The organism is Pseudomonas sp. P8_229 (assembly GCF_034008635.1).
Lineage (GTDB): Bacteria > Pseudomonadota > Gammaproteobacteria > Pseudomonadales > Pseudomonadaceae > Aquipseudomonas.
In genome coordinates this window covers 152,501-207,769 of the sequence record NZ_CP125378.1, presented here as the reverse complement: position 1 = coordinate 207,769, position 55,269 = coordinate 152,501, and the positions used below count along the sequence as shown (strand labels likewise).

Annotated in this window: 56 protein-coding genes and 1 pseudogene (1 of these 57 running past the window's edge); 33 read left to right on the top strand and 24 right to left on the bottom strand. The window is 60.0% G+C overall.

What is annotated here, in order from left to right; genetic code table 11:
• Window positions 1–439: 439 nt before the first annotated feature.
• Together QMK55_RS00865 and QMK55_RS00860 are read left to right on the top strand one after the other, a co-directional pair.
• Window positions 440–2,827, top strand: coding sequence for a TonB-dependent receptor (locus QMK55_RS00865; protein WP_320328421.1), 2,388 nt, complete (start codon window positions 440–442; stop codon window positions 2,825–2,827).
• A gap of 41 nt (window positions 2,828–2,868) precedes the next feature.
• Window positions 2,869–4,233, top strand: coding sequence for an APC family permease (locus QMK55_RS00860; protein WP_320328420.1), 1,365 nt, complete (start codon window positions 2,869–2,871; stop codon window positions 4,231–4,233).
• Here QMK55_RS00860 and QMK55_RS00855 read toward each other — a convergent pair.
• The 3 genes from QMK55_RS00855 to QMK55_RS00845 all read right to left on the bottom strand — a co-directional run bounded on the left by QMK55_RS00855 (window position 4,230) and on the right by QMK55_RS00845 (window position 8,541).
• Entirely contained in the window at window positions 4,230–4,691 is a 462-nt protein-coding gene (locus QMK55_RS00855) for a DUF3574 domain-containing protein (protein ID WP_102359155.1), read from the bottom strand. The two genes, QMK55_RS00860 and QMK55_RS00855, sit on opposite strands and share 4 nt — an antisense overlap.
• A 1,406-nt stretch (window positions 4,692–6,097) precedes the next feature.
• Window positions 6,098–7,543: a hypothetical protein gene (locus QMK55_RS00850; RefSeq protein WP_320328419.1), complete on the bottom strand. Its 1,446-nt coding sequence runs from the start codon at window positions 7,541–7,543 to the stop codon at window positions 6,098–6,100.
• A gap of 86 nt (window positions 7,544–7,629) precedes the next feature.
• Window positions 7,630–8,541: an AraC family transcriptional regulator gene (locus QMK55_RS00845; RefSeq protein ID WP_320328418.1), complete on the bottom strand. Its 912-nt coding sequence runs from the start codon at window positions 8,539–8,541 to the stop codon at window positions 7,630–7,632.
• Window positions 8,542–8,644: 103 nt separating this feature from the next.
• Here QMK55_RS00845 and QMK55_RS00840 point away from each other — a divergent pair, with 103 nt between their 5' ends.
• The 5 genes from QMK55_RS00840 (at window position 8,645) to QMK55_RS00820 (ending at window position 13,093) form a co-directional block, all read left to right on the top strand.
• Window positions 8,645–9,190: a carboxymuconolactone decarboxylase family protein gene (locus QMK55_RS00840; protein ID WP_320328417.1), complete on the top strand. Its 546-nt coding sequence runs from the start codon at window positions 8,645–8,647 to the stop codon at window positions 9,188–9,190.
• 64 nt (window positions 9,191–9,254) lie between these two features.
• A complete protein-coding gene (locus QMK55_RS00835; RefSeq protein WP_102357493.1) occupies window positions 9,255–10,325 on the top strand; it encodes an acyl-CoA dehydrogenase family protein in 1,071 nt (356 codons plus the stop codon).
• A complete protein-coding gene (locus QMK55_RS00830) occupies window positions 10,322–11,164 on the top strand; it encodes an ABC transporter ATP-binding protein (protein WP_320328416.1) in 843 nt (280 codons plus the stop codon). Before QMK55_RS00835 ends, QMK55_RS00830 begins: the two co-directional genes overlap by 4 nt.
• Window positions 11,130–12,329 (top strand): ABC transporter substrate-binding protein, encoded by a 1,200-nt coding sequence (locus QMK55_RS00825; RefSeq protein WP_102357496.1) that lies wholly within the window; start codon window positions 11,130–11,132, stop codon window positions 12,327–12,329. Before QMK55_RS00830 ends, QMK55_RS00825 begins: the two co-directional genes overlap by 35 nt.
• The gene (locus QMK55_RS00820; protein WP_320328415.1) at window positions 12,329–13,093 is read left to right on the top strand and encodes an ABC transporter permease; all 765 of its coding nucleotides are present in this window, start codon (window positions 12,329–12,331) and stop codon (window positions 13,091–13,093) included. The genes QMK55_RS00825 and QMK55_RS00820 overlap by 1 nt, the downstream gene beginning before the upstream one ends.
• A 377-nt stretch (window positions 13,094–13,470) precedes the next feature.
• On the opposite strand, the gene QMK55_RS00815 is transcribed toward QMK55_RS00820, so the two are convergent.
• On the bottom strand, window positions 13,471–15,852 hold the full coding sequence (locus QMK55_RS00815) for a DUF3772 domain-containing protein (protein ID WP_320328414.1): 2,382 nt from the start codon (window positions 15,850–15,852) through the stop codon (window positions 13,471–13,473).
• 122 nt (window positions 15,853–15,974) lie between these two features.
• On the bottom strand, window positions 15,975–16,718 hold the full coding sequence (gene mddA, locus QMK55_RS00810; protein ID WP_320328413.1) for a methanethiol S-methyltransferase: 744 nt from the start codon (window positions 16,716–16,718) through the stop codon (window positions 15,975–15,977).
• 268 nt (window positions 16,719–16,986) lie between these two features.
• Between mddA and QMK55_RS00805 the strand changes: the two genes are divergently transcribed.
• The 4 genes from QMK55_RS00805 to QMK55_RS00790 all read left to right on the top strand — a co-directional run bounded on the left by QMK55_RS00805 (window position 16,987) and on the right by QMK55_RS00790 (window position 20,307).
• Window positions 16,987–17,751: a hypothetical protein gene (locus QMK55_RS00805; protein ID WP_102357502.1), complete on the top strand. Its 765-nt coding sequence runs from the start codon at window positions 16,987–16,989 to the stop codon at window positions 17,749–17,751.
• A gap of 27 nt (window positions 17,752–17,778) precedes the next feature.
• Window positions 17,779–18,216 (top strand): hypothetical protein, encoded by a 438-nt coding sequence (locus QMK55_RS00800; RefSeq protein WP_102357503.1) that lies wholly within the window; start codon window positions 17,779–17,781, stop codon window positions 18,214–18,216.
• Window positions 18,217–18,313: 97 nt separating this feature from the next.
• Window positions 18,314–18,979: a response regulator gene (locus QMK55_RS00795; protein ID WP_320328412.1), complete on the top strand. Its 666-nt coding sequence runs from the start codon at window positions 18,314–18,316 to the stop codon at window positions 18,977–18,979.
• Window positions 18,955–20,307, top strand: coding sequence for an ATP-binding protein (locus tag QMK55_RS00790; protein WP_102357507.1), 1,353 nt, complete (start codon window positions 18,955–18,957; stop codon window positions 20,305–20,307). The genes QMK55_RS00795 and QMK55_RS00790 overlap by 25 nt, the downstream gene beginning before the upstream one ends.
• Before the next feature lie 30 nt (window positions 20,308–20,337).
• Here the strand turns inward: QMK55_RS00790 and QMK55_RS00785 are convergent, their stop codons facing one another.
• The 3 genes from QMK55_RS00785 to QMK55_RS00775 form a co-directional block, all read right to left on the bottom strand.
• Window positions 20,338–20,682, bottom strand: a complete 345-nt coding sequence (locus QMK55_RS00785; RefSeq protein WP_320328411.1) for a cupin domain-containing protein — start codon at window positions 20,680–20,682, stop codon at window positions 20,338–20,340.
• A 180-nt stretch (window positions 20,683–20,862) separates the two neighbouring features.
• The gene (locus QMK55_RS00780; RefSeq protein ID WP_320328410.1) at window positions 20,863–21,279 is read right to left on the bottom strand and encodes a hypothetical protein; all 417 of its coding nucleotides are present in this window, start codon (window positions 21,277–21,279) and stop codon (window positions 20,863–20,865) included.
• Complete coding sequence (locus tag QMK55_RS00775) at window positions 21,279–21,578, bottom strand: hypothetical protein (protein WP_320328409.1); 300 nt, start codon at window positions 21,576–21,578, stop codon at window positions 21,279–21,281. Before QMK55_RS00775 ends, QMK55_RS00780 begins: the two co-directional genes overlap by 1 nt.
• A 535-nt stretch (window positions 21,579–22,113) precedes the next feature.
• On the opposite strand from QMK55_RS00775, the gene QMK55_RS00770 reads away from it, so the two are divergent.
• Window positions 22,114–23,364, top strand: coding sequence for an AAA family ATPase (locus tag QMK55_RS00770; RefSeq protein WP_320328408.1), 1,251 nt, complete (start codon window positions 22,114–22,116; stop codon window positions 23,362–23,364).
• Window positions 23,365–23,457: 93 nt separating this feature from the next.
• Here the strand turns inward: QMK55_RS00770 and QMK55_RS00765 are convergent, their stop codons facing one another.
• On the bottom strand, window positions 23,458–23,778 hold the full coding sequence (locus tag QMK55_RS00765) for an isochorismate lyase (RefSeq protein WP_102357513.1): 321 nt from the start codon (window positions 23,776–23,778) through the stop codon (window positions 23,458–23,460).
• Between the two features lie 229 nt (window positions 23,779–24,007).
• Between QMK55_RS00765 and QMK55_RS00760 the strand changes: the two genes are divergently transcribed.
• The gene (locus tag QMK55_RS00760; RefSeq protein ID WP_102357514.1) at window positions 24,008–24,418 is read left to right on the top strand and encodes a hypothetical protein; all 411 of its coding nucleotides are present in this window, start codon (window positions 24,008–24,010) and stop codon (window positions 24,416–24,418) included.
• A 73-nt stretch (window positions 24,419–24,491) separates the two neighbouring features.
• Here QMK55_RS00760 and QMK55_RS00755 read toward each other — a convergent pair whose 3' ends face one another.
• On the bottom strand, window positions 24,492–25,061 hold the full coding sequence (locus QMK55_RS00755) for a DJ-1/PfpI family protein (protein WP_102357516.1): 570 nt from the start codon (window positions 25,059–25,061) through the stop codon (window positions 24,492–24,494).
• A 136-nt stretch (window positions 25,062–25,197) separates the two neighbouring features.
• Here QMK55_RS00755 and QMK55_RS00750 point away from each other — a divergent pair.
• Together QMK55_RS00750 and QMK55_RS00745 are read left to right on the top strand one after the other, a co-directional pair.
• A pseudogene (locus tag QMK55_RS00750) lies at window positions 25,198–25,449 on the top strand (integrase); the annotation flags it as partial.
• Window positions 25,450–25,790: 341 nt separating this feature from the next.
• Entirely contained in the window at window positions 25,791–27,005 is a 1,215-nt protein-coding gene (locus tag QMK55_RS00745; protein ID WP_320328407.1) for an aldose 1-epimerase family protein, read from the top strand.
• 194 nt (window positions 27,006–27,199) lie between these two features.
• On the opposite strand, the gene QMK55_RS00740 is transcribed toward QMK55_RS00745, so the two are convergent.
• The 3 genes from QMK55_RS00740 to QMK55_RS00730 form a co-directional block, all read right to left on the bottom strand.
• Window positions 27,200–27,469 carry a hypothetical protein gene (locus tag QMK55_RS00740; protein WP_320328406.1) on the bottom strand — a complete coding sequence of 90 codons (270 nt, stop codon included), beginning with the start codon at window positions 27,467–27,469 and terminating at the stop codon, window positions 27,200–27,202.
• Window positions 27,470–27,732: 263 nt separating this feature from the next.
• Window positions 27,733–28,458: an alpha/beta hydrolase gene (locus tag QMK55_RS00735; protein WP_320328405.1), complete on the bottom strand. Its 726-nt coding sequence runs from the start codon at window positions 28,456–28,458 to the stop codon at window positions 27,733–27,735.
• Window positions 28,459–28,562: 104 nt separating this feature from the next.
• Entirely contained in the window at window positions 28,563–29,486 is a 924-nt protein-coding gene (locus tag QMK55_RS00730; RefSeq protein WP_102357523.1) for a LysR family transcriptional regulator, read from the bottom strand.
• Window positions 29,487–29,658: 172 nt separating this feature from the next.
• Between QMK55_RS00730 and QMK55_RS00725 the strand changes: the two genes are divergently transcribed.
• On the top strand, window positions 29,659–30,255 hold the full coding sequence (locus tag QMK55_RS00725; RefSeq protein ID WP_320328404.1) for a DJ-1/PfpI family protein: 597 nt from the start codon (window positions 29,659–29,661) through the stop codon (window positions 30,253–30,255).
• Window positions 30,256–30,270: 15 nt separating this feature from the next.
• Here QMK55_RS00725 and QMK55_RS00720 read toward each other — a convergent pair whose 3' ends face one another.
• The gene (locus tag QMK55_RS00720) at window positions 30,271–30,429 is read right to left on the bottom strand and encodes a DUF2986 domain-containing protein (RefSeq protein ID WP_320328403.1); all 159 of its coding nucleotides are present in this window, start codon (window positions 30,427–30,429) and stop codon (window positions 30,271–30,273) included.
• Window positions 30,430–30,717: 288 nt separating this feature from the next.
• Between QMK55_RS00720 and QMK55_RS00715 the strand changes: the two genes are divergently transcribed.
• The 5 genes from QMK55_RS00715 (at window position 30,718) to QMK55_RS00695 (ending at window position 37,160) form a co-directional block, all read left to right on the top strand.
• Window positions 30,718–31,059, top strand: coding sequence for a hypothetical protein (locus tag QMK55_RS00715; protein WP_102357526.1), 342 nt, complete (start codon window positions 30,718–30,720; stop codon window positions 31,057–31,059).
• A 98-nt stretch (window positions 31,060–31,157) separates the two neighbouring features.
• On the top strand, window positions 31,158–32,414 hold the full coding sequence (locus QMK55_RS00710) for a TolC family protein (RefSeq protein WP_320328402.1): 1,257 nt from the start codon (window positions 31,158–31,160) through the stop codon (window positions 32,412–32,414).
• Window positions 32,411–33,658: an efflux RND transporter periplasmic adaptor subunit gene (locus tag QMK55_RS00705; RefSeq protein WP_320328401.1), complete on the top strand. Its 1,248-nt coding sequence runs from the start codon at window positions 32,411–32,413 to the stop codon at window positions 33,656–33,658. Before QMK55_RS00710 ends, QMK55_RS00705 begins: the two co-directional genes overlap by 4 nt.
• Window positions 33,655–36,813, top strand: a complete 3,159-nt coding sequence (locus QMK55_RS00700) for an efflux RND transporter permease subunit (RefSeq protein ID WP_320328400.1) — start codon at window positions 33,655–33,657, stop codon at window positions 36,811–36,813. Before QMK55_RS00705 ends, QMK55_RS00700 begins: the two co-directional genes overlap by 4 nt.
• The gene (locus QMK55_RS00695) at window positions 36,810–37,160 is read left to right on the top strand and encodes a copper-binding protein (protein WP_320328399.1); all 351 of its coding nucleotides are present in this window, start codon (window positions 36,810–36,812) and stop codon (window positions 37,158–37,160) included. The genes QMK55_RS00700 and QMK55_RS00695 overlap by 4 nt, the downstream gene beginning before the upstream one ends.
• Window positions 37,161–37,232: 72 nt before the next feature.
• On the opposite strand, the gene QMK55_RS00690 is transcribed toward QMK55_RS00695, so the two are convergent.
• The 3 genes from QMK55_RS00690 to QMK55_RS00680 form a co-directional block, all read right to left on the bottom strand.
• Complete coding sequence (locus QMK55_RS00690) at window positions 37,233–37,640, bottom strand: phytanoyl-CoA dioxygenase family protein (protein WP_102357534.1); 408 nt, start codon at window positions 37,638–37,640, stop codon at window positions 37,233–37,235.
• The gene (locus tag QMK55_RS00685) at window positions 37,637–38,668 is read right to left on the bottom strand and encodes an alpha/beta hydrolase family protein (RefSeq protein WP_102357535.1); all 1,032 of its coding nucleotides are present in this window, start codon (window positions 38,666–38,668) and stop codon (window positions 37,637–37,639) included. The genes QMK55_RS00690 and QMK55_RS00685 overlap by 4 nt, the downstream gene beginning before the upstream one ends.
• A gap of 72 nt (window positions 38,669–38,740) precedes the next feature.
• On the bottom strand, window positions 38,741–39,313 hold the full coding sequence (locus tag QMK55_RS00680; protein ID WP_320328398.1) for a hypothetical protein: 573 nt from the start codon (window positions 39,311–39,313) through the stop codon (window positions 38,741–38,743).
• Between the two features lie 247 nt (window positions 39,314–39,560).
• Here QMK55_RS00680 and QMK55_RS00675 point away from each other — a divergent pair, with 247 nt between their 5' ends.
• Window positions 39,561–40,256, top strand: coding sequence for a tRNA (adenine(22)-N(1))-methyltransferase (locus QMK55_RS00675; protein ID WP_320328397.1), 696 nt, complete (start codon window positions 39,561–39,563; stop codon window positions 40,254–40,256).
• On the opposite strand, the gene QMK55_RS00670 is transcribed toward QMK55_RS00675, so the two are convergent.
• Window positions 40,237–41,238, bottom strand: a complete 1,002-nt coding sequence (locus QMK55_RS00670) for an alpha/beta hydrolase (protein WP_320328396.1) — start codon at window positions 41,236–41,238, stop codon at window positions 40,237–40,239. The two genes, QMK55_RS00675 and QMK55_RS00670, sit on opposite strands and share 20 nt — an antisense overlap.
• 81 nt (window positions 41,239–41,319) lie before the next feature.
• A complete protein-coding gene (locus QMK55_RS00665) occupies window positions 41,320–41,856 on the bottom strand; it encodes an AAA family ATPase (RefSeq protein ID WP_102357540.1) in 537 nt (178 codons plus the stop codon).
• A 179-nt stretch (window positions 41,857–42,035) separates the two neighbouring features.
• Between QMK55_RS00665 and QMK55_RS00660 the strand changes: the two genes are divergently transcribed.
• Complete coding sequence (locus QMK55_RS00660) at window positions 42,036–42,479, top strand: MerR family transcriptional regulator (RefSeq protein WP_320328395.1); 444 nt, start codon at window positions 42,036–42,038, stop codon at window positions 42,477–42,479.
• Between the two features lie 83 nt (window positions 42,480–42,562).
• Window positions 42,563–43,795 carry an NADH:flavin oxidoreductase/NADH oxidase family protein gene (locus tag QMK55_RS00655; RefSeq protein WP_320328394.1) on the top strand — a complete coding sequence of 411 codons (1,233 nt, stop codon included), beginning with the start codon at window positions 42,563–42,565 and terminating at the stop codon, window positions 43,793–43,795.
• Window positions 43,796–43,855: 60 nt separating this feature from the next.
• On the opposite strand, the gene QMK55_RS00650 is transcribed toward QMK55_RS00655, so the two are convergent.
• Window positions 43,856–44,356, bottom strand: a complete 501-nt coding sequence (locus QMK55_RS00650; RefSeq protein WP_320328393.1) for an SgcJ/EcaC family oxidoreductase — start codon at window positions 44,354–44,356, stop codon at window positions 43,856–43,858.
• A gap of 11 nt (window positions 44,357–44,367) precedes the next feature.
• Here QMK55_RS00650 and QMK55_RS00645 point away from each other — a divergent pair, with 11 nt between their 5' ends.
• The gene (locus tag QMK55_RS00645) at window positions 44,368–44,802 is read left to right on the top strand and encodes a GFA family protein (protein ID WP_102357545.1); all 435 of its coding nucleotides are present in this window, start codon (window positions 44,368–44,370) and stop codon (window positions 44,800–44,802) included.
• A 20-nt stretch (window positions 44,803–44,822) separates the two neighbouring features.
• On the opposite strand, the gene QMK55_RS00640 is transcribed toward QMK55_RS00645, so the two are convergent.
• Window positions 44,823–45,341: a DUF1993 family protein gene (locus QMK55_RS00640; protein ID WP_102357546.1), complete on the bottom strand. Its 519-nt coding sequence runs from the start codon at window positions 45,339–45,341 to the stop codon at window positions 44,823–44,825.
• An 84-nt stretch (window positions 45,342–45,425) separates the two neighbouring features.
• Entirely contained in the window at window positions 45,426–46,343 is a 918-nt protein-coding gene (locus QMK55_RS00635; RefSeq protein ID WP_102357548.1) for a LysR family transcriptional regulator, read from the bottom strand.
• A gap of 143 nt (window positions 46,344–46,486) precedes the next feature.
• On the opposite strand from QMK55_RS00635, the gene QMK55_RS00630 reads away from it, so the two are divergent.
• The 6 genes from QMK55_RS00630 to QMK55_RS00605 all read left to right on the top strand — a co-directional run bounded on the left by QMK55_RS00630 (window position 46,487) and on the right by QMK55_RS00605 (window position 52,242).
• Entirely contained in the window at window positions 46,487–47,245 is a 759-nt protein-coding gene (locus tag QMK55_RS00630; RefSeq protein ID WP_320328392.1) for a 5-oxoprolinase subunit PxpA, read from the top strand.
• A gap of 93 nt (window positions 47,246–47,338) precedes the next feature.
• The gene (locus tag QMK55_RS00625) at window positions 47,339–47,584 is read left to right on the top strand and encodes an acetyl-CoA carboxylase (protein ID WP_102357550.1); all 246 of its coding nucleotides are present in this window, start codon (window positions 47,339–47,341) and stop codon (window positions 47,582–47,584) included.
• Between the two features lie 10 nt (window positions 47,585–47,594).
• Complete coding sequence (locus QMK55_RS00620) at window positions 47,595–48,968, top strand: acetyl-CoA carboxylase biotin carboxylase subunit (protein WP_320328391.1); 1,374 nt, start codon at window positions 47,595–47,597, stop codon at window positions 48,966–48,968.
• Window positions 48,965–49,837 carry a 5-oxoprolinase subunit B family protein gene (locus QMK55_RS00615; RefSeq protein ID WP_102357552.1) on the top strand — a complete coding sequence of 291 codons (873 nt, stop codon included), beginning with the start codon at window positions 48,965–48,967 and terminating at the stop codon, window positions 49,835–49,837. The genes QMK55_RS00620 and QMK55_RS00615 overlap by 4 nt, the downstream gene beginning before the upstream one ends.
• A complete protein-coding gene (locus tag QMK55_RS00610) occupies window positions 49,834–50,808 on the top strand; it encodes a biotin-dependent carboxyltransferase family protein (protein ID WP_102357554.1) in 975 nt (324 codons plus the stop codon). The genes QMK55_RS00615 and QMK55_RS00610 overlap by 4 nt, the downstream gene beginning before the upstream one ends.
• 111 nt (window positions 50,809–50,919) lie before the next feature.
• Complete coding sequence (locus QMK55_RS00605; RefSeq protein WP_102357556.1) at window positions 50,920–52,242, top strand: purine-cytosine permease family protein; 1,323 nt, start codon at window positions 50,920–50,922, stop codon at window positions 52,240–52,242.
• Window positions 52,243–52,367: 125 nt separating this feature from the next.
• Here the strand turns inward: QMK55_RS00605 and QMK55_RS00600 are convergent, their stop codons facing one another.
• The gene (locus QMK55_RS00600; protein ID WP_102357557.1) at window positions 52,368–52,823 is read right to left on the bottom strand and encodes a PaaI family thioesterase; all 456 of its coding nucleotides are present in this window, start codon (window positions 52,821–52,823) and stop codon (window positions 52,368–52,370) included.
• Window positions 52,824–53,200: 377 nt separating this feature from the next.
• Here QMK55_RS00600 and QMK55_RS00595 point away from each other — a divergent pair, with 377 nt between their 5' ends.
• On the top strand, window positions 53,201–53,746 hold the full coding sequence (locus QMK55_RS00595; RefSeq protein WP_102357559.1) for a DinB family protein: 546 nt from the start codon (window positions 53,201–53,203) through the stop codon (window positions 53,744–53,746).
• A 109-nt stretch (window positions 53,747–53,855) separates the two neighbouring features.
• Here the strand turns inward: QMK55_RS00595 and QMK55_RS00590 are convergent, their stop codons facing one another.
• Window positions 53,856–54,368 carry a signal peptidase II gene (locus QMK55_RS00590; RefSeq protein ID WP_256588206.1) on the bottom strand — a complete coding sequence of 171 codons (513 nt, stop codon included), beginning with the start codon at window positions 54,366–54,368 and terminating at the stop codon, window positions 53,856–53,858.
• 419 nt (window positions 54,369–54,787) lie between these two features.
• Between QMK55_RS00590 and QMK55_RS00585 the strand changes: the two genes are divergently transcribed.
• Window positions 54,788–55,269 carry the start of a saccharopine dehydrogenase family protein gene (locus QMK55_RS00585; protein ID WP_102357561.1) on the top strand. It continues 634 nt past the right edge of the window, so 482 of the gene's 1,116 nt are visible here — the first part of the coding sequence; the start codon lies at window positions 54,788–54,790; the stop codon falls past the right edge of the window.

Here is a 55,269-nt window from a genome sequence, read left to right as displayed (position 1 = left end):
ATGTGTTCACCGCAATAAAAACTGTAGGAGTGAGCCTGCTCGCGATTGCGGGGTGTCAGTCAATATCTGCATGGACTGATACACCGCTTTCGCGAGCAAAGCTCACTCCAACAGGGCCGGTGATTATGCTTGGGTTAGTTGTTGGTTAGTTGCATTGCTGTTGTTCTGGCAACACTTGTGTTGCCCTGAAAACAACTAACGGCTGCGATCTAACCTAAGCGTTATTGGTTCTTTTGCACCCGATGCCAGCTCGTCTAGCATCGGTTTTCAGGGGGAATAACTAACTTTGGGGATCCTGCGCTTCACCCACTAATCACGTTAAAACAGCCTTCACCGCCTTCCTGATTTCTAAAACTACAGCAGACATTGCCGTGCATTGATTGCCGACTTTCCATTGTCGGCAACGGCCGGGTATTAGCTGCGATAAAGGAGCTGTCACATGTATCAGCGTTCCCGTTCATTACTGGCCATCGCGGTTGTCGGTGCGATCTGGCAACTTCCGGCGCAAGCCGAAGACACCTCCCCACGCGTTGACGATGACCCACGGTTGGGTACCGTGCTGGTCACCGGCACCCGTGGTACCGCACGCACGGTGCTGGATTCACCAGTGCCGGTGGACGTGTTGACCGCCGCCGACCTCAAGTCCACTGGCGCTGCCGATGGCGAGCTGGGCCAGGCGCTGCAGACGTTGCTGCCGTCCTTCAGCATGCCGCGTCAGTCCAACTCCGGCGGTGCTGACCATGTACGTGCCGCGCAGTTGCGCGGCATGAGCCCGGATCAGGTGCTGGTGCTGGTCAACGGCAAGCGCCGCCACACGTCGGCGGTGGTCAACGACTCCTCGAAAATCGGTCGCGGCACGGCGCCAGTGGATTTCAACTCGATCCCCATCAGCGCGATCAAACGCATCGAAGTCCTGCGCGACGGCGCCGGGGCGCAGTATGGTTCCGATGCGATTGCCGGAGTGATCAACATCATCCTCGACGACGCCCCCGAGGGCGGCGAAGTGTCCACCAGTTACGGCGCCTATCACACTCATCAGGACGCGATTGGTCGCACCACCACCGATGGTCAGAACAGCGTGACCACCGCCAAGATCGGCACGCGCCTGGGTGAAGAGGGCGGGTTCATTCGCGGCGGCACCGAGTACAAGAATCGCAACCCGACCAACCGCGCCGGTTTCGACGGTTTCGCCGACGCCCCCGAGCAGCGCAACTACGTGATGGGCGACGGCCTGGCGCGGGACGTCAACCTGTGGTTTAACAGCGAGCTGCCATTGGCCGGCGGCAAGGCCTACAGTTTTGGCACCTACAACCAGCGCCACACCACCGGCGCCGAGTTCTATCGCTACCCTTACGAGCAGCCGCAGTTCTATCCCAACGGCTATCTGCCGCAGTCGCTGGGCGACAACAAGGACATCTCGGCCACCGCCGGTTTCAAAGGCATGATCGGCGAGGACTGGGACTTCGACAGCAGCGTCACCCATGGCCGCAACCGCTTTGACGGATCCACCCGTCGCACCCTCAACGTCAGCCTTGGTGAAGATTCGCCGACCCGGTTCGACACCGGCGATTACGAACTGCGCCAGACCACCACCAACCTCGATTTCAGTCGTGAATTGCGCCTCGGCGGGCGCTCGTTTGTACTGGCGCTGGGCGGCGAATACCGCTACGAAAACTACCTGACCTACGCCGGCGACGAGGCCTCGTACATAGGCTCCGGGGCTGACGGCGCCAACGGCTTGCGCCCCAGCGAAGAGTCGGACCTGGACCGCAACGTGTTCGCTACTTACGCCGAGGTCTCGGGTGATCTCACCGACCGCTTCTTCGTCGACGCCGCTACCCGCTGGGAACATTACGACGATGCCGGCAGCAAACTCACCGGCAAGCTCAGTGGCCGCTACAAACTGACCGAACAGTGGGCGTTGCGCGGCGCGGTGTCGAACAACTTCCGCGCGCCGTCGCTGGCCCAGAGCGGTTTCCAGAACACCACCAGCAACTTCGGCGAAGGCGGCACCCTGACGGACATTCGCGTGCTCTCGGTCAACGATCCGATTGCACGTGCGCTGGGTGCGCAAAAGCTCGACCCGGAAACCTCGAAGAACTTCAGCCTCGGCCTGACCTTTCAGTTGAACGAGCGCTTCGACGCTTCGCTCGATGTGTTCCGCATCGACGTCAAGGACCGCATCACCCTGTCGCAGCGCATCGGCAGCGACGCCATGGAGCAATACATCAACGACACCTTCGGCGTCGCCGGGGTCCACGATGTCAACTTCTTCACCAACGCCGCCGACACCAGTACCCACGGTGCCGAACTGGTGCTCAACTACCACCAGCCGCTGTATGACGGGACGTTGGGCCTGACCACCGCGTACACCTACAACCACACCAAAGTCACCCATACCAAAGGCACGCCGTCGCAACTGAGCGCGTTGGGCATCGGTGGCGACGCCCTGGTCGGCGTCGAAGAAACCAACACCCTGACCGACGCCGCGCCCAAGGATCGTTTCGTGTTTTCGGCCAACTGGGCCAGTGAACACTGGGGCTTGCTCGGCCGTCTGACCCGCCAGGGCGAGACCACCCGAGTGTTCGATTTCGGTGACTCGCAGCCGGAGCAGACCTACGGTGCGGTGTGGCAGCTGGACGCCGAGGTGACCTACAAATTCACCCCGAAATTCAGCGTGGCGCTGGGCGGCAACAACCTCACCGACAACTACCCGGAACGCTCCGGCTCGGCGATCAACTACGGCGGCAACCTGCCGTACGACGTGCTGTCGCCGATCGGCACCAACGGCGCCTATTACTACGCCAGCGCCACCTACGGCTTCTGAGCCGAACCGCCACGGATGGCGGACCTTCTGCGGGACAATTTATGAGTCACTCGAACGGCCCCAAGCGCCATCTGCCGGTGTTACAGGCGCTACTGATCACGCTGGGCATGGTGATCACCACCGACATCCTCAAGACCGCGCCGACCGTGGCGCTGAACGTCGGGCCGGAATATTTCTACTGGGTCTGGGTTCTTGGCGGCCTGGCGTCGATGATTGGGGCCTTATGCTTCGCCGAAATGGCCACGGCGTTTCCGCATCCGGGCGGCGACTATCACTTTCTGCGCACCGCCTATGGCGAGCGCATCGGGTTTCTGTTCGCCTGGTCGCGTTTTTCGGTGATGCACACCGGGTGGATTGCCTTGTCTGCGTTCATGTTTGCCGATTACTTCAACGCCGTGGTGCCTCTGGGGCGCTACGGCTCGGGGCTGTTTGCCGGTGGAATAATCGCCGCGCTGGTACTGCTCAATCTCACCGGCAAGCACATCGGGTTCATCACTCAGACCTTGCTGGTGGGCTTGTTGGCCCTGGGCTTTTTGAGCATTGCCAGCGCCGGGGCGTGGCTGGCGTGGCAGGGAATCGAAGCACCGCCGCCGAGCGTCTCGGTTACGCCGGAAAACACCAGCATGGCCGGGTTCTCGGCGGCGATGATTTTCGTGTTTCTCGCGTTCGGCGGCTGGAGCGATGCGGCAACGTTGTCGGCAGAAGTGCGCGACGGTCGACGCGGCATATTCATTGCGATGCTCGGTGCGCTGACGCTGCTGATGGCGATTTATCTGGCGCTGAACTGGGCGTTTGTGCAAGGCCTGGGTTTCGCCGGACTGGCCGCGAGCAACGCGCCCGCCGTGGAATTGCTGAACCGGGCGTTCGGCGCGCCGGGGGTGTTGTTGATTCTGCTGATGGTCGGCATCGCGGCCATCGCCACTATCAATTCGACCTTGCTGGTCGGCGCCCGCACCACCTACGCCGCCGCCCGCGATGTGCCGCAGTTGCGCCGCTTCGGCGAGTGGAATGAACGCGATGGCGTGCCGCGCAAGGCCTTGCTGGCGGAGGGCGCGGTGGCGTTGTTGCTGGTGCTGTTCGGCAGTTTCACCCAGAGCGGTTTCAACACCATGGTCGAGTACCTGACACCGGTGTACTGGCTGTTTCTGAGTTTGAGCAGCCTGGCGTTGATCATTTTGCGGCGGCGTTTTCCCGAGGTGCCGAGGCCGGTCCGGGTGCCGTTGTATCCGCTGTTGCCACTGCTGTTTTTCGGTCTGTGCCTGTACATGCTCTATTCGAGCGTGACGGTGGTGGGGTGGGGCGCGTTTCTGGGGATTGGTGTGTTGCTGGTGGGCGCGTTGCTGTTGGCGGGATTGAGCCGCCTGGCGTCGACGCCTCGGCAAGCTCTCGGGCAGGTCGCTGATTAAAACGAAACTTGCGCCGGTTGCGACAGGCGCAGCACCGACAAATCCCCGGTGATGCGTTTGTACGCCAGCCGAATCGCCTCGATGTTGCCGTCATTCTGCAGATTGTTCTCGTGCAGGATCACGATGACCTTGGTGCTCAGGCGCTCTGGCTCCTTTGCCCCATGATCGCGCCACTGCCCATAGGCATCGAACACGGTGAAGCCGTCGGGAAATCTCGAGGTGACTTGCTGATCGAGAAACTCGCGCCAGCGCGCGGGGCTGACTGCGCCTTCCTTGCCATCCACCGTGCCCACCGAGAAGTACAACTCGGTGCGGATCCACTGCGCCTGCGCCGGACGCGTGGCGTCACCTTGCAGGGTCGAACTGGCGGGGTCTTTGGTATGCACGGAAACCGCAGGAGGACTGGCGCACCCGGCGACAGCAACGAACAGCGCAGCCAGTAACAGGCGTCTTTGCATGGAACATCCCTTTTGATGAGTTGAGTGCAGACGCGCAATTATAGAGGGCGAGGTTAATAGCGATAAAAGATTAAAAAGTGGGTCTATGTGCGAGTTGTGGAATAAGAAAAGTAACCTTTCAGGGGTTGGATCAATAACGTGTATTGCGGCCCCACAGTGTTGCTGTCGTTCACCGGACGTGTGTGCGCGGCGAAATCTGTGGGAGCCGGGTTGGCCCGCGAAGGCGTCGGCACATCCAGCATCTCATTGACTGACACCCCGCGATCGCGAGCAGGCTCACGCCTGCAAAGGATCTGTGGCGGGTGCAGAATCTGTGTTCACCGCAATAAAAACTGTAGGAGTGAGCCTGCTCGCGAAGAGGTCAGCCCAGTCAACATCTTCATTGACTGACCCAGCGCAATCGCGAGCAGGCTCACTCCTACAAAGGATCTGTAGCGGGTGCAGAATATGTGTTCACCGCAATAAAAACTGTAGGAGTGAGCCTGCTCGCGAAAAGCTCAGCCCAGTCAATATCTGCATGGACTGATACACCGCTTTCGCGAGCAGGCTCACGCCTGCAAAGGATCTGTAGCGGGTGCAGAATATGTGTTCACCGCAATAAAAACTGTAGGAGTGAGCCTGCTCGCGAAGAGGTCAGCCCAGTCAACATCTTCATTGACTGACACCCCGCAATCGCGAGCAGGCTCACTCCTGCAAAGGATCTGTGGCGGGTGCAGAATCTGTGTTCACCGCAGTAAAACGGTGGGAGCGGGCTTGCTCGCGAAGAGGTCAGCCCAGTCAACATCTTCATTGACTGACACCCCGCAATCGTGAGCAGGCTCACGCCTGCAAAGGATCTGTAGCGGGTGCAGAATATGTGTTCACCGCAATAAAAACTGTAGGAGTGAGCCTGCTCGCGAAGAGGTCAGCCCAGTCAACATCTTCATTGACTGACCCAGCGCAATCGCGAGCAGGCTCACTCCTACAAAGGATCTGTGGCGGGTGCAGAATATGTGTTCACCGCAATAAAAACTGTAGGAGTAAGCCTGCTCGCGAAGAGGTCAGCCCAGTCAACATCTTCATTGACTGACACACCGCAATCGCGAGCAGGCTCACTCCTGCAAAGGATCTGTGGCGGGTGCAGAATCTGTGTTCACCGCAGTAAAACGGTGGGAGCGGGCTTGCTCGCGAAGAGGTCAGCCCAGTCAACATCTTCATTGACTGACACCCCGCAATCGCGAGCAGGCTCACTCCTACAAAGGATCTGTGGCGGGTGCAGAATCTGTGCTCACCGCAATAAGAACTGTAGGAGTGAGCCTGCTCGCGAAGAGGCCAGCCCAGTCGATATCTTCAGTGACTGACCCAGCGCTTTCGCGAGCAAGCCCGCTCCCACAGGTTTTGCGTGATTCTCTCGCTTTACGGGCGCCTCACTCCGCCGCTTCGATCTTGAACTGACCGTAGCCAAACTTGCTCCCGGCGTCGACCGGCACAAATAATCCGTATGTTTGCAGATAGGCATACATGGCGGTTTCGTTCTCGCCGGTGCAAGTGATGACCTTGGCAGTACCGCTCAACGATGGATAAAACTCGCTGGCAGGTTTCAGCGATTCCACCTGGCATGCAAATTTCGCATCCAGCCTTTGCGGCGCATCTTTTTTGTATGGTGCAAAGGACCATTGCACGGTGTAGGCCAAGTGCGCACCGACCGGCATGTTCATCCAGTCACCTTCGAATCGGAGATCGGAGATGCCGTCATTACTGACTCTGATTCCGTAATGGTCGTTGGTGTAGTCAACGCTGGCAAGTTTGATCAATCCACGAAAACTGACTTTGACCGCTTGCCGTGTTTGCCCATCGTAACGTTCGATCAGTTGTTTGCCGGGCTCGTAGGGCTGATAGCGAGTGTCACGCCCCAGGCGCCCTAGCTCACGGCGTCTGGCGCTCTTGAGAATCGACAGGTCCAGTTTGTTTTCGAGCGCTTGCTCATGTGCTTCGTTGAAGTCCTTGAAGGAAATGCGCAGTTGCGTAATGTCTTTTTCCGGTGCTGGCAGTTTCAATGTCTCAATGGATTTCACAACCGAGGCAGGCAGCTCTGGATCAGGCAACACAAAGGCGGTTTGCGCTCGGCCGGGGAAGGGTTTGTATTGATCCAGCGCCTGCTGCGTGCCGCAGGCCAGTATCAGCAGTTGACGCGCATCGGCATCCAGCGTTTGCAACGCCGCCGGTTGCTGGACCATCGCGCCGCCGATCACGCGGTTGTTCTTGTCCAGGTAAAACGTGCTGAGAGACGTCAATCGTTGCTGGGCACAATCGGCGCTCCAGCGTTGTCGTACTTGCGAGTACAGCCCCTTGAGCCGTGGCATCAGCGCCTCGGCAGCGGGAACCCGGGCCGACCAGAACAACGTCTGGCCGTCCTTTTGAATCAGGCTGGCGCGGTCGAGCAACTGCCAATCCTGCTGCTGCGGCGCGGCAATGACACGCCATTGAGGTACCGGAGTCTGGGCACACACCTGCTTGAGTTGGGCGCTTTGCAAAAACAGCTGTTTCTCTGCGCCAGGCATCTGTCTGCCTTCTGCCGTTGCACTTTTGCGATCAACCGCGAATTGGAGCATTCCTCCGCTGGTCAGGTGAGCCATTTGAGCGCCCGGCAAGTGACAGTCGGCATCAAAGCGCACGAGATGGCGAGTGTTGTGGCCGTCGAGTTCCATCACCACATAGGTGACGTAATCACCCTCACGCACGATGGAATTTGATTGCGGCTGAAGGGCCAGAGCCGCGTTGAGCTCCTCCCGGCCCATGGCGTCAAAGTCGGCCGCGGTCTGTTTTTTTGCAGGGCTTTGGCATCCGCCAAGCGCCAAGGCAAGGGTGATCAACGACAAACCACTGAAACGCCGAATCAAAGCATCCATGCGGGGGACATACCATCAAGACAAAAAGTGATGGCATATTAACATGTCGCTCAGCGTCCCTCATGCTGCTTGCGATACGCCCCCGGTTGCACCCCCACCGACTTGGCGAACGCCCGGGTAAACGCGGCAATCGACTGATACCCCACCGCCGCACACACCTGCTCCACCGTGTGATTGGCGCGCAGCAACTGGCAGGCGTGACGGATGCGCAGCGCCAACAGCACTTGCCCTGGTGATTGCCCGGCGAGTTCGTTGAAGCGTTTGAAGAACGCCGAGCGCGACAGGCCGATGCGCGCCGCCATGCTTTCCAGTGACCACGGCAATTGCGGCTGCTCGATCAATTGATCCAGCAGCGGTGCGAACTGCGGATTGCGCGCCAGTGCCACGAGGCCGCCGAGTCGCTGGTTGTCGGCCATTTGCTGGCGCAGCACGTAGAGAAACAGCAGATGACTCAAGCGCTCGAGCAGTGCCGAGGAGGGCGCCGGCAGGCGTTCGCATTCTTGCAGGATCAACTCGAACAAGGCCCGCGCCGCACTGGAACCCGGGTCGCCGGCACGCAGGATGATCCAGTCCGGCAAGCCTTCGATGATCAGCGATGACAACCCGGACTTGAAGTGGAAGAAGCCGCAGACCAGACCGACACCGTCCTGTGCCTGGCTGTCGAGCGCAGTCATGGCCATGCGCGGCAGCGTTTGAGCGATGGCCGGATTTTCAGTGTTGGAGAGCCGGTAGTTGAGGTCGCGCAGCAGAAATACCGCGTCGCCGCTGTCCAGACGCAATGCCGCCGGATGACCGTCGATGTGCAACCAGCAATGGCCCTGCACGATCAGGTGAAAACTGGCGCGCGCCAGCCCGTGCGTGCTGGCGTGCCAGGCACCGCAATAGCGGCCGATGTGGAACAGGCTGGCATCGAGTTCAAGGCTTTCTAATAACCAATCAACCAGTGGGCTGGACGAAATCATCTAATGGAAACACTCAGGAGCAAGTAATCGCTACTTTAGAATATGGATCGGAATTTTTATAACCAACAGACTGGCCGGACACTCAACAGCAGGAGTCCACTCCATGTCGCGCGTCACTCTACACACTGCGCAAAGCGCTCCCGAAGCCGCCAAACCATTCCTGGAGAATGCGCAGAAGAACTCCGGGTTCATTCCCAATCTGCTGGCCGTATTGGCTAACGCCCCGGCCGCGCTGGAAACCTACGTTACGGTATCGGCGCTCAATGGCAAAGCCGAACTCAGCCTCGCCGAGCGCGAAGTGGTGCAGCTGATTGCTGCGACCAACCATGGTTGCGATTTCTGTGTCGCAGGTCATACCGCGGTTGCGCTGAATAAGGCAAAACTGCCGCCGGAAGTGGTCAGTGCGCTGCGTGAGAAAGCCAGCGTACCCGTGGAAAAACTGGAAACCCTGGCCGCGTTTGCCCGCGAAGTGATTGCCACCCGAGGCAAGGTCAGTGATCAGACCTTCAATCAATTCAAGGCCGCCGGCTACACCGAAGGTAACGCGCTGGAGGTGATCCTCGGTGTCAGCCTGGCGACCCTGTGCAACTTCGCCAACGTGTTTGCCGACACGCCGCTCAACCCTGAGCTGGCCGCGTATCGCGCGTAATCGGCGAGCGCTTCAGGCCGCATCGTCTATGGTTGATGCGGCTGCGTACAAGGAGAGAAACGACATGCTCAATCCGGCATTGATTGAATGGCTGGAACACAACGCCCAGGCCCTGGATGCGGGCGACGGCGATCCGCAGCAGGTGCTGACGCAACTGGCGCAGGCCGGGGTGCTGCGCGTGGGGATCAGCCCGGCGCAGGGCGGCAGCGGTGGTCACGTCAGTGATGCCGTGGAAACGCTGGCGGCCGTTGCCAGCCATTCATTGGCGGCGGCGTTTGTGTTCTGGGGCCAACGCGCCTTTATCGAATACCTGCTGCACAGCCCCAACACCGCGCTCCGGGACAGACTGCTGCCGTCGCTGCTCAGCGGCGAGCTGGCCGGGGCCACTGGTTTGTCCAACGCGATGAAGTTCCTGTCCGGCATCGAAGCGCTGCAAGTGCGCGCGGCCAGTGCCACTGACGGCTGGACCTTGAACGGGCGCCTGCACTGGGTGACCAATCTGCGCCAAGGCGGGTTTGTCGTGGCGGCGGCGATCGAGCACGAGGAGGGCGGTGCGCCGTTCGTGCTGGCGATCCCTGATGGCGCCGCCGGCGTGCAGCGCTCGGCCGATCTGCAACTGATGGGGCTGCAATCGAGCAACACCGCGGCCATCGATTTTGCCCAAGTGGCGGTTGGTCGTGAATGGCTGCTGCACGAGGATGCGCGCCAGTTTCTGCCGGCGGTACGCCCGGCGTTTCTCGGCTTGCAGTGCGGCATGGCGATCGGTCTGGCGCGGCGTGCGCTGGCAGAGGTCGAAGGGCATTTGCAGGATGGTCGTTCGATTCTGCTGGAGCCGCTACATGAGCAACGCGAGCAACTGGCGCAGACCGTCAGCGAGCTCAAGCAAGGCTTGCAGGATGGGCGTTTCCTGACCCAGCCGGGTGCCTTGTTCCAGGTGCGCATTGCGCTGGCCGAATCCGCCGCCAACGCCGTGCAACTGGAATTGCAGGCCAGCGGCGGCAAGGCGTATCTGACCGCGCACGGCAGTGGTTTTGCCCGGCGCTGGCGCGAGTCGGCGTTCGTGCCGATCGTCACCCCGAGCCTGGTGCAACTGCGCGCCCAATTGCAGCGGCAGCAACGGGAAGCGACGGCATGACTGCAGCGTTGCTGGAGGCGCAGGGCGTCAGCCTCGGCTACCCACGAGAGAAGGGCTGGCACACCGTGCTGGAACACTTCGATCTGCAACTGCAGCCTGGCGAAGTGGTGAGCATCCTCGGGCCCAGCGGCGTCGGCAAGTCCAGTCTGCTGCGGGTGCTCGCCGGTTTGCAGGCGCCGCAACAGGGCCGGGTGAGCCTGCTCGGAGAACCGCTGACTGGTGCGCACCCACGGGTGGCAGTGGCGTTTCAGGACCCGAGCCTGTTGCCGTGGCTGACCCTGGAAAAGAACGTCGCCTTCGGTCTTGATTTCGCCCGTCAGCCGCACCTGATGGCCGAGCAACGCAAGGCGCGGATCGACCACGCGATTACTGCTGTCGGCCTCGAACACGCGCGGTTGCAGCACCCGGCGCAGCTGTCTGGCGGGATGGCCCAGCGCACCGCGTTGGCCCGCTGTCTGGCGCGTCAGCCGCAGGTATTGTTGCTGGATGAACCGTTCGGCGCCCTGGATGAAATCACCCGCGCCGACATGCAGCAGTTGCTCCTGCAACTGATTGCCGAACACCACACCGCAGCCGTCTTGATTACCCACGATATTGACGAAGCCCTGCTGCTCTCCGAGCGGATTCTGCTACTGGGTAACAGCCCGGCGCACATCCTCGGCGAATGGCGCATCGACTTGCCTCAGCCGCGGGCCGAGCTGGTCGAGGAACTGGGTGCGCTGCGTATCGACATTCTCAAAACCCTTCGGCGGGCGAGCCGCAATCCTCTCACTCAACCTGTGCCCGCTACGTTGGAGATTGACCATGTGCCTGGACGACTTCACTCACACACGTCGTGACTTCCTCAAACTCAGCGCCTTGCTGACCGCTGGCGGCGCGTTGCCGCTGCTCAACAGCCTGAACGCCCGCGCTGCATCCGAGCCGAACGCGCCGGTGCGCATCGGTTATCTGCCGATCACCGACGCCACGCCGTTGCTGGTCGCGCACAACAATGGCCTGTTCGAGGCCGAAGGGATTAAGGCCGAGCGTCCGGTGCTGTTGCGCAGTTGGGCGCAGGTGATCGAGGCGTTCATTTCCGGGCAGGTCAACGTGATTCACCTGCTGTCGCCGATGACCGTGTGGGCGCGCTACGGCAGTAAGGTGCCGGCCAAGGTCGTGGCGTGGAACCACGTCGGCGGCTCGGGCCTGACCGTGGCGCCGGGCATCACCGAGGTCAAGCAACTGGGCGGGCAGTCGGTGGCGATTCCGTTCTGGTATTCGATCCATAACGTGGTAGTGCAGCAGCTGTTGCGCGATCACGGCCTGGTGCCGGTGAGCAAGCCGGCCAGCGCCGCGTTGGCGCCGAACGAGGTCAACCTGCTGGTGCTGCCGCCGTCGGACATGCCGCCGGCCCTGGCGACCAAACGGATTGCCGGCTACATCGTCGCCGAGCCGTTCAACGCGCTGGCCGAGGAACTCAAGGTCGGTCGCGTGCAGCGCTTTACCGGCGACGTCTGGCGCAATCACGCCTGCTGTGTGGTGTTCATGCACGAGCAGGACCTGAACAACCGCCCCGAGTGGTCGCAGAAAGTGGTCAACGCCATCGTCAAGGCGCAGGTCTGGACCCGCGACAACCGCGCCGAGGCGGCCAAACTGCTGTCCAAGGACGGCGCCAATCGCTACACGCCCCACGCGCAACCAGTGCTCGACCGGGTGCTGTCGCCGGCCGCCAGCGACCGTGAGTTGTACCTGAGCAGCGGGGCGATCCAGCACAGCCATTGGGACGAGCAGCGCATCGATTTCCAGCCGTACCCGTTCCCCAGCTACACCGAGGAACTGGTCAAGCGCCTGAAGGACACTTTGATCGAAGGCGACAAGGGTTTTCTCGCCAGCCTTGATCCGCAGCAGTCCGCCAGGGATCTGGTGGACGATCGCTTCGTGCGTAATGCCATTGCTGCAGTCGGCGGGATGAAGGCATTCGGCTTGCCGGAAAGCTTCGAGCGCAGCGAGGAGTTCAGCCTCTGATGCGTCAGCGATCTTCCTCGACCTTGCACGGCGCGCTGGGTGTCGCCGGGCTGTTGTGCCTGTTGCTGTTGTGGTGGCTGGGCGTGCATCTGCTCGGCGGCAACGACAGCCTGGCGTTGCGCTTTTCCCCGGAAACCACGCTGGCCAGCCTCGGCGAACTGCTGCTGCGCCCGGAGCTGTACGAGCATGTGTTGGTCAGCCTGAAGCGGATTCTGCTCGGCCTGCTGCTGGCATTGCTGATTGGTGTACCGCTGGGGCTGATGATCGGCAGCTACCGGCATCTGGAAGCGGCGACCACGCCGGCGTTTCAGTTTCTGCGGATGATCTCGCCGCTGTCGTGGATGCCGGTGGTGGTGATGCTGATGGGGGTTGGCGATCAGCCGATCTACTTTCTGCTGACCTTCGCTGCGGTGTGGCCGATCCTGCTCAACACCGTGGCCGGTGTGCGTCAACTCGACCCACGCTGGCTGCAGCTCAGTCGCAGCCTCAGCGCCACCCGCTGGGAAACCCTGCGCAAGGTGATCCTGCCCGGGGTGCTCGGCCATGTGCTGACCGGCGTGCGGCTGTCGATCGGCATTCTGTGGATCGTGCTGGTGCCGTGCGAAATGCTTGGGGTCAGCGCTGGGTTGGGTTACTTCATTCTCGACACGCGGGACCGCCTGGCGTATTCGGAACTGATGGCGATGGTGCTGCTGATCGGCGTGCTGGGTTTTGCGCTGGACGCGTTTGCGCGGTGGCTGCACCGGCGCTGGGCGCCGGCCTGAACCCATTCGCGAGCAGGCTCGCTCCCACAAGGGATTTCTGCCAGCCATCGATCCTGTGGTTAGCAGGTACCCCCTGTAGGAGTGAGCCTGCTCGTGAAGAGGCTGTGTCAGTCACCATCTCTTTGCCTGCCCCGGCGCCTTCGCGAGCAAGCCCGCTCCCACAATGATCTTGGCCAGTCGCCAAATTCGTGTTCACCACAGAATCCTGTGGGAGCGGGCTTGCTCGCGAAGGGGCCGTGTCAGTCAACACCCCTTTGCCTGACCCGGCGCATTCGCGAGCAAGCCCGCTCCCACAATGATCTTGGCCAGTCGCCAAATTCGTGTTCAGCACAGAACCCTGTAGGAGTGAGCCTGCTCCCACAGGTTTTGATGGTCTGTCAGGGACTCGACGCAGGTTTCGCCAGCGCAATACCGGCATCCCCCAGGCGCTTGAGAATCTCGAACAGCAGATCACTCTTGGTCCCGCCAACTATCCGCGGGCTGCCGACATAGCCCGTCACCGTCAGGGTGATGCCCTCCGGCGAGAGTTTGCTGAAACGCACGTACGACGCCGGCTTATCCAGGATGTTCTCGTTTTCCCGGTAGGTATTGAGCAGCAGTTCCTTGACCTGCTCGGGGTCGATGTCCAGCGGGAACATCAGTTCCAGGCTCGCTACCCCCTGGGCACTGCCGCCGAGGGTGACGTTGCGCAGGTTTTGCGAGATCAGCTGTGAGTTGGGCACGATCACGATGGAGCGGTCGCTGAGCTGGATTTCCGTGGCCCGCACATTGATCCGGCGGATGTCGCCCTCGACGCCGCTGATGCTGATCAGGTCGCCGACCTTTACCGGGCGCTCGGTCAGCAGGATCAGCCCGGACACGAAGTTCTTGACGATCTCCTGCAGGCCGAAGCCGATCCCCACCGACAGCGCACTGACGATCCACGCGAGGTTGGTCCAGCGCACACCCAGTGACGACAGGGTCAGCAGGATGACTGCGGCATAACCGATGTTGGAAAACAGTGTGCTGAGTGACGCGCACATGCCCGGGTCCATGTCGGTCTTGGGCAGGAACTCGTTGTCGAGCCAACGGCGCAGGGCACGGATCAGGTAGATGCCAATCAGCAGCGCCAGCACCGCATTGATCAGATGGCCGGGCACGATGTTCAGCTTGCGTAACCCGGCGCCGCCGAGGATGCCCATGATGTTGGTGGTCAACTGGCCGAGCGTGGTACCGATGCCGCCGACGAACAGCGCGATAATCGCCAGCAACAACAGCCCGGCGCGGCTGACGCCAGACAGTACTGTCGAGATTTGCTCGAGTCGTCGATCGCCCATGCCCAGTGTCTGCTTGATGGTTTTGCCGGCGGAGTAGCGCGGAGAGAACAGGTATTCGCAGGCGTCCCTGACCACTTCGATCAGCAAATAGAACCCCGACAGCACGATATAGGCCCACACCAGTTCATAGGTGATGAACCGCGCCAGCGACACGTAGCCAGTGAGCAGCGCCAGTGCCGAGATGCACATCGACACCGTGGCAACGCTGTAGATCACCCCGGCAAACGTGCTGCCCGCCGCCGGGTCATTGGCGGTGATCAACGCCTTGCGAACCCTGCCGGTGCGCATCAGCATCGGCACCAGAATTGCGATCACTACAATGGCGATCACCCCGCGCTCGGCAATCACGATCTGGCTGCTCATGCCAGTGGCGTTGCTGACCTGCACCAGCGTCACCAGCACCAACAGGGTGGCGGCGAGAATCCGCGGATAGGGTTTCAGCGCCAGTGCCACGGCATCGGCGATCGCTGGCAGCCGCCACGACGGATGTTGCGTCGACAGTAGCGCGCGGCTCAGGGCGGTGATCAGGACGCAGGCGTACACGGCTTTTTCGAATTCTTCGGAAAACGTCGACAGCACCGGGGTCAATGGCGCGTGACGAGTGCAGGCATAAAACAGCAGGTGCAGGGCGATGGCGGTGGTGCCCAACGTCGCCAGTGCCGAGGCGAACGCCAGCGCGCTGCGGCGCAGACGTCCCTCCGGCATACGGTGAATGCACAGCCAGGTCAGCCCGCGTTCGGCCAGGCGACGTCCGGCGGTCCAGAACACCGCCGCCAACAGCACCAGCACGCAAGTGAAAAGCCGCTGCCCGGGTGCCCAGACCGTGGCCCAGGTGCTGTTTACCTGATCGATGAAAAAAATCAGCCGCTGCCGGTCGTCGGGCGCCGGCGAAACCAAAGGCGACCAGAAGTCCGGACTCAGAATACTGTCGGTGCGCAGTGTCAGTTCGCTTTCGAGCAGCGTGCGCCGGATGCCGGCAATTTGCGTGATCAGGTCGGCAGCGCTTTGTTTGAGCGCAGCGAGGCTCTTGAGCGTGGTATCGACCCTGGTCTTTTGCTCACTGAGCGTCGCCCGTTGCGCGGCGATGTCGACTTGTTCGGCGGCGATCTGCGTATCCGGTGCCGCGCCGAGCACTCCCAATTGCACGGCCAGTTGCGCCTGCTGCGGCAACAACGACGCGGACAAGCGATCGACATCCAGGATGAATGCCTGTACCCGGTCCTGCGGGCCTTCGAGCTGATTGTAATTGTTGGCAGCGGAAATCTGCTGCTTCAACCCGTCGAGGCGCAATTGCAGGGCTTGCAGATCACTTTGCGAGACTTCCACCAACGGTATCGTGGTGGTCATCGATGGCGTCAGTAAGTCCGCCGCCCACAGCGTCGAACCGCCCGGGGCGAGCAGGATCAGCGTCACAAAAAACAATGACTTCAAGGCATTGCGCATGGGTAGGGCCGGTTCTCGTTGATCACACAATCTATGAGGTTAGGTGATCGAACCGGCTGCCGAGAAAAATTTCCGGTGAGCCGGGCGGAGCGGTGCTTCAGCCGCGCCCGGTACGCTCCCGACTAAGGCGTTTTTTTCCGATTGTTGGCCGCCCGCGCTGCTTTGCGAAACGGCAGCAACATGCCGACGCGTTGCTGATAGTCCAGGTATTGGCGGCCGAAAGCGCTGACCAGATCTTTCTCTTCCAGATGCGCGCCGATCAGGATGTACACGCTACTGGTCAGGGCGAACAGCAGATGTCCGACGCTCATCACCGGCGTCGCCCAGAAGGCGATCAGAAAGCCCAGGTACATCGGGTGCCTGACCACCTTGTACAGCGATGGCGTGAGGAAACCCGAGGGCTTTGGCTGGATGTCCTGAAAGGCCCGAATGGCCTGCTTCAGACCAAACAGCTCGAAGTGACTGATCAGAAACGTCGCCAGCAACACCAGCCCCCAGCCTAGCCAGAACAGGCCCGTAAGCACGGCGCCCAGGGCGGGCGATTCAACGCTCCAGACCGGTAGGGCAATCGGTCGCCAGGCATACAACAGCAGCGCCAGCGCCAGACTGCTGCATAACACGTAGGTGGCGCGCTCGATGGCGGCGGGGATCACCCGGGTGAGCCAGGCCTTGAAGCCTTTTCTGGCCATGATGCTCTGCTGAAGGCCGAACAGGGTGACAAGCAGGATATCGACGACTATCGATATAGCGAGGGGGGATTGTGGCCCCGAGTCGATGTGCCTGGGCACCAGCAGTCTGCCAAGAAAGCCGATCAGGTACAGGGTGGTGACGAGAAAGAGCAGATAGCTCGTCAGGCTGTACAGCAAATAGAACAGGTGGGTGAGCCGGCGAACGGGTCGCAGGGATGTTGGGGAAGAGGTATTCATGATCCATGCCTCGCGGTCATGGCGTGGACTGCAAACTCGCACCTTGGGGTCGGGATTGAAGAGGGTTGATCCTTCAATCTGGCAGCGTATGCCGATTCCGGCCGGGTGACGAGGATAAATCGGTTTGCGCCCTCAGTCTCAGCTAAGTATCGGGCCGTATCGTTCGTTCAGCGCAAGTTCGACGCTGCTCAGGAGAGGTTACCCGCACATGAATTCCGCTAAAACCGGATGGCTGAACAAAGTCCCCGAAGTGACACTGGCCTTCTGGGTGATCAAGATTCTATCGACGACGGTGGGTGAAACCGGCGCCGACTTCCTGGCCGTGGATGCGGGTTTCGGCGCTGGCTGGACCAGCATCGGCATGGCGTTGCTGCTGGGCGGCGCGCTGTTCCTGCAAATGCGCAAAACCGCCTACTCGCCGTGGATCTACTGGTTGACCGTGGTGCTGGTGAGCATCGTCGGCACGCAGATCACCGACATCATGACCGACATGCTCGACATCAGCCTGTACGTCAGCACGGCGGTGTTCTCGGTGCTGCTGGCGTTGAATTTCCTGCTCTGGTTCAGCCTGGAGCGCAACCTGTCGATTCGCGAAATCAACACGCCGCGTCGCGAACTTTTCTACTGGTCCACCGTGCTCTGCACCTTTGCCCTGGGCACCGCTGCCGGCGATCTGGCGACCGAAGCGCTGGGCCTGGGCTTCACCGTGGGTGCGGTGATTTTCGGCGCGCTGATTGCGGCGACGCTGCTGGCGTGGCGCCTGGGGGCCAACGTGGTGCTGACGTTCTGGATCGCCTACATCCTCACCCGTCCGTTCGGCGCCTCCCTCGGCGACCTGCTGACTCAGGCCAAGACCTATGGTGGCCTCGGTATGGGCGCTGCCTGGACCAGCGCGATCTTCCTGACCGTCATCGTGCTGTTGGTGGCCGTCGCGCAAATCAGCCTTGGCAACCGTAAAACCGCCATTCAATAACGTTCAGACATCTATCAAGGAAACCACATGCGCGCCTTTCAAACGACTATTCGTCACGTTGCGATCATCTCGTCTCTGGTACTGCTCGGCAGCCTCGCCGGTTGCTCGAAACCCGCCGACAAACCCGCTGCCGGCGCATCGACCAGCTCGATGAGTGCCCCGGCGCAGTCCGGCTCGAAACTGGGCGACCTGAGCGAGTTCCGCAGCATCGCCGCCGACGTCAGTGCACTGGTCGATAAAAACGACCTGCCCGGTGCCAAGACCCGTATCAAGGATCTGGAAACAACCTGGGACTCCGCCGAAGCCGGCATCAAGCCTCGGGCCGCCGCTGACTGGCATGTACTGGACAAAGCCATTGACCGTGCGCTTGATGCCCTGCGCGCCAGTACGCCAAAGCAGGCTGACTGCAAGTCGGCCATGGACGACTTGCTCAAGGCTTTCGATGCGATGAAAGGCCAGCAGTAAGTCGGCACGGAACCGGCGGCGGACAAACGCCGGTTCAAGTGCTTCAATACAGGCGCGACGGGAATCACCGTCGCGCCTTTTTCTGTCGGAGCGGTGCATGCGGATTCTGCTGGTCGAAGATGACCCGATGATTGGGGATGCCATCGAAGGTGCGCTCAAGGACGCGAGCTACGCCACCGACTGGGTAAAAAACGGCCTCACCGCGTTGGCGGCGCTGGACACGCAGACGTACGACCTGGTGCTGCTCGACCTCGGCCTGCCGGGCAAGGACGGGCTCGATGTGCTGGATGCCATTCGTGCACGCAACAACCCGGTGCCGCTGCTGATCATCACCGCCCGCGATGGCCTGGATGACCGCCTGCGCGGGCTCGATGGCGGCGCTGATGACTTCCTGCTCAAACCCTTCGCCATGGCCGAATTGCTGGCGCGCATACGCGCGGTACTGCGCCGTCGCGGTGGCAGCGCGCAATCGCTGCTGGATAACGGCGAGGTTTCATTGAATCTGGTTTCCAAACAGGCCTCCACCGCTGACTTCGCCGAGGTGCAACTTTCCAGTCGCGAGTTCGCACTGTTGCAGGCGCTGTTGATTCGCCCCGGGGCCATTCTTTCGCGCAGTGAACTGGAGGACCGGATTTACGGCTGGGGCAACGAAGTGGAAAGCAACGCGGTGGAGTTTTTGATCCACGCGTTGCGGCGAAAACTGGGGAACCATGTCATCAAGAACGTCAGGGGGATGGGATGGATGGTTTCAAAAGGCGTCTGAGCGACTCGGTGCAGTTGCGGCTTTCCGTCACGCTGTCACTGGCGATTCTCATCGTCGCCGTGCTGGCCGGGGCGTTCGCGTTCATCTCCGCCCTCAAAGAAGCGCACGAGATGCAGGACGAAAGCTTGCACCAGGTGGCGGTGTTGTTCGATCGCCAGCACATGACCCTGCGCTATCCCGGTGCCGAACGGATCGTCGGCGATGACGAAGAGTCGCGGATCATCGTGCAGTACCTGGCCGATAGCACCAAAGCGACCGGCAACGACGACGCCAGCATTCCGTTGCCGTTTCCGGTGACATTGGCCGATGGCTTGTCGACGCTGAACATCGCCGGTGAAAACTTTCGCGTTCTGGTCAGGACCACCTCGACAGGCGAACGCATTGTGGTCGCGCAAGAGGCCGACGTGCGCGACAAGGAGGCGCGGGAAAGCGCCTGGCGCAGCCTGCTGCCGTTTCTCATTCTGTTCCCGGTGCTGCTGTTGGTGGTCGGGGACCTGGTGCGCAAACTGTTCCGGCCCATCGCGACGCTCTCGGCAGAGATTGATCAGCGCGACCAGCAGGCGCTGCACCCTGTCGATGAACAGCACTTGCCGAGCGAAATCCGGCCTTTTGTCGTGGCTATCAATCGGTTGCTCAAACGCGTTGCGCAGGCCATGGAAACGCAACGGCGGTTTATCGCCGATGCCGCCCATGAACTGCGTTCGCCAATGACCGCACTGTCGCTGCAGGCAGAGCGGTTGGCGTCCACGCCCATGTCCGAGGCAACCCGGCAAAACTTTATGCCTTTGGCCCAAGGCATCGAGCGCAGCCGCAAACTCATCGAGCAACTGCTGGCCCTGGCCGCCGCGCAATCAGTTACGCAACGAGCCGAGACGGCGGTTTCGGTGCATGCCGTGTTTCGCCGGGTGCTGGAAGACCTGCTGCCACTGGCCGAGAACAAGGGCATCGATATCGGCGTGGAAAGCGTCGAGGACGTGCAGGTCGTGATCAACGAACTGGACCTGTTCATCCTGATCAAGAACCTGGTGGACAACGCCATCCGCTACACCCCGGAGGGCGGCCGGGTCGACTTGAGTGTCGAGCCAGCGGAGCAGGGCGTGCTCATCGAGATCAGGGACTCCGGGCCGGGTATCAGCGTTGAAGAGCAATCGCTGGTGTTCGACCCGTTTTACCGCAGCCTGGGCACGGGGGAGGCGGGGTCTGGCTTGGGGCTGTCGATCGTCACGGCAATCGCCGAGCGAACCGGGGCGCGGGTGGGCCTGGGGTTTGTGGATGAGGTGGGACAGCGTGGCCTGCGAGTTTCGCTGTGGTTGAAAGGCCGGTTGTGAGGGATCGCTGCGTCCGAATACGGCCAGCGCTCACTCCTGCCGGACAATATCGACCGAGATCTCCACTGCCGCAATCGTTCCTCTGTTCTCCAGCCAGTGCGTGGTGTTCCTGTCCTCGGGCCAGCCCACTCCCGGCCCGTAATCCCTGGCGACGCCATCGCGATGATCTGTGATGGTGCCTTGCAGAATGTAGACGGTGCCGGGCCTGTCTACATGGTTATGAATCGGGCCAAAGACGCCGCCAGGCTCGATGGTCACCCTACGCATCCTGAGTTGGCGCCCGGCCATGCCGTCGATCTCCGGGCCAAGGTCAACTGTTGCCAGCAACTGCACCGAAACGCCTTTTGTCTCGGGTGCCATCTGGTCGTTGTTCATCGCATGCACCTCGTTTTAGCGACAGGGTTTAACCAGAAGTACAGACCGAAAAAGGCGGGGTGGGCGCAGAGGCGACAAAGGGTCGATTGCAGCGCTCTATTGGATGGCAGCAAACGGCCAGAAGCGTCCTTTTAGAGCAGATAGGCATAAATTGGAGGGAACCAACAGATATGCGTCAAATTAAGCGCCTTTTTTTGATATTGATGCACTTGTTGTTCTAAGTTGTATATTTTTCCCTTTTTTGTTTAGAGTTAGTCGCTTAGAGAAGCCTGTACTTAACGATACTAAAAACAGGATGCCAAAAACAACTACCACCCAACCTGCATATGTTTTACTCGCCGAGTTAGCATCAACCGCTTGTAAATAGGCAACCAGGAATCCGACAAACGCGCTAGATAAAAGTGACGAAATGAAAACCCAGACCTCGTAGTCAGATAGAGCGGATGCGTCAACCATTTTTATGTTTATGGAGTCCGGAATCGACACCGTGACATTAAATGCATCTCCTGTAGGGTTTTCCGAAGATGGCGTTCCTTCAAAGCGCTCTACTTCATCATGTAACGGCGGGTTTTCTAGTTGATTATCAGAGGCGGTCATTATTTAGTCCTCTGGTCGAGTTTTTCCCAAAGACTTTTGGGAAGCCACCCGGTGTAGCTCCCCCCCTGCATAAGAGGAGTTATGAGCAAATGAATTTTCTTATCCTTATTCTTCTTAATGATACTAATTAGTGCATCTTTTAACTCTCCGCGCTCTTCTGGTGAGTCAACTTTCACCACATACAGTGATTTTAGAGGTCGAACCCATGAGTACCCTTGAAGAGTACCTTTCATTTCGTTATTTATTTCTGTCCATTTTGTTCCTGTAGCAGATATATCCCAACTAACAGTTACGTGCATACATTTATTCCATGGTTGCTAAAAATTTGTAAACTCTTCAACTTGATTTTATGAATTGTCCATAGTATGCAGATTTTAGTCTATTATAAAAGATCCTCAGCTTGACTCGGTAGTTTTATGATATCTGGCGAGGGTAGCGCGTGGAAGGATAGGAAACAACCGATATGAATCAACCCTAGTTTCATAGATGCCTTCAAGCTTCAAGGAAGGATTGCTAACCTGAATAACTGTCCGCTTTTGGCCGATTACAGACGTGACCAACGCAGCCTTCCAGCGGTGCAGCTTACAATCACACCAGCAGAAGTACCTTCGAACGAGGGTATGGTTTCGAACGTAGCAACCCTCCATGAACGGTCGAGGCAGGTCGAAAACAGTGGCCACCGCTGACAGCTATCGAGCCAGAACGGCCACCAACACATCATTCGGACATATCTTCGCCTTCCAGTATCCATTTCAGTGTACTGCCGTGGTTTTCTATCCGGCTCAAACACAGGTACCATCGCATTGCCATTACCGAGCCAAGAACGGAAATAACATGAGCAGGAAAGCGATCAACGAGGTTTTCACGCCGCGCTCAAGGGAGCTGAATCCTGCAATGTATGTCGCACGCCCTAGGTTAGAAAAAGATCTAGCCAAGGCATTTGGCCGGCACAGCCATACATTGTTATTCGGTGAAAGCGGCAACGGGAAGACCTGGCTCTTTAAGGTAGCACTCTCCAACAATGGCCTACCTTATGTGGTGGCAAACTGTGCGAACGCCTCTCGCAATAAATCCATTACCGAGGAAATTTGCGGGGCGATCACAGAGCCAGGTACTGCGTCCAAGCTTGGCTACAGCGAAGAGAAAGCCGCGGAAGTGAACGCGGCAGTCATGAAGGGTGGCCTGAAGCATACTGATAGCTATACAGTAGCGCAGGAGGACCCGCTTCTCAGGGCGTTTCGGCTTTTCGCAGATAGTGGTTCCGCTGGCAGAGCACAGAAGAAGATAATTGTTCTCGACAACCTCGAGTCCATCTTTGACACGCCTGAGCTGATGTCCGAGCTGGCCGATCTGATCATCCTCCTAGACGATAGTCGTTATTCTCAATGCAACATCAACTTCCTAATTGTTGGGGTACCCAATGGGGTCCTACAGTATTTTCGAGAGACGAAGAACTCTGACTCGGTCGCTAACCGAATTTTCGAGATCCGGAAGGTAGAAGGACTCGATTCGGGGCAGGTTCAAGAAGTCATCCGAAAGGGTTTTGCTCAGCTCGACATTAACCTGACTGGCTCACAATATATTGAAGTTGCCGACCATATCTGGTCTGTAACGTTAGGCATCGCACAACGTGTCCATGAATACTGTGAAGCGCTCGCCCATGAAATCGAGGACAACAGCTGGGTATATGACACCAAACTCTTAGAGAGAGCTGACGAAGAGTGGTTGCTCAGCGGGCTTCGGGCTTGCTATACCGCTATTGAAGGACACCTTAACAGCCGTGACACAACGGTGGCTCGCAGAAACCAAGCGATCTACTGTATCGGAAGAATCTCGAGCCACCAATTCGATGCCAACGACATCGACAGACGTATCAGAATCGAGTTCCCAAGTACGGCGGTAAAACACATGGGGATAGGTAACATCCTTTCCGATTTGGCCGCTGGTGCAAATCCTCTGCTGACCAGAAACGAGCAGTCGGGTGCTTACACTGTCCGCGACCCTATGTACTTGATGTGTATCAAGCTCATGCTGAAAAAAGACACGTCCAATTCGAAAGTCATCAAGAAGAACTTCGGTAGGTGATTCCCGCTCCGTTGAACGTCCGCTTTTGGCCGATTGCTGCCTGTCATGACTGCCGAAATCGATTTCTCACGGCAGACAGCCCGGCCACTGGTATCAAGTGTCAGCTTGATGAGCAGCCCAGTGCTTCATCTCTTCTGCAATGAAGTGATTCACCAGGTCGCTGTACATTTTCTCGATTGCATCCGGATTCAGGCCCTCCGCCTCTGCCCATTCGCGTCGAGTTACCAGCATGGCCTTGAACCGCTCTGGCGCACGCACTGAAGTCGCCGAGGTCTTGAACTTCGAGGCCGCGAGTACGTAGTGAAAGCGCTTGCCCAACAGCTGGATGACAGCCTGATCAAGGGCATCGATCTCGCGCCGGATTTCCTCCATGCCTGCACACGCTTCGGGCTGCAAATTATTGATGACTTCCATGTAGGGAGACTCCGTTTGTTAAAAAAATCTTGGGACTTCACCGTCCGGTTCCGACCAGAAGCGGCCGTGCGTGGCTGACTCCTTCCGGCCAAGAGTGGCCGCCCACGCATGGCCTTTTCCAGCCAAAAACGGTAATAATCGGAGCCGAGACGGCCTATTCAAAACTGGCTACATGGCTGAATCCGTCTCTTCTTCATAGCATTCCATTATCGAAATCAGGGTAAGACTCATGGGCGCGCCCATCATCATCGGCAACAGCTATGACCTCTGGGTCAGCAACAGCATGAAAGATACTTTTTGCGAGGTACTAACCGCTGTCGCGACCTTGGAAGGTCATAATGTGAAGGCCATATATGAGGAGGCGCCAGGTGTCGCCGGCACCTATGGTGTTTCAGGCGTGGGTATCGTTCTCGACGAGTTCTATCTCTATCTCGGTGGATTTTCAGGCGTTCGACGCCTCCTCGATGTTTGCCGAGTGCGGCTAGACGAAGTCAGAGAGTCTTGCGGACTGTCGCCAGTTGCTGCAGAACGCATGGCACACCTATTGGCATGGGCTGCGTACCATATGGATGGCCACCCGATCCCTGTAGGCGGCTCTTTCTATGAGGACTGGCCTCCTGACGCAGCTGAAACAAGGTAGTACCCGCCTGCTTTCGGTCAAAAGTAGCGACTCGAATACATCACCTGATCGGCTGTTTTGTAGGACGTGGCGGTCACCGATGTTCCGCTGCCAACATTGACCTGAACTGAGAAATGATCTCTGAAGATAGCCCGGCTCCTTCGAACACTGCGCAGGTGAAATTAACGGGTGCAGTGCCTGGAGCGGTTATGATGCGGTCTGCAACCACCGCTACTGGACTGCTTCGATAAAGAGTGCGCCCTTCATAACCTACGGCATTTTGTTGTAAGAAGTCAGAGCTGTTCGAGGTATGAGGAACCGTGTCGAGAAGCCCGGCCCTCGCAAGTGCCAGCGTTCCCCCACATATACCGGCAATTGTTGCTCCACTTGAACGACTAGCATGAAGAAAGTCTCGAATATCCGGTGCTTCTGCACGTTCCCAGACCATTCCTCCAATGACGACGACAACGTCCGGTTTCCAGTCCAGACATTGTTGCAAACTGCTATCGACAGTTACATCCAATCCACCCTGCGAGCGGAACTGCCCCGTAGCAGAAGCGAAAAACCTGACGTCGATCCCGTAATACGGGGACGCAGTTCCAGCAATGAAAGCATATTCCCAGTCCGCAAAACCGGGTGTCAGTATCAATCCCACGCGTGCCATCAGTCAGAATCCTCCTTGAATGCCAGTAACATATGGCGACAACGAACATACATCAAGGACTGCTTTGGGTCGGATTGCGGGCCTCACTCACCGTGACTGATCCACCCTTATCCTCCCTCAACGTGGAGGATCAGCCATGAACACTAATGCCGCACACAGCCATCAGCCTTGGAACAAGGGAAAAATTGTCGGGCAGAAAGCACCGCTTCAAGTCAGAGATATCTGGGCCATTCGGGTCAGACTCCAGCTAGCGGAGAAAACACGGGATTTGGCACTCTTCAACTTGGCTATCGACAGCAAACTGCGTGCCTGTGCCTTAACCCAGCTGCGAGTGCGAGATACCGCCCATGGAGAACATGTGTCGTCACGGGCCGTCGTGATGCAGCGCCTTGAGCGTGCCTCCGGATCCGCCAATGACGGTGACAGCCAAAGCGCTGGAGAAACTCGCGGTGGATTTGCGGCATGGGGTTGATTGGTTTCCCTGAGTCGTTACCGAGATTGCCATCGCGAGCAGGTTCGCTCCTGCAGTTGATCTCGAATGTGCACAAAACCGGTGTTCACCTTCGATCTAATGTGGGAGCTCGAGCCAGCCCGCAATGGCATCGACTCGTTTTTCCGGTTTGTCCCAGATCTTTCTTGGTATTGACTGGTGTTGTGTCACTTTTTAAGCTTGCTGAAACGTTTCATCACGTTTATAAAAAGCGCACAACTCCAAGAAAGGCTGCTGCCATGACCCCGCTCAAACTCGTTGTTGCCCTCAGCGCACTGTCCGCTGCCTCCCACGCCATGGCCTGGGACTACGTTCTGCTCGATACCGACAAAGCCGCCCAGAACTGGCAGATCACCAGCCAGCAACTCGGCGTAAAAACCGAGAAACCCTTCAGCGTTACCCTGCGCACCTTGCATGGCGGTCGGCAGGAGGGCGTCAGCATCGTCGACATCGATAACGGCACGATGAAACTCTCGGTAGTGCCGACACGGGGAATGAACGTCTTGCAGGCCTCGGTCGGCAATGTGCGCATGGGCTGGGATTCGCCGGTCAAGGAAGTGGTCAATCCGTCCTTTATCGAACTCAATGGCCGCGGTGGTCTGGGCTGGCTGGAAGGTTTCAATGAGCTGGTCACCCGCTGCGGATATGAATGGGTCGGGCACCCCGGCGTCGATAACGGCGAACTGCTGACTCTGCACGGTCGGGCCGCCAACATTCCTGCGAACAAAGTCACCCTGCACATCGACGAACTACCACCGTACGCCATCACCCTGCGCGGCGAACTGAAAGAGCAGGCGTTCAAGAAGGTCGACTTCTCCGTCGCGACTGAACTGGTCACCGAACCCGGCAGCGTAGTGTTCGCCCTGAACGACACCCTGACCAACAACGGCGACTATCCGAAGGAATACCAGGCGCTGTATCACAGTAACTTCAGCACCCCGTTCCTGGAGCAGGGCGCTCGTTTCGCCGCGCCGGTGAAACAGGTGTCGCCGTTCAACGACAAGGCCAAGGGCGATCTGCCCGAATGGCAAACCTATCGCGCACCGACCAAGGACTATGACGAAACGGTTTACAACGTGGTGCCGTATGCCGATGCCAAGGGCGATACGTTGACCGTGTTGCATGACAAGGCCGGCAGCCTGGGCGTTTCGGTCGGCTTCAATACTCAGACATTGCCGGTGTTTTCCCTGTGGAAAAACACCGATACCCAAGGCCAGGGTTATGTCACGGGGCTGGAGCCGGGGACAAGTTTTTCCTACAACCGCCGTTATCAGCGGCCATTGAACCTGGTGCCCACAATCGGGCCGAAGGAACACAAGCAGTTCCGCATCAGCTACAGCTTGTTGGCGGATAAGGCCGCTGTGGATAAGGCCTTGAAGCAGGTGAGCGAGATTCAGGCTGGGCGCGAGACTGAGGTGCGGCAGACGCCGTTGGTTGATCTGACCAAGGGATGACACGGGCGCACCTTGACGTCGCCTCGTAGTTTCCTGGCTCATCGAAGGCCCGGGTTCTGGTTTACTCGCTGCCGGATACCCGGGCTTCGTGCTTTGACTTCATGTACGCCCGCAAAGCGTCACAGCGTTTATGCATCGAGCAACAGGCTCTGGTGCGTGCCCACACACGTCACGCACCAGGCTCGCCTGAATAGTTACCACTGGCTGCTTCCGAGACAAGCGACGATTTCCCAACCGCTGTATTCCCACCAGGAATATCGATCATCGGAGCAACTTCTGGCCAGGCTGGCCATCTGGATTGTGCGCGCTGTTTTATGGGTTCCGAATGTAGTGTCAATAGAGGCGGTCACCTGATTGACGGGCTGGGGAGCCTTGAGGGGGGTCGGATGCACGGAGGCGTTTGCGACAGTTGCGGTGAAAGCGAGCGTCGCGGATACGGCCAGAGCAGTAATGGACTTTTTCATGTTCGAATCCTTTCAGTTATCTGACATGCGGCTTAAACAAAGGCCTGACCTGCCTTTATCAATAATCTGAACAGATCGGGCACTCGCGTCGTGTGACGCCATGAAAGCCTACTACCGCGCTACCTCCCGCACAGTCGCTCAACCGTACTATTGACAAGCTGTTAAAAGTCCGGGTTTTTACATCGCGAGAGCGGCCCAAGCGTTCAAGTTTGACGATTCCTCGGCAGACGAGCACAGACAGGTAAACACCCGCAGATACTCGTTCAAAGCGCCACCCGTTCCAGAAACTTCCTGACCTCCAGCGAATACGCTCCCGGATGCGAGAACCTGAACATGTGGCCGGTACGCGGCAGGATGAATTCCTGTGAACCCTTGATGCCCTTCAGCAGGATCCCCGCAGCCGCTTTGCCGATCAGCTTGTCCTCTTCGGGGGTCAGGATCAGCGTCGGCACGTCGATCTTCTTCAGCAGGGGCGTGTAGTCGACTGTCTCGATCGAGCGCACGCGATTGACGTAGGCTTTGTGCGGCGTTTCCTTGATGAAGAAGGCGCGGCTCTTGGCGGTTGACCAGGGGATTTCTCCTTCCTGGTCGAACGATGAAGCGAGTTGCGCGGCGTGGACGCGCAGGGTTGTCTGGCGGTAAAACGGCCCGGGGAAGAACGGTGCCAGCGCGGCGAGGGTCTTGAGCAGGGGCGAGGTGATCGGGCTTTTGGCAAACCCGCCGGACAGCACCAGTCCCTTGAGGCCTTTGGGTTGGCGTGTTGCAACCGCGATCGAGGCAACCGCACCGTAGGAATCGCCGACCAGCACATAGCTCTGCAGATCCTTCACCTGATCAACGATGAAGTTGGCCAGTGTTTCCAGGTCGCGCACGTCGTCGGGCAAGCGAAGGGTGCGCATGGAGCGGCCCTGCAAGTGGGTCATTTGTTCGAGGTGCCATGGTGCCCCTGCGAAGCAAGGGATCATGACCAGCGTGGGTTGGGTTTGCATGCGGTACTCCGGGCGGGCGGGATGAACGACACCCGCACTCTAGGAGGACCGAGGCTTGCGATCCAATGGCATTGGCGCAGCATCTCGATGCACGAGATTGATCGTCAGTCGGCGATCAACATTTGGGTGAGCCATTCGACGGCGGGCTCGTTGGCGCGCCCCCGTGCGCGGATAACGAATACCTCCCAGGTGGGCAGCGCCAGCGGCAATTCGAAGAGGCTCAGTTGCGCGGTGTCCTGCATCTGCAAGGCGACCCGTTCGGCCAACACGGCGATCGATTGTGAAGCGCCGACCAGGAACGGCACCGCCAGAAAGCTGGGGCAGGTGACGCTGACCTGGCGGCTGTGGCCGAGCAGCTCCAGCGCATCATCGACAGCGCCCCGACTATCGCCGCGAGGCGAAACCAGAATGTGCGGCAGACGGGTAAAGTCATCCAGTTCCATGTGCAGTTTCTTGCCACGCTTGACCAGCGCCGGGTGGCCCTTGCGTGCAATGCCGACGAAGCGCTCCTTGTGTGCCAATTGGCAATCGAAGCGCTGCGGGACCTGAGCAAACGAGCCCGAACCCAGCACAAGGTCGATCTCACCGGCGTCCAGCTGACGCATCGCCGATTCGCCATCCGCCGACCCGAGCTTGAGCACCACACCCGGTGCTGCTGCCTGAATGTGCGCCAGCGCCGGGGCTATGACGGTCAGCACCGCGTGGTCGGTAGCCGCCACCGAGAGCGTCGCCTGCAAACGTGCCGGATCAAAAGGCCCACGAGGGCTGGCAACCAGTCGCACCGATTCGAGCACTGCCGCGACTCTGGGCATCAACTCGACCGCCAGCGGCGTCGGCGCCATCCCGCGCGGGTTGCGAATGAACAGTTGATCGTCAAAAGCCGTGCGTAACCGTGACAGGGCGTGGCTGGTGGCCGATTGCGACAAATGCAGTTTTTGCGCGGCGCGACCGACGTGTCTTTCAGCCCAAAGTGCCTCAAGCACCACCAGAAGATTGAGGTCGAAACGCGTCAGATCCAGGGGCTTCATGGAGTATTGGCCTTTTCATTCACCAGTCGATGCACGCCACTGTCCTATAGCTTTTGGCTGAAAGCTACCGTGCCTGTCGATGTCTGCCGAGAATGTAGTCATGACAATTTTTTGATTGTATTGATCGGCCGATTCTACGATGCGCCACCGGCAATCTGACCCGAGGCTCATCATGCACGTCGCGATCCTGACTTTTGAAGGTTTCAACGAACTGGATTCGTTCATCGCCTACAGCATTCTCAACCGGGTCAAGCAGCCTGATTGGCGTGTGTCGATCGCCGGCCCCACGCAAAAGGTGCGATCAATGAACGGCCTGGTGGTCGAGGCACAGGTCTCGCTGGAGGAGGCCAGCGACGCGGACGCGGTATTGGTCGGCAGCGGGAGCCTGACCCGGGACATCGTGGCGAATGCCCAACTGATGTCGCGTCTGCGGCTCGATCCGGCGCGGCAACTGCTGGGTGCGCAGTGCTCGGGCACGCTGATTCTGGCCAAGCTCGGCTTGTTGAATGAGGTTGCGGCGTGTACGGATCTGATCACCAAACCCTGGGTGGAAGAGGCCGGCGTGGCGGTGCTCAATCAACCGTTCGTGGCCAAGGGCAATGTCGCCACTGCCGGCGGGTGCCTGGCCTCGCAGTATCTGGCGACCTGGTGTATCACCCGTCTTGCCGGTGAGGAGGCCGCCCGCAATGCGCTGCACTACGTGGTACCGGTTGGCGAGAAAGACCTCTACATCACGCGGGCGATGGAGAACATTTCGCCGTTTTTATAAGGCGCGTGGAGCGAATCAGGCCTCTGTGGTTTCGACCGGCTCCAATGCCGCTTCGGCGGCGATTTTCAAACGGTCGGCCTTGCTGATGTACTTGGGCTTTTTCGGCGCCAGCTTGGCGCTGGCCTTCTTGGCCTTTTCCTTGAACAACTGCTGCAGTTTCTTTTGACGGTTCATGTTTTCTACTCGGCGTGAGCGTTCTTGAGAAGGGGCCGGGACGTGGGGGATTAAAGCCAGGTCGGCGGCGCCACCGGGTGCGGCTGCAGACGAACTGGAGACTGGTCATGATTGATCCAGCAAGAAGCGGTCATACGAGCGGTGAGTATGGTAAGCGTGAACGTCAATCGAGGCCAGTTTGTCATCATCGAGCAACGGGCTACCCAGTAACGTTGCCTTAATCCTGACCCGTTGATATCTCGCGCACCTCATAGGCAGCCGACGATCCGCGGACTACACTCCAACACCATGAAACGTCAATTGCGGTTATTGCTCATATTCGTCATCAGCCTGGCGCTTCCCCTCAGTGGGATGGCGGGTACTCAGGTGCCGAGCGAACCGTGCCCGATGCAAGCCATGGGCATGGCGATGATGGATGGCATGGGCATGGACTGCTGCAATGATATGAAAAGCCCGGTCGAGCACGGTAAACCCTGCAAGCCCGGGCAGGAGTGCAAGACTGGGGGCATGCTTGAGGTCTCGATCATCAAGCCCGCCGTGACGTTGTTCAGCCCCGTCGTACTGATGCCTTCGGGCGACTCTTTCCCTGTCTCGACCCCGTCCGGGGTCTGGCGACCGCCACGCGTTTGATTCCTGTCGCAATTTGAACCTCATCCCGGTCCATCGGGATGGCTTGGCTGTGCGCGTGTCGTTCACGCGGGCAGTGGCTCATTACAGGAATCGTAAACATGAACTCCAAGTGCTTTTGCACCGGGCGGCCGCTTGTGGCAGGCCTTGTGGCAAGCGTGTTGGCGTGGCCGGGTTTCGCCAGTGCGTTGACACTCGACGAAGCCTTGCGGCTGGCAGAAAACACGGCGCCTTCGCTGATCGCGCAAGACGCAAAAATCCACGCTGCCAGCAGCGCGGCCATTCCCGCCGGGGAATTACCTGATCCGAAACTGCTGTTAGGGGTGCAGAACTATCCCGTCAGCGGCCCGAATCGCGGCAGTCTCGACGCTGATTTCATGACCATGCAAATGGTCGGAATCCGTCAGGAAATGCCCAACGAAGCCAAACGCAAGGCGCGTGTCGAAGTGGCCAGTGCTGCTGTTGACCGTGCGGCAGCCGAACGCCGGATCGAGCGTCTGAATGTGCGCCAGTCCACGGCATTGGCGTGGATCAGCAGCTATGCGGTGGAGCGCAAAAATGCATTGTTCCAGGACTTCTACAAAGAAAACCGCCTGCTCGCCGAAACCGTCAATGCGCAGATTGCCGGTGGTCGTGCGCAACCGGCGGATGCGGTAACGCCTCGGCAAGAGGCGGCACAACTGGCGGAGCAGCAGGACGATTTGATTCGCCAGCGTGCTCAGGCACAGGCAGCGCTCAAGCGCTGGATTGGTCCGGTGGCGGATGCCACACCTCAGGGCCGACTGCCCGAATGGCCGGTGGACACCTCGGGCATCGCCCACAACCTGCAGCACCACCCAGAATTGGCGGCGTTTGCGCCAATGACTCGCGAGGCGCAGGCCAGAGTCAACGACGCCCAGGCGCAGAAAAAGTCCGACTGGAGCTGGGAGCTGGACTATCAGCACCGTGACCGCCAGTTCGGCGACATGGTCAGCGTGCAGTTGTCCTGGGACTTGCCGTTGTTCCCCGAGACTCGACAGAACCCGGTGATCGCCGCCAGGCTAGCGCAACTCGACCAGCTGGAGGCTGAGCGCGATGCCTTGTCGCGCGAGCACACCCAGCAACTGGAAAGTGAACTGGCCGACTATGAACAGCTCGATCGGGCGGTGCACCGCAGCGAGGACAGCCTCTTGCCGCTGGCCCGGGAGAAGGTCGAGTTGAGCATGGCGAGCTATCGCGCCGGCAAGGGCGATTTGAATGCGGTGGTGGCGGCCCGGCGCGAGCTGATCCAGGCGCGCCTGAAACAGGTCGATGTGCAAGCGCAACGAGCGCTGAGCAACGCGCGGCTTTATTTTGCTTACGGGGAGAGCGGCCAATGAACCTCAAGGGGAACAGGTGGGTGTTGGCGGGCATTTTGCTGTTGCTGGGCGGCGTCGGTGGTTACCTGGCGGCGCACTTGCAGATGAACGAGTCAACTGAAATGGCAGCTGCGCAGAGTGTCAATGCCCCGGCCGAACGCAAGGCGCTGTATTGGTACGACCCGATGTACCCGCAGCAAAAGTTCGATAAACCGGGCAAGTCACCCTTCATGGACATGCAGTTGGTGCCGCAGTACGCCAGCGGGGCGGATGACCGCGCGACGGTGAATATCGATCCTGCAGTGGCGCAAAACCTCGGCATGCGCTCGGCGCCGGTCAGGCGCGGGGTCTTCAGTTCCAGCCTTGATGTCAGTGCGATTGTGGCGTTCAACGAGCGTGACGTTGCGGTGGTTCAGGCGCGCACGCCGGGTTTTGTCGAGCGCGTCTATGACCATGCGCCCGGCGATGTGCTCAAGGCCAACGCGGCGCTGGCGGACATTCTTGTGCCTGAGTGGGCGGCGGCCCAGACCGAGTTTCTGGCCATGAAACGCAGCGGTGATGCCGATTTGTTGCGGGCTGCCCGTCAGCGTCTGCGCCTCACAGGAATGCCCGATACGCTGATTGCCCGGGTTGAGCGGCAGGACAAGGTTGCGCCTTACCTGACGCTCACCAGCCCGCTGGCGGGTGTGTTGCAAGAGCTGAATGTACGTGCGGGCATGGCCGTCGCGACTGGCGAAACACTGGCGCGGGTCAACGGCTTGAGCCGTGTCTGGCTGGCGGTGGCCGTTCCCGAATCGGCAGGCGCAGCACTCTCCGTGGGGCAAGCCGTCGAGGCCCGTCTGCCGGCGTTCCCGGGCGCCACGCTCAAGGGCCGTGTAGACGCCATCTTGCCGCAGGCCAATGCAGACAGTCGGACCTTGCGTGTGCGGGTTGAGCTGCCCAATCCAGATGAACGCCTGCGGCCAGGCATGACCGCGCAGGTCAGCCTGCAGCAGACAGGCACCGCCAGCGTCTTGTGGGTGCCAAGCGAAGCGGTGATTCGCACGGGGCGCCGGGATCTGGTGATGCTGGCCGAAGCCGCCGGGCATTACCGGCCGGTGCACGTGCAAATCGGCGAGGAAAGCGCGGGCAAAACGGTGATCTTGAAGGGCCTGGAGGAAGGCCAGCAAGTGGTGACGTCGGGCCAGTTCCTGCTCGATTCGCAGGCCAGCCTCAAGGGCATCGTTGCAGGTGATGGCACGGACAGCATGGAGCCCCGGCCATGATCGCCGCGCTTATTCGCTGGTCCGTGGCCAATCGCTTGCTCGTCCTGCTGGCGACACTGTTTGTCAGTGCATGGGGCGTGTGGTCGGTACAGAACACGTCGATTGATGCACTGCCGGATCTGTCCGACGTGCAAGTGATCATTCGCACGCCTTTTGCGGGGCAGGCGCCGCAGATTGTCGAGAATCAAGTCACTTACCCGCTGGCCACGACCATGCTCTCGGTGCCGGGGGCGAAGACCGTGCGCGGTTATTCGTTCTTTGGTGACAGCTTCGTTTACGTGCTGTTCGAAGATGGCACCGACCCGTACTGGGCACGCTCGCGAGTGCTGGAGTACCTGAGCCAGATCCAGAGCCGCTTGCCAGCTGCTGCCAGACCGGCGCTGGGCCCCGACGCGACAGGCGTCGGCTGGATCTTCCAGTACGCCTTGGTGGATCGCACCGCAGGACATGATCTGGCACAGCTGCGCGCACTGCAGGACTGGTTCCTCAAGTTCGAACTCAAGACCCTGCCCAACGTCGCCGAAGTGGCCACGGTGGGCGGCATGGTCAAGCAGTATCAGGTGCAGCTCGATCCGCTCAAACTGGCCGCTTCCGGCATCACCCAGGCACAGGTCGGCGAGGCGATCGGCAAGGCCAATCAGGAGACGGGCGGGGCGGTGCTGGAGATGGCGGAGACCGAGTTCATTGTGCGCGCATCAGGCTACCTGAAGACGCTGGATGACTTCCGGGCGATCCCGCTCAAACTGGGTTCCGGCGGTGCCCCGGTGACCCTGGGTGATGTGGCGACGATTCAACTGGGCCCGGAAATGCGCCGTGGTATCAGTGAACTCGATGGCGAGGGCGAGACGGTTGGCGGCGTGGTGGTGTTGCGCAGCGGCAAGAACGCTCGCCAGACCATTGCGGCGGTCAAGCGCAAACTCGATGAGCTGAAAAGCAGTCTGCCGCCCGGCGTGGAAATCGTCACGACCTACGATCGCAGCACCCTGATTGATCATGCCGTGGAAAACCTCAGCCACAAACTGCTCGAGGAATTCATCGTCGTCGCGTTGGTCTGCGGGATTTTCCTGTGGCATGTGCGCTCATCGCTGGTGGCGATCATTTCCCTGCCGGTGGGTGTGCTGATGGCCTTCATCGTCATGCATTATCAGGGGATCAACGCCAACATCATGTCGCTCGGTGGCATCGCCATCGCTATTGGTGCCATGGTCGATGCCGCCGTAGTGATGATCGAAAATGCCCACAAAAAGATCGAAGCGTGGCATGCGGCCAATCCCGGTCAGGCGTTGGAAGGTGAGCCGCGTTGGCGGGTCATTACGGACGCGGCGCAGGAAGTCGGGCCGGCGCTGTTTTTCTGTCTGCTGATCATCACGCTGTCGTTCATTCCGGTGTTCACGTTACAAGCCCAGGAGGGGCGACTGTTCGCTCCACTGGCCTTTACCAAAACCTGGGCCATGGCGGCAGCGGCCGGATTGTCGGTGACGCTGGTTCCGGTGTTGATGGGGTACTGGATTCGCGGGCGCATCCCCGGTGAGCGGCAGAATCCGTTGAATCGTTGGCTGATCGGGCTGTACCAGCCCGCGCTGGATGCGGTATTGCGGTGGCCGAGGCTGACCCTGCTGGTGGCGTTGCTGGTGATGGCCAGTGCGTTATGGCCACTGTCGCGTTTGGGGGGTGAATTTCTTCCGCCGCTGGACGAGGGCGACCTGCTCTATATGCCGTCAGCGTTGCCGGGGTTGTCGGCGCAGAAAGCCGCGCAACTGCTGCAACTCACGGACCGCCTGATCAAGACCGTTCCGGAGGTCGAACACGTCTTTGGCAAGGCGGGCCGTGCTGAAACGGCGACGGATCCGGCGCCCCTGGAAATGTTCGAGACCACCATTGCATTCAAGCCTCACGACCAGTGGCGCCCGGGAATGACCCAGGAAAAACTGGTGGAGGAGCTCGATCGCGTGGTGCGTGTACCTGGCCTGACCAACATCTGGATTCCGCCGATTCGCAATCGCATCGATATGCTCGCCACCGGTATCAAAAGCCCGGTCGGCGTAAAAGTCGCCGGCAGTCGCCTCGCGGACATCGACGCGGTGACCCAGGCGGTCGAACGGGTCGCCAGGGACGTGCCCGGCGTCAGTTCGGCGCTGGCGGAACGGCTGACCGGAGGCCGCTACATCGATGTCGATATCGACCGTCAGGCCGCTGCCCGTTATGGCTTGAACATCGCCGATGTGCAGTCGATCGTCAGTGGCGCCATTGGTGGCGAAAATGTCGGGGAGACCGTCGAAGGGCTGGCGCGCTTTCCGATCAATCTGCGTTATCCGCGTGAGTGGCGCGATTCGCCGCAGGCCTTGGCGCAGCTGCCGATCTACACCGCGAACGGCAGCCAGATCACCCTCGGTACCGTGGCGAAAATCAGCATCACGCAGGGACCGCCGATGCTCAAGAGCGAGAATGCGCGGTTGGCAGGCTGGGTGTACATCGATGTGCGCGGCAGGGACATTGCGGCGGTGGTCGCAGACCTGCGCGAGGCAGTCAATGCGCACGTCAAGCTGCAGCCGGGTATGAGCCTGAGCTACTCGGGGCAGTTCGAGTTTCTCGAACGGGCCAATGCGCGACTCAAAATAGTCGTGCCGGCGACGCTGGCGATCATTTTTGTGCTGCTGTACCTGACCTTCAAGCGTTTCGATGAGGCGGCACTGATCATGGCCACGTTGCCGTTCGCGTTGACGGGGGGCGCATGGTTTCTCTATTGGCTGGGGTACAACCTGTCGGTGGCCACGGGCGTCGGTTTTATCGCACTGGCCGGCGTTTCCGCCGAGTTTGGGGTCATCATGTTGCTGTACCTGAAGCAGGCATGGGCTGCACGCAATGACCTTGGCGAGCACTCTGATCGAAGTTTGCTTGCGGCGATTGGTGAAGGCGCTGTGCAACGGGTTCGCCCAAAAGCCATGACCGTGGCCGTCATCATAGCTGGCCTGTTGCCGATTCTGCTGGGCAGCGGCGCCGGTAGCGAAGTCATGAGCCGGATCGCTGCCCCCATGGTTGGCGGCATGCTCACGGCGCCGTTGCTTTCGCTGTTTGTCATCCCGGCGGCGTATCGCCTGATGCGCCGTCGTACCCTCGATGTTGAACCCTCCACCCTTGAAGGAAAAACCCGATGAAACTGACACTCGTTGCAGTGGCCGGCAGTCTCTTCCTGTTCGCGTCTGCGAGCCACGCAGAAAATCGATCCGCAATGAAAATGGACGATATGCCGGGCATGGACATGCAGCAGCAAACGCAGCAAACCCCTTTGGCCAGTGCCGAGGGAACGATCAAGGCGATTGATCCGGCAAGCCACACGGTGACCCTCGCGCATGACGCTGTTGCGGCGTTGCAATGGCCGCCGATGACGATGGCTTTTGCCGTGACGCCTGCTCAGTTGAACGGCCTGGTGGTGGGGGATCGTGTGACGTTTTCCTTCCGGATGGAGGGGAGTAGAGCGACGATCGTGTCGATCAGCAAATAACGGCTGAGGCCCTCAGCAACCGGCGCGCAGGGTTGCGTTCCGGTTGCTGCCGACCTTGCGCACGGCGCCGGACTATGGCCTGACCTGGCGAAACTGCGCAGGATCAAATTGCTCGCGGGTGTCCATGCGAACACCTCGCAGATCTGCAGTTTCCAGATGCGTCGCCTGCAACGTCTGTGCGCAGTAGCTGATCAGAATCGAACGCCGGCGGGCGCCACTTGCGTTGCGACTGCCCGCGTGCACCAGATCGACATCAAACACCAGAATGTCGCCCGCAGCGCCTGCCAGCTGCACGGCAGTGCTCTCGTCAGTGAACTCCAGCTGCGCATGGCGCCAGTCCATGCCGCGCGGAACCGGCCATTGTTCTGGCGGTTTGAGATTCGCATCGAACACCGCGCGAAGCCCGGCGAGCCACTCCAAAGGGATCGCCTGGCGCAGCAACGCATAACCCTCCCGATGAAGCTGCTCGCGGTCGATCAAGGCTTCGGCGTCGCCAGGAAATCGCTGATCAGCGCGACCACTTGCTGCTGGATGACCTCACGCGGGCGCGCCTTGTCGCCATCGCGGCAAATGATGCCATCGCCTGGAGCGTCTTCCTCGAGCATCTCGATCGCCCCCGGTTTGCAGATCGACGTGAAGCTGAAGTGAGTGGCGTCGCTGATCTCGACATAGCGCGTGCTTGCCGGTGGCAGACGTTTAGCCAGATTGGCGGATTCCAGCTGCGCAGGCAGGTCTTCGGACGGGGCGCCGGCGGCAATCACCAGCGACGGTACGGCCAGCGTCGCGAGGCTGGCGTCCGTCATGCCGCGTGACAGGCCCAGGTCCAGCGAGACGATGGCCGTGACCGCTGGGTAGCGCCTGTCAGCCGCCAGATCCGCCTTCGCTTGTGAAGTGCTGGCCGGATTCATTTTCTGGTAGACGCTGCAACTGGCCAGCTTCGAATGGACCTTGCAGTCCTCGGCAAAACGCTCGGGGTCGAAACGTGCACCGGCGATTTCCAGGGCCGTCCAGCCACCGAGTGAATGGCCAACAACGGCAATGCGCTGTGGCGCGACCGCGCCAAACTGTCCAGGCTGCGCCAGCACCGCATCGATCGCCCGACGCAGGTCGACCGGTCGCTGCCACAACTGCGCCGCCGCTTGCGGGCTGCGGTCGTGGGTGGTGCTGCCGGGGTGGTTGACCGCCGCGACGATGTAACCCTGATCGACCAGGGCAGTCGCCAGCCACATCTGGTTGCTCCAGTTGCCGCGGTAACCGTGGGAGAGCACCACCAGCGGATGTTCGCCGGCCGTCGGTGGTGCATCGCGCACCGCCGACGCACTGAGGAATACCGGACTGTCGTCGATCAATTGTGCGGGCGCGGTGGTGGTCGCGGGGTACCAGACGACCATTTCCAGCGGACGCTGCGGGTCCGCCAAGGTTGTGCTGTGGAAGCCGATGGGGTTGGCATCAGCGAGAGTGTGGGTGCTCAGGCCGATCAGAAACAGGGCGCCGTATGCTGTTTTCAATGGGGGTTCTTCCTTGATTGAATCGCTATGTGATTACAGCGCTCTGCGCGGGCGCAACGTTAGATCCGACTGTTACATTGCGTTCGTAAAAAGATCTTCACAGATCGAATGAAGGGGACCGGCACCGAAACCTCTGAGGGGTTTGGGTGTGGCAGGAAGGCCTTCTTCCCTGCACTTGCTTGCGATGACTTCTGACTCATCGAAAAACCTTTCAATAAGACAAAGCTTCATTTTTGCAATGTCATCCCCTGGCTGTTCGGGCGTCAAGTTAAGCCCACGTGCGAGCGAGATGCGAATATTTGTCGCCGCTACTCTGATGACCGGATCATCGCTACGATTGGCGAACTCCGTGACTTTTCGCACATCATGCTCCAACTGATCCCTGGACTTGGAGCGTCCTGGCTCTGTGCGTGACATAGCTTCAGCCCCCACTTCAAGAAACGAAGATCGTGCATCTACGACGGCTGCACATGTCTGCGCAAAGGGATCGCTGCTATCTCGGGTCAACTTGTATCCCTTGTAAGCGTATACAGCGGATGCAAGCGCAATCACCATCATCACGAACCATGCAACGATTTTGCCGTTGCGATCCGAGCTGTGACCGCGCATAGAGGTCAACAATGATCTCAGGGTGTGTAGCCTCATTTACTCTCCATCATGGAATTGAACAGCCAATACTGTCATTTCTGGCTGGATACTGTACTGGTATCGGGCCATCACGTGCATGACAAGTTGAACGCTATTGGTGCTGAGGTCTCGGCTACGGATGGACAGGTAGCCGCAGGATAGGGCGCTTGGCACGCCCGGATTTGAATTGCCAGCCACAGCCCGCTAGAGTCGCGCCCCTTGTCCGGCCCGCAGTGCCGGTTATTGCTGGGAAAAGGGGCGGCAGTTGAACGAACACACTTTGTCCATGCGCCTGGAGCGGGTGGCGGCGCAGGTGCCGGCGGGCGCGCGGCTGGCGGATATCGGCTCGGATCACGGCTATCTGCCGGTGGCCCTGATGCGCCGTGGCGCCATCGCGGCGGCGGTGGCCGGTGAAGTGGCGTTGACGCCGTTTCAGGCGGCCGTGCGCACGGTACGCGAGAACGATCTGCAGCCGCACATTACCGTGCGCCTGGCCAGTGGTCTGGCGGCGATCGAGCCGGGTGACGGGATTACCGCAATCAGCCTGTGCGGCATGGGTGGCGAGACCATTCGCGATATCCTCGACAGTGGCAAGGCGCGCCTGAGCGGGCACGAGCGGCTGATCCTGCAACCCAACGGTGGCGAGCAACCGCTGCGCCAATGGCTGATGGACAACGACTACCGCATCCTCCTCGAGGAGCTATTGCAGGAAAACCGCTTCTTCTACGAAATCATCGTTGCCGAGCGCTCCGGCCCGGTCGACTACAGCGCCGAACAACTGTACTTCGGCCCGTTGCAGATGCTGGCGCGCAGCCCGGCATTTCTCGCCAAATGGCAGCACCTGTTGCGCCAGAAACAGAAAACCCTGAACAGCTTCACCCGTGCGCGCCATGCTGTGCCCGAAGAAAAGCGGCAAGAGGTCGCGCAGCAGATTCAGTGGATTACCGAGTTGCTGGCGTGAGCTGAGCGCAACGATCCACGGGCTCCTGCGCGGCGCTTCGATGGTTGATCCATGCCCGGCTGTGAGCCAGCACCTTGTCGGCCATGGTCGTCGGAAAATGGATAAACCCATGGGCGCAAGCGGGCAGCAAGTGCACCTCAACCACTGCCGACGCTTTCCAGCGTGCAGCCAGTTCCAGGGTGTCGTCGCGCAGCGGGTCCAGTTCGCCGACAAACATCAGCGCCGGTGGCATGCCGGCAAAGTCGCCGTACAGCGGTGACAACGGCGGCTGTTGGCGTTGCGCATCGCTCAGGTCCGGGGTCAACTGGCGTAGCGCCTCGACCATGCCGGGGCCGTCCAGCAGCAGGGTGTCGGCAGTAGCAGCGCGCACACTGGCTGTTCCGGTCAGGTCGTAGACGCCGTAATACAGCAGCGCACCTTGGATGCGCTGCAGCAATTCTGGCGACGATTGCAGCCCCAACAACGTCGCCGCCGCCAGATGGCCGCCTGCCGATTCCCCAACGACGATTATCGGCAGATCAGCGAATTCGTTGCAGCCGAGCAACCAGCGAGCGGCACCCAGACAATCCGCCAGCAACCCCTCCACTGGCGTGTTGACCGCCAGCCGATAATCCACCGAGACCACCGCCACGTTGCACGCATTGACCATGCCCGCATTGAGCTCGTCGTTCATCTGCGGGTTGCCGATGACCCAGCCACCGCCATGAAAATCCAGCACCACGCCTCGGGCTTGGCCTTTGGGCCTGATAATTCGCAGCGGTACCGGGACGCCGTTTGAATCAATCACGATGTCTTCGGCCTCAAGGCCGTGTTTGCGCAGCTTGTCTGCGCCGGCCTTCTGACTGACGCGCAGCAGCGTCTGGATCAGTCGCGGCACGACGCGATTACGGACTCGAAACCGCGGCAGCCAGGCGAGGGTCTTGTTGAAGCGCTGCATCTGCGCGATTTCATCTGTGCCGAATTCGAGTTTTTTGGTGTCCATGCTGGTCCTCTATGACGTTCGCTGCGGCGTGCCGACACCGCTAAGCACTTGTGCAATCCGACAGATGGCCGGCAAGCACGTTCACTCCAGACAGGTTGTGGACGTAGCAGTCAATTCATCGACAAATGCAGCAATCTGCCGCTTGTCTCGCAGGTGTACCACAGGAATGTTCGGGCCGATGGCCAGGCGCACTTTTTCAATCCCCGGTCGGTAGCCGCGATCAAACGTCCAGACAAACTTCAGAAATTCCAGAAACGCCCGGTCGAGCGTCTCTTCGCAACCTGTTGGCTGGTCAGCGCGAGGGCGCTTCAGCACGCTGCGCTGGATCACTCGGGTGAAACAGGTGAGGCGAGGGGTATCCAGCCAAATGATCAAGTCGGCGCGTGGCAGGCGCAGGTCGAAGGTTCGCCGCGCGTAGTTGCCTTCACACACCCAGGCATCCGCTGCCACCGCTGCGCTGACTCGGGTGCGGAACTGCTCGGCATCTGGCTCGACCCAGCCTGGCTCCCAGAACAAGGTGTCGAGGTGAACGACGGGCAGGTTCAGGCGCTGACCCAGGGCGCGGGCCAGGGTGGACTTGCCGCTACCGGCATTGCCTAGAATCACAATCCGTTGCATGGGGACTTCCTGTCGAGAAAAGCCGGCCATTGTGCAGATTCCGTGAGCGTAAGCAACGCTCGAGGAGGCGGCTGGATTGCGCTGGTCGTCGACTGCGATAAAACCTCTGCGCCGATTGGCCGCCGAATCAGTTCAGGTTTAAAGTCAGCTTCAATGTTAATGCGTCTGCGGAGTGGAACATGAGAATCGGTGAATTGGCGAAAATCAGCGGGTTGGCGCCGTCTCGCATCCGCTTCTACGAAGCGAGTGGTCTGATCACCTCGGTCGGGCGCAAAGCCAACGGCTATCGCGATTACGCTCCCGACACCCAGTGGCTTCTGGAGCTCATTACCGGTGCGCAGGCGGCGGGATTCTCATTGGAGGAAATCCGCCAGTTGATGCCGATGAATGCGCAGGGCTGGCAGCATGAACAGTTGCTCAGTGGCCTCAAGCAAAAGGTCGAGGAAATCGAAGTCCTGCAGCAACGGCTGGCCCGGAACAAGGCGCAATTGCTGCTGGTCATCAAGGGTGTCGAGGGCAAGCCTGAGGGCATGGCGTGTGCGGACAATGCGCAAATGCTGATGAATCGCTTGCGCGAAGAAGGCGTGGTGGGTTCTTCAGACCGCCGTGATGTGGCGCGCTGAACATCGAATATCCTTAAAAAAGCTATTGACCTTAAAGTTGGCTTTAATCTTATGGTGGCCTCATCTCAGTTGAGGACTGCCCCATGAATGTGTTCGACCCCCTGCTACTTCCCAACGGTTCGACCATCAAGAACCGAATCGCCAAAGCCGCCATGGAAGAGAACATGGCCGACGCCGATCAGGCGCCCTCCGAGGAACTGATGCGGCTCTACCAGGCCTGGGCCGATGGTGGGGCCGGGCTGATCATCACCGGCAACGTGATGGTCGACGGCTGCGCCATGACCGGCCCGGGCGGCGTGGTGCTGCAGGACGACCAGCAACTCGCCAAGTTCCGGCGCTGGTCGAGTATTGGTCGCTCCGGCGGCGCGCAATTCTGGTTGCAGATCAATCACCCGGGCCGGCAGATGCAGGCCAACCTTGGGCAAAAAACCTGGGCGCCGTCAGCCGTGCCGCTGGAGCTGGGCAACATGTCCAAGCGCTTCGCTACGCCCCATGCCATGACTCCAAGTGTGATTGAGGAGGTCATTCAGCGCTTTGCACGCACCGCAAGCCTTGGCGAACAGGCCGGGTTCACTGGCGTGGAAATCCACGCCGCGCATGGTTATCTGTTGAGCCAGTTCCTGTCGCCGCTGACCAACCAGCGGACGGACGAGTGGGGCGGCTCCCTGGAAAACCGCGCGCGCCTGTTGCTTGATATCGTCAGAGCGGTGAGGGCGGTGGTTGCGGCGGATTTTGCGGTGGCGGTCAAACTCAACTCTGCCGATTTTCAGCGCGGAGGCTTCACCGCCGACGACGCGAAAAAGGTGGTTGAGCTGCTCAACGATCTGGGTGTGGATCTGGTGGAATTATCCGGCGGCAGTTACGAAGTCCCTGCCATGCAGGGCGAGGCGCGCGATGGCCGGACCCTGGCCCGCGAGGCTTACTTCGTCGAATTTGCCCACGACATTCAGACTGTCGCGAAAATGCCGGTGATGGTCACCGGCGGGATTCGCCGCCGCCCGGTGGCCGAACAGGTCGTTCAGAGTGGCGTCGACATGGTGGGGATCGGCACTGCGTTGGCCATCGATCCGCATCTGCCGCGTGACTGGCTGCAGGGCAAGGACAACGCCCCACAGTTGCCGCCGATCACTTGGAAAAACAAAACCATCGCCGCGCTGGCGAACATGGCGGTGGTCAAGTTTCAGCTGGGCAAACTCAGTCAGGCGAAAAAGCCCGACCCGGGCGTGTCGCCGCTGCGTGCGCTGATTCTGCAGCAGGTCGGCATGGCGTTTCGCACGCGCCAGTATCGGCGGTGGGTAGAAAAACGTTCGACGTGAGGCGACTGAAACGGATGCAGCGCAGGGTGAAATACATTCCTGTGGCGTCGCCCGCGTTGGCTATTCGCGCAAGATGGCTTCACCCGTGCGCGGGTTGGTGAGCGTCACATTCTCCAGCGCCCTGATGCGCCAGGCCTCGTTGTGTCGGGTCAGCACCGCGAGAATCAGTGTATCCACCGCATGCGCCCCGGCCGGATGTGCAGCACCGGCCGACAGACGACTCCAGAAATGAACGATCGCCACTCCGTCAGCGACGTGATCGACATCGATTAGTGCGTTTTCAAGGGTGGAGTCGCGGTAGATTGTCTGGTGAATGGGCGCGTGCAACGCGACAATTTCCTCGATGCCCCGAACGAAGTGGCCGAAGCGATTGACGAACGTCGCCTGCGGATCGAACAGTGCGCCGAGTGCGGGCATGTCGTGGGTGTTCCAGGCCGTCTGGAATGCACCGGGGACGTCTTCGGGGTTTTTCATCTGAGTCATGGCTGAACGCTCGCCGATGGTTAGAATGCGGCCTTGAACATAAGAAACTTCAGCATGGATGTGCAAGCGCTCGTCCACAGGAGATTTTCATGACAACAGGGCAGTGTCTATGCACCGCTGTACGCTTCAGCCTCTCGGTTGTGCCTGGTTTTTTCTATCGCTGCCACTGCACCCTGTGCCGCAAACAAACGGGTGTCGGCCACAACCTCGCCACGCTGGTCAACGCTCGCGACTTTCACTGGGAAGCAGGGCAGGACTCGATCAAAAGCTGGGTCAAACCCAGCGGTTACCGAAATGACTTTTGCGCACAATGCGGTTCGACCGTGCCCAACCCGCTTCGCGGATCGCCTTACGTGTGGGTTCCGCTCGGCCTGCTCGATGACGATCTGAGCATGGAGTGCGCGGGCGATTTTTGCGTTGACGATGCCATGTCGTGGGATGCGCAACGCTCGGCCAAAAGTCATTGTGGCGCCGTGGAGTCGTTGGCGTTTCTGGTACAGGAGCTCCGGGTCAACGGTGGTTGACGCCGGAGCCTGACCTGCAATTATTTTCGCAGATACGCAAACATGTGCTGCACATAGTCCGCCTTGCCCAGCGGCACGCCGTTGTGCCGCAGGATGTTGTACGCCGTGATCAAGTGGAAGTAGAACTGGGGCATGGCCCAGTCCACGGCATATTCGCTGCCGGTCATGTCGAAAGCGATGCCGTTGGGCAGTTCGATGGCGATTTTCCTGTCCGCGCTGGCGTCGATCTGCGCCGGATCCGCTGCTGCCAGCCTCTCCAGTGTGCTTTCGATCAATGCCTTGGCCGCCGCCATGTTTTCTGGCGGTGTGAGCGCGCTCAGCGGCTGTTGCGTCAGCCGTTGCACGGCGTCCTGCGCCTGAGTGCAGGTGTACTGAATTTGCCGGGCGAGGTTGTGCATGTCCGGCGCCAGGCGTGCTTCGAGCAGAACCTGCGGGTCGTAGCCGCGCTCAACGGCGCAAGCTTCGCCCTTGGACAACAGCGCTGACAAGGCGCGCAGCATCTGGGCAAAACGAGGAATGGTCACTGCATGGATCGACATGGTTTTTCCTTGCGTAGTGTCTCGGGGTTTGGCGGGGGAACGATGAGGCAGCGCTCGCGCATTTTCCGGAGGGTAACCCTGTTTTCAGCGTCGCGCGAGATGCTGCTGGGGCGCCAGAAAGGCATCGTGGAAATAATTGCGAAACGCGTGCATCGCCGGGCTGAACTCCTGTGCGCGGTGCCACGCCAGGCCGACACTCATCGGCGTCACCTTGTCAGTGATGGTCAGAGTTTCGATGCGTTTGCCTTCCAGCGACCAGGGGCGGTGCACCAGGTCCGAAAGGATTGCCACGCCACTGCCGTTGGCGACCATGCTGCGCACGGCTTCCACGGAACTGGTGCGGACCCGCACGTTCGGCTGCTGGCGGGCGTTTTCCCAATAACGCATGGCGCTTTGTTCGGCCTCGTCGACGGTCAGCAGGATGAACGGCTCCTTTGCCACATCGGCCAGGCTGACCGCCGAACGCTCGCACAGCGGATGGTGACTGGGCAGCCATAACCGGCGCTCAGAGTTGAAGAGTGTCTCGGAGACGATATCCGGGTGAGTGAGATTGGCGGTGAGCACCACGGCCATGTCGAACCGACCTTCGAGCAGCCCCTGTTCGATGGCTTGTCGTTCCTGTTCGTGAACTTCGATGGTCACGTCGGGATGCCAGTGTTCCAGGCGCTGCAAATGGTGCGGCAGGAAGTAGCCGAACACCGTATAGCTCGCCGCCAGGCGTAACACGCCACTGGCGCGGATGTCCGGCAGCGGGCTGTTCAGCGCGTCATCGACGCTGCGCAAAATCACATAGGCCCGGTTCAGAAAGTGCCGCCCGGCATCGGTCAGGCTCATGCCTTGCGCCGAGCGCTGGAACAACAGCGTGCCGAGAATGCCTTCCAGTTCCTTGATCGCGGTGGTCACCGCCGACTGCGAAATATTCAGATGAATCGCGGCCTGGGAGATCTGCCCGATCTCGGCGGTGGCGACGAAATAGCGCACTTGGCGCAAGGTCAGGGACATGGACACTCCGGTCAGCGAGGAAGCGATTTTTTCAAGGCTATCTGTTTTTCAGAAGATGGCCTATCTGTTAATAGATCTTCCCAAGGGGTTAGCGGAAATCTAACTTGGCCTGCATGAAGTCACAAGCGTCAGGAGCAAGCGTCATGCAAGCAGTAGATTTCAACTCGGACATGGGTGAAGGCTTCGGCCCATGGACCATCGGTGATGGTGTCGACAGTGAGCTGATGGGCTTCATCAGTTCGGCCAACATCGCCACCGGTTTCCATGCCGGCGACCCCGGCACCATGCGCCGCACGGTCGAACAGGCCAAGCGTCTGGGCGTGGCCATTGGCGCGCATCCGGGGTTTCGTGATCTGGTCGGTTTTGGCCGTCGGCACATCAACGCACCGGCTCAGGAACTGGTCGACGACATGCTCTATCAGTTGGGCGCCCTGCGTGAACTGGCCCGGGTTCAGGGTGTGGCCCTGCAACACATCAAACCTCACGGTGCGCTCTATATGCACCTGGCGCGGGACGAGGAGGCAGCCCGCCTGCTGGTGGAAAACCTGCAGCGACTGGAACCGGAGCTGCTGCTGTACTGCATGCCCGATTCGGTGATCTGGCGTGTCGCCACCGAGCTCGGCCAGCCAGTGATCCGCGAGTTCTACGCCGACCGCGAATATGACCTCAGTGGTTCCATCGTTTTCACCCGCAACGTGCGCGCCTACGACCCGGCGCTGGTTGCTGCGCGGGTACTGCGCGCCTGTCAGCAAGGTGTGGTGCGCACGGTCGAGGGTGAAGACCTGGCGATCGAGTTCGATTCGATCTGTCTGCACAGCGACACCCCGGGTGCGCTGGCGCTGGTCGAGGCCACACGTACAGCGCTCGACAACGCCGGGATCAAGGTGCGCGCCCCGCGCTGATGACCGGCGAAACACCTGGTCCACAGACGCCGGGGTTTGCCCAACGATGCACTTTTTGCCTGCCTTTCTACAACTATTCCAAAAGGAACAGACATGGCCGAACACACTGTAATCACCCCGTTGCCGGGGACCTTCTACCGCAAAGCCACACCGGAGTCGGCGAACTACGTCGAGGTGGGCGCGCAGGTCGGCGCCGACACGGTGATTGGCCTGATCGAGGTCATGAAGCAGTTTTCCGAACTGACCGCCGGGACGGCCGGTCGCCTCAGCGCATTTTTGGTAGAAGACGGTGATCCGGTGGAACCGGGTCAAGTCATCGCAACACTCGACGTCGAGTGAGGGCGCGATCATGACCCAAGGTATTCATAAATTACTGATCGCCAACCGTGGCGAAATTGCGGTGCGGATCATTCGTGCCGCCAAGGCTCTGGGGATTCCCACCGTTGCCGCGTGTAGTGACGCGGATGTCGATTCCCTCGCGGCGCGCATGGCCGATGAGGTGCACGTACTCGGCCCGGCACGTGCCGATAAAAGTTATCTGAACGTTGAGGCCTTGCTCGGCGCCTTGAAAACCACGGGCGCCAACGCAGTGCACCCCGGTTACGGCTTTCTCTCGGAGAACGCAGATTTTGCCGAAGCGGTGGCGGCGGCCGGGGCGATTTTTGTCGGGCCGAGCGCCGAGACGATTCGGCGCATGGGCGATAAAGCCGAAGCCCGACGCACTGCGCAAGCGGCGGGGGTGCCGGTGGTGCCGGGGTCGCCGGGTGAGTTGTTTGACGTTGAATCGGCACTCAAGGCTGCTGAAAGCGTTGGCTTCCCGCTGCTGATCAAAGCCTCGGCCGGTGGCGGTGGGCGCGGTATTCGCCTGGCGGAAAACGCTGCGCAACTGGCGGAAGAGTTTCCCCGTTCCCAGCGCGAAGCCCAGGCTGCCTTCGGCAACGGCGCGGTGTATCTGGAACGGTTTATCGGCCGGGCCCGGCACATTGAAGTGCAGGTGTTGGGCGATGGTCAGCACGCGGTGCATTTGTTTGAGCGTGAGTGCTCACTGCAACGTCGCAGGCAGAAGATTTTCGAGGAAGCGCCGTCGCCGGTCCTCAGTCAGCAGCAACGCGAGACCCTCTGTGCCAGTGCCGTGCGCCTGACCGAGTCCTTGGGCTACAAGGGCGCTGGCACTCTGGAGTACCTGTATGACGATGCGACCGGCGAGTTCTTCTTTATCGAGATGAACACGCGGATCCAGGTGGAGCACCCGGTCAGCGAGCTGATCACTGGCATCGATCTGGTCCAGGCCATGCTGCGCATTGCCGGCGGCGAACCATTGGGCTTGCGGCAGAGTGACATTCAACTCAACGGCGCCGCGCTGCAAATGCGCCTGAACGCCGAAGATCCGCAGCGCGACTTTTTCCCAAGTCCGGGGCTGGTCGAGGAACTGATCTGGCCGCAGGGCGAGGGCATTCGTGTCGACACTCATCTGTATCAAGGCTACCGCGTGCCGCCGTACTATGACTCGCTGCTGGCCAAGCTGATTGTGCATGGCGCTGATCGCGCCCAAGCATTGCGCCGGGCGCAGGCAGCGGTAGCGCAGACCACACTGTCCGGCATGGCCAGCACGCTGACGCTGCACGGCGAATTGCTCGAGCAAGCGTGGCTGCACAGCGCCGACTTTCACACTGGCACCCTGGAAACCTGGCTGGCCACGCGCCGCAGCGGAGGTGCAGCATGAGTACGCCAATCCGTTACAGCTTCGGCGCCGATGAGCATCTGTTTGCCGAAGTCAGCGACAGCATGTCCCTCGATGCGTTTTTCAAGGGCCTGGCTGTCACCCGCGCGGTGGAACGGCTGGCACTGGATGGGGTGCTCGATGTGTGTCTGGCCAATGCCTCGTTCCAGATTCGTTTCGATCCGGACCGCATCGCCCCGCACACCTTGCTCGAAGCGGTGAAAGGCGCCGAAGCCGAGGCGGTTGCCGAGCGCACGCTGCAGACGCGGATCATCGAGATTCCGGTGCTGTACAACGACCCGTGGACCCACGAAACCCTGATGCGTTTTCGCGACCGGCATCAGGACCCCAGCGCCACTGACCTGGAATACGCCGCACGGATCAACGGCCTGGCCGACGTCGATGCGTTCATCGCCGCCCACAGCGGTGCACCGTGGTTTGTCTCGATGGTCGGCTTCGTCGCCGGGCTACCGTTCATGTTCCAGATGGTCGAGCGCGAACGCCAGTTGCAGGTGCCAAAGTACCTGCGGCCACGCACTGACACACCGAAATTGACCCTCGGTCATGGCGGTTGCTTTGGCTGCATTTACTCGGTGCGCGGTGCCGGTGGTTATCAGATGTTCGGCGTGACGCCGGCACCGATCTACGACCCGCAGCAAAACCTCGCGTACCTCAAGGAACACATGGTGTTTTTCCGTCCGGGCGACATCGTGCAGTTCAAGCCGATCGATCGTGAGGCCTACGACCATGCCGTGGCTGAAGTGGACGCCGGGCGCTTTGATCTGCGGATTCGCCCGGTGGAGTTTTCGCTGGACGCGTTTCTCGCCGATCCGATCGGTTATCCCAAGTCGTTGCAGGAGGTGCTGGCATGATCAAGGTACTCAAACCCGGTCTGGCGACCTCGGTACAGGATCTGGGGCGCGAAGGCTATTACCACCTGGGCATTCCGCCTTCGGGTGCGCTTGATCAATATGCCTTGAGTGCAGCCAATCAACTGGTCGGCAACCCGGCAGGGCTGGCGGCGCTGGAATGCACGTTGCTCGGGCCGGAACTGGCGTTTCAGCAGGACGCTTTGGTAGCGGTCTGCGGTGCGCATATGACGCCGCGTGTCGATGGTGTGGAAATGCACCACGACACGGCTTTCGAGGTGAAGGCCGGACAAGTGCTGCGCTTCGACTTTCCGAAGGCCGGCGCCCGGGCTTATCTGGCGGTGGCGGGGGGCATTGATGTGCCGGTGGTGCTCGGCAGTCGTTCGACCTACGCGCTGGGTGCGCTTGGCGGTTTCCAGGGGCGGCGGTTGGTTGCGGGCGATGAGTTGCCGATTGGCGCTGCCAGTGGCAAGGGCCGCGCCGGGGCCAGTCTGCCCATGGCGTTACGCCAATCGCTGGGCGGCGAAATTACCCTGCGCGTGGTGCCGGGGCTGTATTACGAGCGTCTGAGCGAATCTGCGGCGAAGAGCTTTTTCGCCGAGCCATGGACCGTCGGTTCAGAAGCCGACCGTATCGGCTATCGCTTCAAGGGCGGCAGTGCGATGAGCTTTCAGCCCCGCGAGCAACCGTTCGGCGCCGGTTCCGATCCGTCGAACATCGTCGACAGTTGCTACCCGATCGGTTCGATCCAGGTGCCGGCCGGGCTTGAGCCGATCGTCCTGCACCGCGATGCAGTGTCCGGTGGTGGCTACGCGATGATCGGCACAGTGATCAGCGCCGACCTCGACTTGATTGGCCAGATGCAACCTAACCAGAAGGCCCGCTTTGTCGCGGTGACCCTCGAAGAGGCGCTGCAAGCGCGACGTTCCTATAAGAAAAAACTCGGCTGCCTGAGCAAGCTGTTCCCTTCCTGATTCTGCCCGCCGCATCGCGCGGGCCATGCCAAACGGTAAGCCAACGCCGCACTTCGGTGCGGTGGCGGCTGCCCGCGCTTCAACCTTTGACTGGTTCTGGAGTTCACGCATATGGCTGCTTTATCGCAATCGAGTCAAACCGGGCAGGACCCGGCCCACCATCCCGTACCGACCGAAGCGCGCATGGGGCGACTGTCGCTGACCATGGCCTGGTGGGCGGTGTGCAGCGCGATGTTCTACATCGTGGTTGGCGCTTCACTGGCGCTGTCGTTCGGTGCGCGCAATGCGCTGATCGGCATGCTGCTGTCGGTGATCAGCTACGGCTTGGTCAACAGTGTGCTCAGCCGTTTCGCCATCCGCAGCGGCTTGTCGGTGGCGCTGTTTTCACGGCTGTTGTTCGGCAGCAGCGGGGCGTGTCTGGCGACGCTGATCTTCTTCTCCACGGCGATCTATTACGCGGTATTCGAAGGCTCGGTGATTGCCGTAGCGCTCCATCAGTTGTACCCGCAACTGATCTATCCGCTGGCGGCACTGGCGGTGGTGCTCTACAGCGTGCCGATGATTCTGGGCAGCGTGCAGCACTGGCTGGACAAGCTCAACGGCGTGTTGCTGCCGGTGTACCTCGGCGGCCTGCTGGTGGCGGTGGGGCTGTCGATCAGTCGTTATGGCTACCAGCCGCAATGGCTGGATTTCGGTCCGGCAACGCCCAGCGCATTCGGCTGGTGGCACTGCTTCGTCGCTTATATGGGCGTCTGGGTGTTGATGCTGTTCACCTTCGACTACGCGCGTTTCGGCAAGCCTGAGGACGCCCAATACCACGGTCGCTGGAACTTCGGCATGCCATTTTACGCGGTGACGTTTTTGCTCAACGGCGCGGCGGGGATCTACCTGGTCAGCAGCATTCCCCATGACGGCGCCCTGAACGAAGTGTCGGTGGTGATGGCGATCCTGCAGTTGATGGGGCTTTGGGGATTGCTGTTCGTCTGGGCCACGCAAACCCGCATCAACACGGCCAACTATTATCTGGCGACGTTGAACATGCAGGCGTTCTTTGGCCGTTTTGGCGTGCGCGGCTCGTACCTGATGTGGGCGCTGGTGGTCGGTGTAATTGTCTACGGGCTGATGCTGGCGGACGTGTTCGCCTATCTTCTCAAGGCGTTGGCCTATCAGGGGATTTTTGTGGTGGCCTGGGTCGGCGTGGCATTGGCGCAGACTCTCTGCGGACGCAATGAAGTGGCGGCACTTGAGCGGGTGGCTGCATTCAATCCAGTCGGGTTGACGGCGTGGTTCGGAGCGACAGCGCTGGGACTGGCGTTGATGTTCGCCGGTGATGGATTGAGCAGTTTTTCCGCGCCGGCGACGGTGGTGGTGGCGTTTGCCTTGCAGGCGGGACTGGCCCGGCGCGGGCGGTGGGTGTTGCAGGCGGCGGAGTAGGGGCAGGAAAAATCAGCCGAACAGTGCGGCTGATTTAGCGATAAGCCACCGCCAATGTCAGGGGAGACGCTGCCGTGTAACCAGAGTACGGCGGCAGCGATCTCTTCAGGTTTGGCAAGCCGTTTTCAACGAGACGGGGTTTTCGACTTTCCGTCGCTCGGTTCACCAGATGAGGTTGGCACAGCGAACACCGCACTGGCGCGCGCAACCGTTCGTTCACCGACATGCAGGCTGACGGCGGCAAACGCCAGTTGACGTCCCTTTTTTGAGTACTCAAGACGCACTTCCAGCCACTCATTGATTTGTACTGCGCCGAGATAATCCAGGGTCATGCTGGCGGTGATCAATGGTTGTGGAGGGTCGCTGGAAAATGCCATGGCGTAACCCATGCCGACATCGGCTAATGTTGCCAAGACACCCCCATGCAAGGTGCCGCGGCCATTGGCATGTCGTGAGTCAGTCAACAGTCCCAGTTCCAATTGCAGTCCGGTGCCCCTCGCGTAGATAGGGCCAAGCAAATCAAGCAACGGGCTGCTGCGGCTGAACGGGGTGAATCCGTCGGCAATTGCAGTGGCGTTCATGGTTCCTCCTTGTGCCGGCTACTCACCGGTCGTTGACCTGAGTACTTCGATTCAACTGGAGGGTTTATTTGTCATCGCGCAAGGGGGCAAGAACTATTCGGGTGCGGAATTTGCGGTGATAAGCCGTGAGTCCTGAATGAGGGCACAAGCGCAGCCTCAACACTTTGTGAAGGTGCCTCCCCAGCGTACGTATCGTTCGTTAAACTGCCACGACTCGCCCGCAAAGCGACCTTGACAATAAGAAGCCTGGGACCCTCATGCGCCATCGACGCATCCCCCCTGGCCACCAGCGAAACACTGCCATCCATGCCGTTGCTGCGCATCTTCCGCCCAGGGTTGGCGACCAATCTGCTGAATTCACTAAAAGGACGAACACGATGAATCGCACCGGCCATGTCTGCTTGATGGCGACATATAACAAATGGATGAATGCAAACATTTATGACACGGCCCAAAGCCTGTCGGATGAAGAGCTTTCAGTGAATAGAAAAGCGTATTTTGGTTCTATTCTCGGGACGCTGAACCACTTGGTGGTCGGGGACGTTCTCTGGCTGAAGCGATTCGCAGAGCACCCGGCGAACCACTCGGCTCTGGAGCCGATTCGGCAGCTTCCTGCGCCCAAAAGTCTCGACCAGTTGACGTTCTCGAACATCCGCGAATTATCAGCTCATCGATTGTGGCTCGATGGAGTAATTGTCGAGTGGTCTCGTTCCATGACAGAAGAAAATCTGGATCACACCCTCAGTTACACAAGCATGGCCGGGGCGCCCTCGGACAAGAGCTTTTATGGTTTGGTCATGCATTTCTTCAACCACCAGACTCATCACCGCGGGCAAGTGACTACTTTGCTTTCACAAGCAGGTGTCGATATGGGCAATACGGACCTGGTTTACCTCATTCCATCCGAGCCCGGCACTCATTAGAAAACCCTGGTGCAGGGTCGGGTTTTGTCACCTTGGATCGGGTCGGCTAAACAGTGCCGCCCTGCAGGAGGCGCGGAGTCAAGGTGACAGCAGTCGGCCATAAGCTCGTTTACGCTTCAGATTTTTTCCGCCATTCAACATAGAGCAGCATGCCGGCACCCACCATGATTGCAACATCTGCAATATTGAACACGCCAGTGTGAACAGACCCCAGGTTGAGAACCATATAGTCGACCACGTGCCCCTCACGAAACACCCGATCAATCAAGTTGGAGGCGCCACCCAACGCGAGGAGGTATACCGCTGCCGATCTCCGTGGAGAGCTTGTCCAGCGTGCGAGGGACCACCAAGTGGCCCAGCACACCACCGCCGCTACGCCCACTATGAAAATCAGTTGTTTCAAGCCAGCTGCCAACCCTGCGCCCAGGCTGAGGAACGCTCCAGCGTTCAGGCTCAGCGCGATATCCAGCCAAGCGGAACCAACGCCCAGTTTGAAACTTTTCGATTGCAGCACCACTAACGCCTGCATCTTGACCCACTGATCCAGGGCGATAAATCCAAGGCCAATCAGTACCGCAAACAACCGACTTCTCATCATGAGCTCCACAATCAATCCTTTCATTCATTTATGCCGGGCACGCAGGCATGGCTCGCTTTTGGCTGCGGCGCGAAGATAGCGCGACCTTGACTTCGGGTCTACTGATCGCCGGCTCAGAATCGGACTTCGCCAATCTCCGCTATCGGCTAATGATGAAGCGCTTAACCAGCATTGCCAGTTGGCGTACTGGGGATGAGCGTGGAGGGCGGCGAGCTGCTGCTGGTCAACGTTGCGCTATCGCGGCGAGGTGATACGCCAGTGACGCGCCGACGATTCCCGCGCCGATGACGATGATTCGTTTGCTCACATCAACCTCCATTGGCGATGCGCTGACAGTACTCCATCCCGGCCTGTGGCGGCAGACTTGCCTGGCCCGGTGATATCAGGGAAGCTGCGCCGAGCCCGGTTTTGGGCCTTTTTTGGAATCCTTCAGGGAAGCGTTGATGGCACTCAGGGTGTTGGTGGTTGGCGGGTATGGAAACTTTGGCAGTATCGTTTGTCGGCACCTGATCGACATGCCGGGCGTCGAACTGGCGATCTCGGGGCGTGATCCGCAGAAGCTGGCGCGCAAGGTCGCTGAACTGGGCGCAACCTGCGAGAGCTGGTGCGGCGATGCTATGGGCGCCGGGTTCTGCGCCGCTTTACGCGCGATGAACATTCAACTGGTGATTCACACCGGCGGCCCGTTTCAGGGGCAGTCCTATGCGGTGGCCGAGAACTGCATCGCGGCGGGCGTCAACTATTGTGACCTGGCGGACTGCCGGACGTTCGTCAATGGCATTGGCGTGCTCGATGCCCGAGCCAGGCTGGCCGGGGTCGCTATCCTCAGTGGTTGCAGTTCGGTGCCGACGCTCTCGTCAGCGATCATCGATGAGCAGCGTCATCGCTTCAAGCGCATCGATTCGATCGAGCACGGCATTTCCTC

Excerpts from the sequence above, each read along its gene's own strand:
- QMK55_RS00805 (WP_102357502.1), top strand. The coding sequence starts at position 16,987 with ATGAATTCCGCTAAAACCGGATGGCTGAACAAAGTCCCCGAAGTGACA.
- QMK55_RS00780 (WP_320328410.1), bottom strand. The coding sequence starts at position 21,279 with ATGACCGCCTCTGATAATCAACTAGAAAACCCGCCGTTACATGATGAA.
- QMK55_RS00755 (WP_102357516.1), bottom strand. The coding sequence starts at position 25,061 with ATGGCACGCGTGGGATTGATACTGACACCCGGTTTTGCGGACTGGGAA.
- QMK55_RS00615 (WP_102357552.1), top strand. The coding sequence starts at position 48,965 with ATGAGTACGCCAATCCGTTACAGCTTCGGCGCCGATGAGCATCTGTTT.
- QMK55_RS00710 (WP_320328402.1), top strand. The coding sequence starts at position 31,158 with ATGAACTCCAAGTGCTTTTGCACCGGGCGGCCGCTTGTGGCAGGCCTT.
- QMK55_RS00595 (WP_102357559.1), top strand. The coding sequence starts at position 53,201 with ATGAATCGCACCGGCCATGTCTGCTTGATGGCGACATATAACAAATGG.
- QMK55_RS00605 (WP_102357556.1), top strand. The coding sequence starts at position 50,920 with ATGGCTGCTTTATCGCAATCGAGTCAAACCGGGCAGGACCCGGCCCAC.
- QMK55_RS00820 (WP_320328415.1), top strand. The coding sequence starts at position 12,329 with ATGCGTCAGCGATCTTCCTCGACCTTGCACGGCGCGCTGGGTGTCGCC.
- QMK55_RS00600 (WP_102357557.1), bottom strand. The coding sequence starts at position 52,823 with ATGAACGCCACTGCAATTGCCGACGGATTCACCCCGTTCAGCCGCAGC.
- QMK55_RS00630 (WP_320328392.1), top strand. The coding sequence starts at position 46,487 with ATGCAAGCAGTAGATTTCAACTCGGACATGGGTGAAGGCTTCGGCCCA.
- QMK55_RS00855 (WP_102359155.1), bottom strand. The coding sequence starts at position 4,691 with ATGCAAAGACGCCTGTTACTGGCTGCGCTGTTCGTTGCTGTCGCCGGG.
- QMK55_RS00830 (WP_320328416.1), top strand. The coding sequence starts at position 10,322 with ATGACTGCAGCGTTGCTGGAGGCGCAGGGCGTCAGCCTCGGCTACCCA.
- QMK55_RS00735 (WP_320328405.1), bottom strand. The coding sequence starts at position 28,458 with ATGCAAACCCAACCCACGCTGGTCATGATCCCTTGCTTCGCAGGGGCA.
- QMK55_RS00725 (WP_320328404.1), top strand. The coding sequence starts at position 29,659 with ATGCACGTCGCGATCCTGACTTTTGAAGGTTTCAACGAACTGGATTCG.
- QMK55_RS00740 (WP_320328406.1), bottom strand. The coding sequence starts at position 27,469 with ATGAAAAAGTCCATTACTGCTCTGGCCGTATCCGCGACGCTCGCTTTC.
- QMK55_RS00800 (WP_102357503.1), top strand. The coding sequence starts at position 17,779 with ATGCGCGCCTTTCAAACGACTATTCGTCACGTTGCGATCATCTCGTCT.
- QMK55_RS00620 (WP_320328391.1), top strand. The coding sequence starts at position 47,595 with ATGACCCAAGGTATTCATAAATTACTGATCGCCAACCGTGGCGAAATT.
- QMK55_RS00840 (WP_320328417.1), top strand. The coding sequence starts at position 8,645 with ATGTCGCGCGTCACTCTACACACTGCGCAAAGCGCTCCCGAAGCCGCC.
- QMK55_RS00590 (WP_256588206.1), bottom strand. The coding sequence starts at position 54,368 with ATGAAAGGATTGATTGTGGAGCTCATGATGAGAAGTCGGTTGTTTGCG.
- QMK55_RS00785 (WP_320328411.1), bottom strand. The coding sequence starts at position 20,682 with ATGAACAACGACCAGATGGCACCCGAGACAAAAGGCGTTTCGGTGCAG.
- QMK55_RS00765 (WP_102357513.1), bottom strand. The coding sequence starts at position 23,778 with ATGGAAGTCATCAATAATTTGCAGCCCGAAGCGTGTGCAGGCATGGAG.
- QMK55_RS00865 (WP_320328421.1), top strand. The coding sequence starts at position 440 with ATGTATCAGCGTTCCCGTTCATTACTGGCCATCGCGGTTGTCGGTGCG.
- QMK55_RS00705 (WP_320328401.1), top strand. The coding sequence starts at position 32,411 with ATGAACCTCAAGGGGAACAGGTGGGTGTTGGCGGGCATTTTGCTGTTG.
- QMK55_RS00680 (WP_320328398.1), bottom strand. The coding sequence starts at position 39,313 with ATGAGGCTACACACCCTGAGATCATTGTTGACCTCTATGCGCGGTCAC.
- QMK55_RS00860 (WP_320328420.1), top strand. The coding sequence starts at position 2,869 with ATGAGTCACTCGAACGGCCCCAAGCGCCATCTGCCGGTGTTACAGGCG.
- QMK55_RS00825 (WP_102357496.1), top strand. The coding sequence starts at position 11,130 with ATGTGCCTGGACGACTTCACTCACACACGTCGTGACTTCCTCAAACTC.
- QMK55_RS00665 (WP_102357540.1), bottom strand. The coding sequence starts at position 41,856 with ATGCAACGGATTGTGATTCTAGGCAATGCCGGTAGCGGCAAGTCCACC.
- QMK55_RS00625 (WP_102357550.1), top strand. The coding sequence starts at position 47,339 with ATGGCCGAACACACTGTAATCACCCCGTTGCCGGGGACCTTCTACCGC.
- QMK55_RS00730 (WP_102357523.1), bottom strand. The coding sequence starts at position 29,486 with ATGAAGCCCCTGGATCTGACGCGTTTCGACCTCAATCTTCTGGTGGTG.
- QMK55_RS00770 (WP_320328408.1), top strand. The coding sequence starts at position 22,114 with ATGAGCAGGAAAGCGATCAACGAGGTTTTCACGCCGCGCTCAAGGGAG.
- QMK55_RS00670 (WP_320328396.1), bottom strand. The coding sequence starts at position 41,238 with ATGGACACCAAAAAACTCGAATTCGGCACAGATGAAATCGCGCAGATG.
- QMK55_RS00790 (WP_102357507.1), top strand. The coding sequence starts at position 18,955 with ATGGATGGTTTCAAAAGGCGTCTGAGCGACTCGGTGCAGTTGCGGCTT.
- QMK55_RS00720 (WP_320328403.1), bottom strand. The coding sequence starts at position 30,429 with ATGAACCGTCAAAAGAAACTGCAGCAGTTGTTCAAGGAAAAGGCCAAG.
- QMK55_RS00715 (WP_102357526.1), top strand. The coding sequence starts at position 30,718 with ATGAAACGTCAATTGCGGTTATTGCTCATATTCGTCATCAGCCTGGCG.
- QMK55_RS00845 (WP_320328418.1), bottom strand. The coding sequence starts at position 8,541 with ATGATTTCGTCCAGCCCACTGGTTGATTGGTTATTAGAAAGCCTTGAA.
- QMK55_RS00695 (WP_320328399.1), top strand. The coding sequence starts at position 36,810 with ATGAAACTGACACTCGTTGCAGTGGCCGGCAGTCTCTTCCTGTTCGCG.
- QMK55_RS00815 (WP_320328414.1), bottom strand. The coding sequence starts at position 15,852 with ATGCGCAATGCCTTGAAGTCATTGTTTTTTGTGACGCTGATCCTGCTC.
- QMK55_RS00660 (WP_320328395.1), top strand. The coding sequence starts at position 42,036 with ATGAGAATCGGTGAATTGGCGAAAATCAGCGGGTTGGCGCCGTCTCGC.
- QMK55_RS00635 (WP_102357548.1), bottom strand. The coding sequence starts at position 46,343 with ATGTCCCTGACCTTGCGCCAAGTGCGCTATTTCGTCGCCACCGCCGAG.
- QMK55_RS00760 (WP_102357514.1), top strand. The coding sequence starts at position 24,008 with ATGGGCGCGCCCATCATCATCGGCAACAGCTATGACCTCTGGGTCAGC.
- QMK55_RS00640 (WP_102357546.1), bottom strand. The coding sequence starts at position 45,341 with ATGTCGATCCATGCAGTGACCATTCCTCGTTTTGCCCAGATGCTGCGC.
- QMK55_RS00835 (WP_102357493.1), top strand. The coding sequence starts at position 9,255 with ATGCTCAATCCGGCATTGATTGAATGGCTGGAACACAACGCCCAGGCC.
- QMK55_RS00610 (WP_102357554.1), top strand. The coding sequence starts at position 49,834 with ATGATCAAGGTACTCAAACCCGGTCTGGCGACCTCGGTACAGGATCTG.
- QMK55_RS00775 (WP_320328409.1), bottom strand. The coding sequence starts at position 21,578 with ATGCACGTAACTGTTAGTTGGGATATATCTGCTACAGGAACAAAATGG.
- QMK55_RS00745 (WP_320328407.1), top strand. The coding sequence starts at position 25,791 with ATGACCCCGCTCAAACTCGTTGTTGCCCTCAGCGCACTGTCCGCTGCC.
- QMK55_RS00795 (WP_320328412.1), top strand. The coding sequence starts at position 18,314 with ATGCGGATTCTGCTGGTCGAAGATGACCCGATGATTGGGGATGCCATC.
- QMK55_RS00700 (WP_320328400.1), top strand. The coding sequence starts at position 33,655 with ATGATCGCCGCGCTTATTCGCTGGTCCGTGGCCAATCGCTTGCTCGTC.
- QMK55_RS00645 (WP_102357545.1), top strand. The coding sequence starts at position 44,368 with ATGACAACAGGGCAGTGTCTATGCACCGCTGTACGCTTCAGCCTCTCG.
- QMK55_RS00655 (WP_320328394.1), top strand. The coding sequence starts at position 42,563 with ATGAATGTGTTCGACCCCCTGCTACTTCCCAACGGTTCGACCATCAAG.